This is a genomic window from Kocuria sp. (assembly GCF_030536815.1).
Classification (GTDB): domain Bacteria; phylum Actinomycetota; class Actinomycetes; order Actinomycetales; family Micrococcaceae; genus Kocuria; species Kocuria gwangalliensis.
Genome location: NZ_JAUNPE010000006.1, coordinates 2,104 through 50,163 on the forward strand (window position 1 = coordinate 2,104; position 48,060 = coordinate 50,163).

At 64.5% G+C, this 48,060-nt stretch carries 42 protein-coding genes, 1 tRNA gene, 1 other RNA gene and 1 riboswitch; of the genes, 27 read left to right on the forward strand and 17 right to left on the reverse strand.

The features are described 5' to 3' along the window. Positions 1-84: 84 nt before the first annotated feature. From epsC to msrA, 3 genes are all read right to left on the reverse strand, one after another. Entirely contained in the window at positions 85-669 is a 585-nt protein-coding gene (epsC, locus tag Q4E95_RS01520) for a serine O-acetyltransferase EpsC (protein WP_303381617.1), read from the reverse strand. Between the two features lie 239 nt (positions 670-908). Further along, complete coding sequence (gene cysK / locus Q4E95_RS01525; protein ID WP_303381618.1) at positions 909-1,844, reverse strand: cysteine synthase A; 936 nt, start codon at positions 1,842-1,844, stop codon at positions 909-911. Between the two features lie 85 nt (positions 1,845-1,929). Next, entirely contained in the window at positions 1,930-2,469 is a 540-nt protein-coding gene (gene msrA, locus Q4E95_RS01530; protein WP_303381619.1) for a peptide-methionine (S)-S-oxide reductase MsrA, read from the reverse strand. Positions 2,470-2,539: 70 nt separating this feature from the next. On the opposite strand from msrA, the gene Q4E95_RS01535 reads away from it, so the two are divergent. From Q4E95_RS01535 to Q4E95_RS01550, 4 genes are all read left to right on the forward strand, one after another. Beyond that, complete coding sequence (locus tag Q4E95_RS01535) at positions 2,540-3,463, forward strand: Nif3-like dinuclear metal center hexameric protein (protein ID WP_303381620.1); 924 nt, start codon at positions 2,540-2,542, stop codon at positions 3,461-3,463. After that, complete coding sequence (locus Q4E95_RS01540) at positions 3,460-4,188, forward strand: zinc ribbon domain-containing protein (protein WP_303381621.1); 729 nt, start codon at positions 3,460-3,462, stop codon at positions 4,186-4,188. The genes Q4E95_RS01535 and Q4E95_RS01540 overlap by 4 nt, the downstream gene beginning before the upstream one ends. 39 nt (positions 4,189-4,227) lie before the next feature. After that, positions 4,228-4,602: RNase P RNA component class A (gene rnpB / locus Q4E95_RS01545), an RNA gene on the forward strand. 13 nt (positions 4,603-4,615) lie between these two features. Next, positions 4,616-5,398: a YaaA family protein gene (locus Q4E95_RS01550; protein WP_303381622.1), complete on the forward strand. Its 783-nt coding sequence runs from the start codon at positions 4,616-4,618 to the stop codon at positions 5,396-5,398. Between the two features lie 111 nt (positions 5,399-5,509). Here the strand turns inward: Q4E95_RS01550 and def are convergent, their stop codons facing one another. Next, the gene (def, locus tag Q4E95_RS01555) at positions 5,510-6,079 is read right to left on the reverse strand and encodes a peptide deformylase (protein WP_303381623.1); all 570 of its coding nucleotides are present in this window, start codon (positions 6,077-6,079) and stop codon (positions 5,510-5,512) included. Between the two features lie 214 nt (positions 6,080-6,293). Between def and Q4E95_RS01560 the strand changes: the two genes are divergently transcribed. From Q4E95_RS01560 to Q4E95_RS01595, 8 genes are all read left to right on the forward strand, one after another. Further along, positions 6,294-7,355: a glycosyltransferase gene (locus Q4E95_RS01560; protein WP_303381624.1), complete on the forward strand. Its 1,062-nt coding sequence runs from the start codon at positions 6,294-6,296 to the stop codon at positions 7,353-7,355. Next, positions 7,352-8,413, forward strand: a complete 1,062-nt coding sequence (locus Q4E95_RS01565) for a glycosyltransferase family 4 protein (protein ID WP_303381625.1) — start codon at positions 7,352-7,354, stop codon at positions 8,411-8,413. Before Q4E95_RS01560 ends, Q4E95_RS01565 begins: the two co-directional genes overlap by 4 nt. Next, positions 8,410-9,426: a glycosyltransferase gene (locus Q4E95_RS01570; protein WP_303381626.1), complete on the forward strand. Its 1,017-nt coding sequence runs from the start codon at positions 8,410-8,412 to the stop codon at positions 9,424-9,426. The genes Q4E95_RS01565 and Q4E95_RS01570 overlap by 4 nt, the downstream gene beginning before the upstream one ends. After that, a complete protein-coding gene (locus Q4E95_RS01575) occupies positions 9,411-10,244 on the forward strand; it encodes a glycosyltransferase family 2 protein (protein ID WP_303381627.1) in 834 nt (277 codons plus the stop codon). The genes Q4E95_RS01570 and Q4E95_RS01575 overlap by 16 nt, the downstream gene beginning before the upstream one ends. Before the next feature lie 34 nt (positions 10,245-10,278). Further along, the gene (locus Q4E95_RS01580) at positions 10,279-10,917 is read left to right on the forward strand and encodes a response regulator transcription factor (RefSeq protein ID WP_303381628.1); all 639 of its coding nucleotides are present in this window, start codon (positions 10,279-10,281) and stop codon (positions 10,915-10,917) included. Positions 10,918-10,970: 53 nt separating this feature from the next. Next, complete coding sequence (locus Q4E95_RS01585) at positions 10,971-11,876, forward strand: SDR family oxidoreductase (protein WP_303381629.1); 906 nt, start codon at positions 10,971-10,973, stop codon at positions 11,874-11,876. Positions 11,877-12,048: 172 nt separating this feature from the next. Next, a riboswitch (guanidine-III (ykkC-III) riboswitch) is annotated at positions 12,049-12,115 on the forward strand. A 12-nt stretch (positions 12,116-12,127) separates the two neighbouring features. Continuing rightward, the gene (locus Q4E95_RS01590) at positions 12,128-12,442 is read left to right on the forward strand and encodes a multidrug efflux SMR transporter (protein WP_303381630.1); all 315 of its coding nucleotides are present in this window, start codon (positions 12,128-12,130) and stop codon (positions 12,440-12,442) included. Next, positions 12,443-12,814 carry a multidrug efflux SMR transporter gene (locus Q4E95_RS01595; RefSeq protein WP_303381631.1) on the forward strand — a complete coding sequence of 124 codons (372 nt, stop codon included), beginning with the start codon at positions 12,443-12,445 and terminating at the stop codon, positions 12,812-12,814. Positions 12,815-12,917: 103 nt separating this feature from the next. Here the strand turns inward: Q4E95_RS01595 and Q4E95_RS01600 are convergent, their stop codons facing one another. After that, positions 12,918-13,856 carry an SDR family oxidoreductase gene (locus Q4E95_RS01600; protein ID WP_303381632.1) on the reverse strand — a complete coding sequence of 313 codons (939 nt, stop codon included), beginning with the start codon at positions 13,854-13,856 and terminating at the stop codon, positions 12,918-12,920. A gap of 112 nt (positions 13,857-13,968) precedes the next feature. Between Q4E95_RS01600 and Q4E95_RS01605 the strand changes: the two genes are divergently transcribed. Further along, entirely contained in the window at positions 13,969-15,153 is a 1,185-nt protein-coding gene (locus Q4E95_RS01605) for a zinc-dependent alcohol dehydrogenase (protein WP_303381633.1), read from the forward strand. Positions 15,154-15,292: 139 nt separating this feature from the next. After that, on the forward strand, positions 15,293-15,598 hold the full coding sequence (gene yidD / locus Q4E95_RS01610; RefSeq protein ID WP_303381634.1) for a membrane protein insertion efficiency factor YidD: 306 nt from the start codon (positions 15,293-15,295) through the stop codon (positions 15,596-15,598). 126 nt (positions 15,599-15,724) lie between these two features. Here the strand turns inward: yidD and Q4E95_RS01615 are convergent. Together Q4E95_RS01615 and orn are read right to left on the reverse strand one after the other, a co-directional pair. After that, a tRNA-His gene (locus tag Q4E95_RS01615) sits at positions 15,725-15,797 on the reverse strand. A 105-nt stretch (positions 15,798-15,902) separates the two neighbouring features. Continuing rightward, complete coding sequence (gene orn / locus Q4E95_RS01620) at positions 15,903-16,529, reverse strand: oligoribonuclease (RefSeq protein WP_303381635.1); 627 nt, start codon at positions 16,527-16,529, stop codon at positions 15,903-15,905. A gap of 162 nt (positions 16,530-16,691) precedes the next feature. Between orn and mptB the strand changes: the two genes are divergently transcribed. Next, positions 16,692-18,266: a polyprenol phosphomannose-dependent alpha 1,6 mannosyltransferase MptB gene (mptB, locus tag Q4E95_RS01625; protein WP_303381636.1), complete on the forward strand. Its 1,575-nt coding sequence runs from the start codon at positions 16,692-16,694 to the stop codon at positions 18,264-18,266. A gap of 160 nt (positions 18,267-18,426) precedes the next feature. Here mptB and glnA read toward each other — a convergent pair whose 3' ends face one another. Continuing rightward, on the reverse strand, positions 18,427-19,851 hold the full coding sequence (glnA, locus tag Q4E95_RS01630) for a type I glutamate--ammonia ligase (protein WP_303381637.1): 1,425 nt from the start codon (positions 19,849-19,851) through the stop codon (positions 18,427-18,429). A 261-nt stretch (positions 19,852-20,112) separates the two neighbouring features. Here glnA and Q4E95_RS01635 point away from each other — a divergent pair, with 261 nt between their 5' ends. After that, positions 20,113-20,559, forward strand: coding sequence for an RDD family protein (locus Q4E95_RS01635; protein WP_303381638.1), 447 nt, complete (start codon positions 20,113-20,115; stop codon positions 20,557-20,559). Between the two features lie 18 nt (positions 20,560-20,577). Here the strand turns inward: Q4E95_RS01635 and Q4E95_RS01640 are convergent, their stop codons facing one another. From Q4E95_RS01640 to lipB, 3 genes are all read right to left on the reverse strand, one after another. Beyond that, positions 20,578-21,327: a DUF4191 domain-containing protein gene (locus Q4E95_RS01640; protein ID WP_303381639.1), complete on the reverse strand. Its 750-nt coding sequence runs from the start codon at positions 21,325-21,327 to the stop codon at positions 20,578-20,580. Positions 21,328-21,468: 141 nt separating this feature from the next. Beyond that, positions 21,469-22,476 (reverse strand): lipoyl synthase, encoded by a 1,008-nt coding sequence (gene lipA, locus Q4E95_RS01645; RefSeq protein WP_303381640.1) that lies wholly within the window; start codon positions 22,474-22,476, stop codon positions 21,469-21,471. Between the two features lie 69 nt (positions 22,477-22,545). Then, positions 22,546-23,247, reverse strand: coding sequence for a lipoyl(octanoyl) transferase LipB (lipB, locus tag Q4E95_RS01650; RefSeq protein WP_303381641.1), 702 nt, complete (start codon positions 23,245-23,247; stop codon positions 22,546-22,548). 75 nt (positions 23,248-23,322) lie between these two features. Between lipB and Q4E95_RS01655 the strand changes: the two genes are divergently transcribed. After that, on the forward strand, positions 23,323-25,089 hold the full coding sequence (locus Q4E95_RS01655) for a protein kinase (RefSeq protein ID WP_303381642.1): 1,767 nt from the start codon (positions 23,323-23,325) through the stop codon (positions 25,087-25,089). A 114-nt stretch (positions 25,090-25,203) separates the two neighbouring features. Here the strand turns inward: Q4E95_RS01655 and Q4E95_RS01660 are convergent, their stop codons facing one another. The 4 genes from Q4E95_RS01660 to Q4E95_RS01675 all read right to left on the reverse strand — a co-directional run bounded on the left by Q4E95_RS01660 (position 25,204) and on the right by Q4E95_RS01675 (position 30,719). Next, entirely contained in the window at positions 25,204-25,554 is a 351-nt protein-coding gene (locus Q4E95_RS01660; RefSeq protein ID WP_303381643.1) for a hypothetical protein, read from the reverse strand. Positions 25,555-25,676: 122 nt separating this feature from the next. Beyond that, on the reverse strand, positions 25,677-27,512 hold the full coding sequence (sucB, locus tag Q4E95_RS01665; RefSeq protein ID WP_303381644.1) for a 2-oxoglutarate dehydrogenase, E2 component, dihydrolipoamide succinyltransferase: 1,836 nt from the start codon (positions 27,510-27,512) through the stop codon (positions 25,677-25,679). Between the two features lie 116 nt (positions 27,513-27,628). Next, the gene (gene lpdA / locus Q4E95_RS01670; protein ID WP_303381645.1) at positions 27,629-28,996 is read right to left on the reverse strand and encodes a dihydrolipoyl dehydrogenase; all 1,368 of its coding nucleotides are present in this window, start codon (positions 28,994-28,996) and stop codon (positions 27,629-27,631) included. 181 nt (positions 28,997-29,177) lie between these two features. Beyond that, entirely contained in the window at positions 29,178-30,719 is a 1,542-nt protein-coding gene (locus Q4E95_RS01675) for a leucyl aminopeptidase (RefSeq protein WP_303381646.1), read from the reverse strand. A 206-nt stretch (positions 30,720-30,925) separates the two neighbouring features. On the opposite strand from Q4E95_RS01675, the gene Q4E95_RS01680 reads away from it, so the two are divergent. The 5 genes from Q4E95_RS01680 (at position 30,926) to Q4E95_RS01700 (ending at position 37,175) form a co-directional block, all read left to right on the forward strand. Next, a complete protein-coding gene (locus Q4E95_RS01680) occupies positions 30,926-31,846 on the forward strand; it encodes a PAC2 family protein (RefSeq protein WP_303381647.1) in 921 nt (306 codons plus the stop codon). Positions 31,847-31,905: 59 nt separating this feature from the next. Continuing rightward, complete coding sequence (locus tag Q4E95_RS01685) at positions 31,906-33,204, forward strand: nitrate/nitrite transporter (protein WP_303381648.1); 1,299 nt, start codon at positions 31,906-31,908, stop codon at positions 33,202-33,204. Positions 33,205-33,344: 140 nt separating this feature from the next. Continuing rightward, positions 33,345-34,718 carry a hypothetical protein gene (locus tag Q4E95_RS01690; RefSeq protein WP_303381649.1) on the forward strand — a complete coding sequence of 458 codons (1,374 nt, stop codon included), beginning with the start codon at positions 33,345-33,347 and terminating at the stop codon, positions 34,716-34,718. A gap of 166 nt (positions 34,719-34,884) precedes the next feature. Next, the gene (locus tag Q4E95_RS01695) at positions 34,885-36,456 is read left to right on the forward strand and encodes an RNA polymerase sigma factor (RefSeq protein ID WP_303381650.1); all 1,572 of its coding nucleotides are present in this window, start codon (positions 34,885-34,887) and stop codon (positions 36,454-36,456) included. A 32-nt stretch (positions 36,457-36,488) separates the two neighbouring features. Continuing rightward, positions 36,489-37,175 carry a ubiquinone/menaquinone biosynthesis methyltransferase gene (locus Q4E95_RS01700; RefSeq protein ID WP_303381651.1) on the forward strand — a complete coding sequence of 229 codons (687 nt, stop codon included), beginning with the start codon at positions 36,489-36,491 and terminating at the stop codon, positions 37,173-37,175. Between the two features lie 84 nt (positions 37,176-37,259). Here Q4E95_RS01700 and Q4E95_RS01705 read toward each other — a convergent pair whose 3' ends face one another. Continuing rightward, positions 37,260-37,463: a hypothetical protein gene (locus tag Q4E95_RS01705; protein WP_303381652.1), complete on the reverse strand. Its 204-nt coding sequence runs from the start codon at positions 37,461-37,463 to the stop codon at positions 37,260-37,262. A 231-nt stretch (positions 37,464-37,694) separates the two neighbouring features. Here Q4E95_RS01705 and Q4E95_RS01710 point away from each other — a divergent pair, with 231 nt between their 5' ends. Further along, a complete protein-coding gene (locus Q4E95_RS01710) occupies positions 37,695-39,803 on the forward strand; it encodes a type IIA DNA topoisomerase subunit B (RefSeq protein WP_303381653.1) in 2,109 nt (702 codons plus the stop codon). A 162-nt stretch (positions 39,804-39,965) separates the two neighbouring features. Here the strand turns inward: Q4E95_RS01710 and Q4E95_RS01715 are convergent, their stop codons facing one another. Then, positions 39,966-42,551, reverse strand: coding sequence for a DNA topoisomerase (ATP-hydrolyzing) subunit A (locus Q4E95_RS01715; RefSeq protein ID WP_303381654.1), 2,586 nt, complete (start codon positions 42,549-42,551; stop codon positions 39,966-39,968). 70 nt (positions 42,552-42,621) lie between these two features. Here Q4E95_RS01715 and Q4E95_RS01720 point away from each other — a divergent pair, with 70 nt between their 5' ends. From Q4E95_RS01720 to Q4E95_RS01735, 4 genes are all read left to right on the forward strand, one after another. Next, positions 42,622-45,315, forward strand: coding sequence for a GNAT family N-acetyltransferase (locus Q4E95_RS01720; RefSeq protein WP_303381655.1), 2,694 nt, complete (start codon positions 42,622-42,624; stop codon positions 45,313-45,315). A gap of 12 nt (positions 45,316-45,327) precedes the next feature. Next, positions 45,328-46,704, forward strand: coding sequence for a serine/threonine-protein kinase (locus Q4E95_RS01725; RefSeq protein ID WP_303381656.1), 1,377 nt, complete (start codon positions 45,328-45,330; stop codon positions 46,702-46,704). Between the two features lie 47 nt (positions 46,705-46,751). Then, positions 46,752-47,471 carry a DUF5998 family protein gene (locus Q4E95_RS01730; RefSeq protein WP_303381657.1) on the forward strand — a complete coding sequence of 240 codons (720 nt, stop codon included), beginning with the start codon at positions 46,752-46,754 and terminating at the stop codon, positions 47,469-47,471. Further along, positions 47,468-48,060, forward strand: a 593-nt coding sequence (locus Q4E95_RS01735) for an alkaline phosphatase family protein (RefSeq protein WP_303381658.1), incomplete at its 3' end; no start/stop codon positions are given. The genes Q4E95_RS01730 and Q4E95_RS01735, both read left to right, overlap by 4 nt.

Genomic DNA, 48,060 nt, shown 5'->3' on the forward strand with positions numbered 1-48,060 from the left:
CCCCACCCACACCCCCCCCCGGGGCCCCCTTCCCCAACCAAGGCCGCCCCGCGGCGTCGTGATTCTCAGAAGAGCTCGACAGCCTCAGATCCACATGGCGGGATCGATGTAGGTGGCCGGGTCCACCAGGGGTTCCTGCTTCTCGGGCGTGCGCTGGCGAATCTTGCCGGGAATGCCCGTGACGATGGAGTCCTCCGGGACGTCCTTGACGACCACGGCATTAGCGCCCACGGCGGAATCCGATCCGATCATCAGGGGGCCCAGGATCTTGGCGCCGGCGCCGATGGTGACACGGTCGCCCACGGTGGGGTGACGCTTGACCGGCTCCAGGGAACGGCCGCCCAGGGTCACGCCGTGATAAATCATGACGTCCTCGCCGATCTCAGCGGTTTCCCCGATCACCACACCCATGCCGTGATCAATGAAGAAACGCCGGCCAATGGTGGCGCCAGGGTGGATCTCCACACCGGTGGCCCACCGCGCAGCCTGGGACACCGTGCGGGCCAGTAAACGCGTGTTGGGGTCCTGCCACAGCTTGTGTGAGAGCCGGTGCGCCCAGATGGCGTGCAGCCCCGAATAATTCAGCGCGATCTCGAGATTCGAGCGAGCCGCTGGATCATGGACGTGGGCGGTTTCGAGATCCTCCTTGAGTCTGCGCCAAAAGCTCACGTGTCAGTACCTCTTCTGCTCCGCCCCGTGTCCGGGGGCCCAATGATCTCGTGATGTCAGCCGACACCGGTGGCGTCGTTTGTGCCAACGCTATCGAACTCTCATGCTATTCCCGCGCCCGAAGCATCCTCGAGAAGCCGCGGGTCTCGGCGGCAATGGTCTTAAAAGCGCATGCGCGGCGGCGACCCTCTGGCCGCTCGCCGCGCATATGCTCTCAACTCATCCGCTGTGAGGCGGAATCAGCCGCGGATGTCTTCGTAAAGGATGGTGGAGATGTAACGCTCACCGAAGTCGCACACGATCGCCACGATCAGCTTGTCGCGGTTCTCTTCCTTGGCGGCTTCCTCGAGCGCGGCCCACACGATGGCACCGGATGAGATGCCGCCCAAAATACCCTCGCGTGAACCCAGTTCACGGGCGGTGGTCACGGAATCTTCAACGGTGACGTCGTACACGTCGTCGTAGATCTCGCGGTTGAGGATCTCGGGAATGAAGTTCGCGCCGAGACCCTGAATCTTGTGGGGGCCGGCCTTGCCCTCGGTCAGCAGCGGGGAATCCGAAGGCTCCACAACGACCATGCGAATGTCGGGCTTCTGCTCGCGCAGGTACTTGCCGGCACCGGAAATGGTGCCACCGGTGCCAATGCCGGCTACGAAGATGTCGATGTCGCCGTTGGTGTCTTCCCAGATCTCCGGGCCGGTGGTGTTGTAGTGGACATCCACGTTGGCGGGATTGGCGAACTGACGGGCCAGCACGGCGTTCTCGGTGGTGTTCACGATTTCCTCGGCCTTGTCCACGGCACCGCGCATGCCCTCGGCGCCGGGGGTCAGAACGATTTCCGCGCCGAAGGCACGCAGCATCACACGACGCTCGGTGGACATGGTCTCGGGCATGGTCAGGATGACCTTGTAACCGCGAGCCGCACCCACCATGGCCAGAGCGATACCGGTGTTGCCGGAGGTGCCCTCCACCACGGTGCCGCCGGGCTTGAGCTCACCGGACGCCTCGGCGGCGTCAATGATGGCCTTACCGATCCGGTCCTTGACCGAGTTGGCCGGGTTGTAGAACTCGAGCTTGACGGCAACATTGCCGGGAAGGTCCTGGTCCAAGTGGTTCAAGCGGACCAGGGGAGTTCCGCCCACGATTTCCGTGATGTTCTCGTAAATCTTGCCCATGGATGTTTCTCCTGTCGTGGATTCGTGCCGGGAGGTGTGTCAGCGCAAAACTGGTTTTCAGCCTAGCGCCGGTGCCTGTCGGATCTCAGTGCGTTAGCCACACGGCGTAATCTTTGCGGACCTTGGCCAACTTGGGATTGATGATCACCTGGCAGTAGCCGTTGAATGGTTGGTTTCCGTAAAAATCCTGGTGGAAATCTTCGGCCTCCCACAGTGGCTGGGGTTCTTCGATGGTCGTGACGATCGGGTCCTGAAACAGGGGCTGAGCTTTGTTGATCGCCTGCTCGAAGAGTGCCCGCTGCTGCTCGTTGGCGGGGAACATGGCGGAGCGGTACTGCGTGCCCACGTCGTAGCCCTGCCGGTTCAACGTGGTGGGATCGTGGCCGGTGAAGAACAGGTCCAGGATCACGTCCGCGGGAACCACCATGGGGTCGAAGGTGACGACCACGGCTTCCGCGTGACCCGTGGTGCCCGAGCACACTGATTCGTAATCCGGGTGCTGCGTCTGGCCGCCGGTGTACACGCTGCGGACGTCTTGCACGCCGCGGACCCGGCGGTAGACGGCGTCCAAGCACCAGAAGCAACCGCCGGCGAGCACAAAGGTTTCTGTTGAGGGAGAACTCATAGTCCGTATAACGCGCAAATCGCCGCACAATTCCCGAGCCGCCGGCGGTCTGCCCTCCTAGGATGGTCACATGACGTCCGAGGCCCAACCCCACCACCGATCGACGCCCACACTTGCACAGGTGGTGGATGCCGCGGATTCCCTGTGGCCGTTCCGGCTCCAGGAGGACTGGGACGCCTCGGGCTTGGTCACCGGCCGTCCGGACCAGCCGGTGCAACGCATCCTTTTCGCGGTGGATCCGGTGGCCCCGGTCATCGCTGACGCGCTCCAGCGCCACGTCGACCTCCTGATCACCCACCACCCGCTCCTCCTGCGAGGTGCCACCTCCGTGGCGGCGCACGGGTTCAAGGGACGGGTGATCCACGACCTGATCGAGAACCGCTGTGCCCTCCTCGCCTGCCACACCAATGCGGACTCCGCTCGCCGGGGCGTGTCCGACGCCCTGATCGCGGCCACCGGTGTCAATCCCGACGACGCCGCCCCGCTCTTTGCTGACGGCACCGACCCGAACGCGGGGCTGGGGCGCGTGGGCACCCTGTCCCGCAGCGTGAGCTTGCGGGAACTCGCCCACCGCCTGGCCACGAATCTCCCTGGCACCGCGCAGGGACTGCGCATCGCGGGGGACCCGGATCAAATGATCACCACCGTTGCCGTGTGCGGTGGCGCCGGCGATTCACTGTTCGAAGAGGTCCGTGCCGCGCGGGCGGACGTGTACATCACCGCGGACCTGCGCCACCACCCCGCCTCAGAAGCACGCGAGCACGCCCTGGGACCCGGAGGTCATGGCGCGCCCGCACTGATCGACGCCGCGCACGCAGCGAGCGAGGCCCTGTGGCTTCCCTGGGGTGCCCAGGACCTGCAGCGAACGCTTGCCGCCCGGGGATTCGACGTGGAGGTATCCGTGAGTGATGTGCGAACCGACCCGTGGGATTTCCGGGTAGCCTCACCCGACTCCGATTCAACGCCGAATCACACCTCAGGAGAGACTTCATGACCGAACAACAGGCCGCTTTGCTCGCCCTCCTGGACCTCCAGGCGGTGGATTCCGAACTGCACGCCATCATGGTCAAGGCCAAATCCTTGCAGGAGTCCGAGCATGTGAAATCGTTATTGGCCCGCCGCGCCCAGGCCATCGAGGCGGCCAAGCAGTTGGATGCCCGTGGCAAAGAAGCCGCGAGCGCCGTCGACGGGGCGGACACCAAGGTGCGGGAGATTCAGGCCAGGATCGACCGGGACAGCGAGCGGCTCAACCACGGTGGAACGGCCAAGGATTTAATGGGGATCCAGCACGAGATCGACACGCTCACCAAGCAGCGTGGCCACGCCGAGGACGCCCAGTACCAGGCCATGGAACACGCCGAAGCGGTGGCGGCGGACCGGGAACAGAAACTCCCGCTGTTGCGCGCCGCGGACGCCCAGGCCCGAGATGCGGTGAGCGAGCGGGATCGGGGTTTGGCCGAGTTGCAGGATCGTCACCGCGAGCTCACGGCCCAACGGCCCGAACGGGTGAGCGCGGTGGGCGACGAGACCCTGGTCGCGCGCTACGACTCGCTGCGCAATGCCCGCGGGGGCGGGCGGATCGCGGTTGCACGGTTCGAGCGCGAGACATGCGGGGCGTGCGGAACGCACATGAGTCCGGGGGACGCGCAATCGATCCTCAACGCGCCCGCCGGAACCATTCCCACGTGCATCGAGTGCTCCGCGCTCTTGGTCCGCTGAGCAGACCGGGCCGGGTGGCGCGGTAGGATCGACGCTGGACAGGCGGGCCGGGTGACCGCGCGGCGCACCGAAAGGCGCGTCTCGAGGAAAGTCCGGGCTCCGCAGAGCTGGATGGTGGGTAACGCCCACTCGGGGAAACCCGCAGGAAAGTGCCACAGAAAATAAACCGCCCGCCACGCGCGGGTCAGGGTGAAAAGGTGGTGTAAGAGACCACCAGCGTGCCGGGTGACCGGTGCGGCTCGGTAAACCCCATCCGGAGCAAGGCCATGCAGGGTGCGTTCGAGGGCTGCTCGTCCAAGTGCCCGGGTAGGCTGCTTGAGCCGCGCGGCAACGCGCGGCCTAGATGGATGGTCACCACCGCGGTTCGGGTAACCGGCCGCGGCACAGAACCCGGCTCATAGGCCCGCCTGTCCCCTAGACTTCTGGGGTGCTGATTCTGCTGCCCCCGTCCGAGTCCAAGACCGCTCCCGTCTCCGGTGCCCCCATTGCCCGAGGCGCCCTCAGCTTTCCGGAGCTGACCGAGGATCGAGAGCGTCTGGTCGCCACACTGGCGCACGTGAGCGGGCAGAAGAACGCGCTCGCGGTTCTGGGTGTGGGGCAATCCTTGGCGGACGACGTCGCTCGCAACCGTGAGCTTCTCACCGCGCCTTCCGGCCCGGCACTGTCCGTCTACTCCGGAGTGTTGTACGACGCCCTGGACGCGGCCTCACTCTCCGACGCCGCTCGCGAGGTGGCGGATCGCTCACTCGTGGTGATCTCCGCACTGTGGGGCGCCGTGCGGCCCCACGACCATATTCCCGCATACCGGTTGTCGATGGGAACGGATCTGCCCCGGCACGGAAAGCTCAACACCTGGTGGAAGCCGCGTCTGTTCCCGGTGTTGGATCAGGCCGCAGTCGGCCGGGTGGTCGTGGATTGCCGCTCGGCCGCCTACGCCGCCGCGTGGAAGCCACCGGCCGCTCGAACCGTTGCCGTGCGCGTGGAACAGCTCAACGAGACCGGGAAGCGCTCAGTGGTCTCGCACAACGCGAAACACACCAGGGGCCTGGTGGCGCGGTTCTTGTGTGAACACGAGGTGGCGCACGGAACTCTTGAGACCGTCGAGGCCGTCCGTGCTGCCCTCGCTCAGCGCTGGACGGTAGAGCTGACCGAGCCCACTGCGCGCAAAGCCGGAACACTCACCGTCGTCCTGGACCCGCCCGCGAAGTGAAGTCCTCCGGACCCGCAGACTCGACACTGCGCCCACCCGTCCCATCACGACGTCCGAGTTTGCGAGCCGCGGGCAATGGGTGGCTGGCCAGCCGGTTCTGCTGCCCGGGAGTCAGTGACCGAACGGGTCCTCGTCCTCGCCCGGCAGCCAGGTCGAGTCGTTGGACCACTGTTCCTGCCTAATGGCCTTCCTGGCCTTCTTGCCCCATTTGGTGTTGAGCCGGTCCACGTAGAGCTTGCCGTCCAAGTGGTCGTACTCGTGCTGCATCACGCGGGCGAACCAGCCGTTGGCCTCGAAGGCGAGCGGGTCGCCGTTCTCGTCCTGACCCGCTATGCGGATCCAATCGGCACGTTTGAGTGGCCACGAGTAACCGGGAACCGACAGGCAGCCTTCGGATTCCTCATCCGGGTCCGGGGCCACTTCGGAGATCTTGCCCGCGGTCAGTACCGGGTTGACGATCACGCCGCGTGCAGGGACTCCGTCATCGTTGTCGAAGCCGTAGGTGAAGATCCGCAACCCCACCCCGATCTGGGGTGCCGCGAGTCCCACCCCGTGGGCCTCGTCCATGGTCTCGTACATGTCCGCAATCAACGCGCGCAGTTCGTCGTTGAATTCGGTGACCTTCGCCGCGGGACGGTGGAGCACCGGATTCCCGGTAATGACGATAGGGCGAATGGCCATGTTGTGGTTCCTCACACGGTGCTGTCGGGGCTGATGGTCCGCAGGCCAATATATCGCGTGACGTGTGATGTCGCGGGCGCATCATGTGCACCGCTAATATTAAGCATGCTGCATATCCTCCCCCGGAGGGGTGTGGCGCCAGATTCGCGGTTCGGGTTGAACTGGCCGATGGATCACAACACCTAATGGACTGAGTTGAAGGGGGCATGCCCGAGTGAGGGTCGCGTCAGCACCGCACGGCCACGTGTATATCCAACACCTGGCGGACCCAGAAGGCTCGGGCTCTGTGTACCGCCTGCCCGACCCGACCCCGGAACGATCGGTTCCCGGTGCACCCTGGTGGCCCCTGGTCATGTTGGACGTGGAGTGGATCAATGACCACGCCCACGAATTCGATGTTTTTCATTTGCACTTCGGCTTCGACGCCGTGCCGCCGGCGGAGCTCCAACGCATCGTTGCGGCATTGCGCGACAACGGCAAGCCGCTTGTCTACACGGTTCACGACCTGCGCAACCCGCATCAGACGGATCCTTCGATCCATGACGCCGCACTGGATGTTCTGATTCCCGCGGCGAATCACCTGATCACCCTGACTCCGGGGGCGGCGCAGGAGATCCGCCAGCGCTGGGGTCGCGACGCCACCGTGATTGCGCACCCGCACGTGGTGCCGTTGGAGGTACTGAACCACCCGCGTCCGCAGCGCGAGACCGTCACCGTGGGAATGCACCTGAAAAGCATGCGCACCAATATGAATCCACTGCCGGTCCTGCGAACCCTGCTGGCGGAAATCCGTGACCGTGACATGGATTTACTCATCGATGTCCACACGGATGTGCTCACCCCCGGTATGCCCCATTACAACCAGGAAGTTTCCGAACTCTTGAACCACGCGCGTGATCGCGAGGACGTGCGTGTCCACGTCCACGATTTCTACACGGACGACCAGCTGTGGGATTACTTGCTGGGCGTGGATCTTTCCGTCCTCGCGTACCGGTTCGGTACGCATTCCGGGTGGCTCGAAGCCTGCTACGACCTGGGCACGCGCGTGCTGGCCCCGTCGGTGGGTTTTTATGACCAGCAGCATCCGGGGGTTCTGAGTTTCGACTGGGATGAGCAGGGGCAACCGGATTCGAATCAGATTGCGGCCGCACTCGACGGGTTACCCGCCTTGCCGCCGTGGCGAACCACGCGGTCGGAACGCACTCGACAACGGCAGGACATCGCGCGAGCACACTCGCGGATCTATCAAGCGGCAACGGCGGGGAGGTCATCATGAAAATTGCGTTGTTGGCCCATGACCGCTTTCCCATCGCGGTTCCTTTCGCGGGTGGCCTCGAATCATTCACGTGGTACCTGGCCAAGGGACTTCGGGAACGAGGGATCGACGTGGTGGTCTTCGCCGCGCCCGGAAGTGACCCGGAATTAGGCGCCGAAGAGCTCGCCGTCGAACCGGTGTCACTCAGTGAGCAGGCCCGCAGCGACGTCTCGATGCCCCCTGAGGGCCAAGTGCGCGAGACCATTTCCTACCTGCAGGTCATGACCGCCCTGGCTGAACGTGATGACATCGATGTGGTGCACAACAATTCACTGCACTACCTGCCGATTGCCATGGCCCAGTCACTCAAACAGCCCCTACTGACCACGTTGCACACGCCCAACACGCCGTGGATGGAACCGGCGTTACGGTTGAGCCCCTCGGTACGAACCGCAGCCGTGAGCACGTCGATCGCGCACATGTGGCGTGATGTGACGGACGCGCGGGTGATTCCCAACGGCGTGGACCTCGACCGTTGGTCATTGGGTCCCGGAGGGGACTCGTTGGTGTGGTCCGGTAGGATCGTGCCGGAAAAGGCACCCCACCTCGCCGCGCTGATCGCTCGGGAGGCGGGGTGGAAACTGCGCATTGCCGGTCCGCTGTCCAACCAGGAGTACTTCGAAACTCAGTTGAAGCCCTTGCTGTCGGAGGACATCACCTACGCGGGTCACCTGGAACCGGATGAGCTGCACCACCTGGTGTCCCACAGTGCCGCGTGCCTGGTGACGCCGCAATGGGAGGAACCCTACGGACTGGTCGCGGCCGAGAGCATGGCGTGCGGTACCCCGGTTCTGGCGATTGCTCGAGGTGGTTTGGCGGAGGTGGTGCGTGCCCCGGGCGGGTTATCGGTGCTTCCCGAGGCCACCGACGACCTCACTGTCTCGAGCGCCGCGCGCGCCCTGGAGGGAGTGCTCGCCCTGGATCGTTGCACGGTGCGTGAGCATGCACGCGCCCACTGTTCGCTGGACGCCACCGTTGATCGGTATGTGGACTACTACCGGGAGCTGGTCGCGCAATGATCGGTTACTACATCCATCACCAGGGGCTGGGCCATCGCACCCGAGCGCTGGGCATTGCGCGCGAGCTCGGCGTGCCCGTGACGGGGTTCAGTTCCTTGGGGGCACCGGAGGGTTGGCCCGGTGAGTGGTGCACGTTGCCCATGGATGTTCCCGGTTCCCCGGTGGATCCCACGGCCAATGGTGTGCTGCACTGGGCGCCCCTTGATCACGCGGGATACCGCGAACGCATGCGGTTGCTGGCCGAGCGGCTGGGATCGGACATATCGGTCATGGTCACGGACACCTCCGCGGAGGTGACGCTCCTGGCTCGGCTCCTGGGGGTCCGTACCGTGGTCATGGCCATGCGCGGAAACCGCACGGATCGCACGCACCGGGACGCATATGATGCCGCCTCCCTCATTGTCGCCCCGTGGACCGCGGAAACGGCCGAGGAGTACTGGCCGCGCGAGTGGACCGACAAAACCGTGTTCACCGGAGCCATTTCGCGTTTCGACCAACTCGCGGCCGCGTACGCGGGGCCTGCCGCCGACGTCACTGGGCCGAGTTCGCGCCGCAAAGTTCTGGTGGTCTGGGGCGGGGGAGGCACCGAGGTGACGGAGCAGGACATTGACCGAGCCCGGCTGGTGAGCCCCGACTGGGAGTGGACCGTTCGCACACCCGCACACCCCTCGCCCGATCTGTGGGCGGACTTGCAGGACGCGGATGTGGTGGTGACCCACGGCGGTAATAATGCGGTGGCCGAACTCTCGGCGGCGGCCCGGCCGGCAGTGGTGATTGCCCAGCCCAGGCCCTTCGACGAACAGCACGCGACCGTCCGAGCGCTCAGGAACGCAGATGTGTGCACCGCACTCGACGGCTGGCCGGAGGCGGCGCAGTGGCCCACGCTGTTGAGCAACGCGCTGGCCCGCGGTAATTCCGGCTGGTCCCGGTGGCGCCACGGAGACGGTGCACGCCGTGCGGCGCAGGCCATCGAGCGCCTCGATGATGTGGTGGTGACGTGCGGATCGCATTGATCACCATTGTCAGCGGCCGCCACGCGCACCTTCGCAGACAACTCGATTGGGTGTCCGCGCTGGACCCGCAACCGCATGCACACGTTGTGGTGAGCATGGGTGACCCCGAGATTGCGGACCTGGTGGCCGGACACGGGAACGGGCGCGGCGTCGTCGTCAGCATGGAACCCGCCCGGGAACTGCCGCTGGCCGCGGCGCGAAACGCGGGGGTGGCCACTGCGAGCGGGCTGGGGGCCGACGCCGTGGTCCTGCTGGATGTGGATTGTCTGCCCGAACGAGGTTTGCTGGGCGATTACGAACGAGCGTTAGTGGAGATCGGATCCGAAACGGCCGTGATCAGTGGCCGGGTCAAGTACCTGCCCGAGGGCATGGGCGAGCACGACTACACCCCCCAGCGCGTGGTCGAGCTCGGTCGTGATCACGACGCGCGAGTGATACCTCAGGGTGCAGCCCTGGTCGAGGCTGATCCCCGCATGCTGTGGTCCCTCAACATTGCCGCCACGGTCGAAACCTGGAACCGGGTTGGTGGGTTCGACGAGTCCTACGTGGGTTACGGGGGAGAGGACACCGATTTCGGGCAGCGGCTCGCCGCGGCCGGAGGGAGCATGTGGTGGAGCGGGCTGGCCTGCGCCTACCATCAGCATCACCCCACCGTGACGCCCCCGGTGCAGCACGCGGCGTCGATAGCGCGCAATGCCAACATCTTCCGCGGCAAATGGGGGTTCGACCCCATGGAGGGTTGGTTGCAGCACATGCTCGGGTCGGGGCACCTGACCCGAGAGGGTGGGCAGTGGCGCGCTGCGACCGACCCTCGATAGCACCTAGGGATCATCTGCCACTAAAGTCATTCTTGTGAATGATCAGCACGTTCCGATTACGTTGGCCCTGGTGAATGACTACCCGGTGGTGACGCAGGGCATTGCACGGATGCTGGAGGACTTCGACCGGCTCGAGGTCGTGGAGCTTGCAGCGGGGGAGAACCCCAGCCGTGTCGTGGACCTGGTGCTCTACGACGCCTTTGCCGCACGTGGCCGGGGCCGGTACGACGTGGTGCGGCTTCTCGAGGACGAGCGCAACCGGAAGCTGGTCGTCTATACGTGGCACGTGGCCGACGTTCAGGTGCAGCAAGCGCTAGACCTCGGTATCGACGGCTATCTGTCCAAGGAACTCGATGCCGATGAACTCGCCGATGCCCTGATCCGGATCCACCAGGGCGAACGCGTGGTGGAGCCGAAACCGATGTCGGAACATATCGAGATCGCCGATTGGCCCGGCCGCAGTGCCGGGTTGTCGCCGCGCGAAGCAGAGGTTGTCGCCCTGATCACCCAGGGTGCGACCAACGATGAGATCGCCCGCACGTGTTACCTGAGCATTAACTCCGTCAAGTCCTACATCCGTTCCGCGTACCGAAAAATGGGTGTGGAGCGACGCAGTCAAGCGGTGCTGTGGGGCGTGCAGAACGGGATGCAGCCAGAAAGAACTCATCATTGATTTCACCCCCTGAGGTGGTAGAACCACTCAGGTTGACGCGGCAGAATAGTCATATGACTGATCAATTTGCCGCAGACAAAGCCGCACGTGAACTCGCCGGAGAAGAAGGCGGGTTCCCCACTCAGGAACAGGCTCCCCCGGGGCTGACCACGGAGATGACCCCCGTGCCCGACCACGGTGAGGAGAGCTGGGTCGGGCGAGGCCGGCTCGAAGGCCTGAAGGCGCTGGTCACCGGTGGTGATTCGGGTATCGGCCGCGCCGTGGCCATTGCGTACGCGCGGGAAGGCGCGGATGTGGCCATCAATTACCTCCCGGAAGAACAGTCCGACGCCGAGGACACCAAACAGTGGATCGAGAAGGCCGGCCGCAAGGCTGTGCTTCTTCCCGCGGATCTCCGGGACGAACAGGACGCCCGTGGTGTGGTGGATGACGCCGCCTCCCAGCTGGGTGGTTTGGACATCTTGGTCAATAACGCCGGGTTCCAGTGGGCTCGCCGCGATGGCGGTCTGCAGGGTCTGAAGACCGAGGAAATGGACCGTGTCTTCAAGACCAACCTGTACGCCCTGTTCTGGGTCTCCCAGCAGGCGCTGAAGTACCTGAAGGACGGCTCGAGCGTCATCAATGTGAGCTCGATTCAGGCCTACGACCCGTCCGAGAACTTGATCGATTACGCCTCCACCAAGGCGGCCATCAACAACTTCACGGTCAACCTGGCCAACGAGGTCGGCGGGAAGGGTATCCGCGTCAACGCGGTGGCGCCCGGCCCGATCTGGACCCCGTTGCAGCCGGCCACCAAGGCCGGCGAGTCGATGCCCGCGTTCGGCGGCGACACCGCCCTGGGCCGTGCGGGTCAGCCTTCCGAACTGGCCGGCGCCTTCGTGTTCCTCGCCAGCCCGGCCGAGGCCTCCTACGTCTCCGGCACCGTTATCGGTGTCACCGGAGGTAAGCCGGTCTTCTAACCCGGACCGCGCCCGGACCGCTGGGCACGCGGTGCTCACGTTCGGATCATCTTGGACGACCACGGCCGCCCCTCCCGGGCGGCCGTGGTCGTACGCCGTCGCCCGCGCGGGGACTGCTGCCGGAGTGTTCATGGAGGATCGAGATCGGCACCCTCCTTTGCTACATTGAGCAGCGGAGCCCCGCATCTGGGCTCGCGGACGAGGGAGCAGTACCCGCACCACGACAAGACTGACTCAGAAAGATGCACGTCATGGCGTGGTTGATTCTTATTCTGTCCGGGATGTTCGAGGCCGTTTGGGCGGCCGCCCTGGGAGCATCGCACGGATTCAAACGTCTGGTCCCCACCCTCATTTTTCTCATGAGTCTGAGCCTGAGCATGGCTGGTCTCGCGTGGGCGATGACCTCACTTCCCACCGGCACGGCGTACGCGGTGTGGGTCGGGATTGGCGCAACGCTCACCGTGATCTGGGGCTTCGTGAAGGGTTATGAGCGTCCCACCATTGTGCGGGTGCTCCTGCTCGTGTTGCTCGTCGGCTCCGTGATCGGCCTGAAGGTGGTGAGCTGAATGCCGTGGATTGTGCTGTTGATCAGTGCCGTGTTCGAGGCTGTCTGGGCCACCGCCCTCGGTGAATCCAACGGCCTGAGCGAGTTGACCCCCACCATCGTGTTCTTCGCCGGACTCGCCGTGAGCATGGCGGGACTCGGCTGGGCCGCCAAACACATTCCCATCGGCACCGCATACGCCGTGTGGACCGGCGTGGGGGCCGCCTTGACGGTGATCTATGCCATGGCCACCGGAACGGAAAGCGTCTCGGCCGGGAAGATCATTTTTCTCTCGGGCATCATTGCGGCGGTGGTCGGCCTCAAACTGGCCCCCAGTAAGCCGGTTGACGCCCTGGACTCCGCAGGTGGAGCCGGGTCTTCGACCACTCGCTGACCCTGGCCCCTCATTAACCCTGCCCACTCACTGACCCAGCCAGGAACCCGGTGCCTTGTTGAGTCCGGAAGGCACCGGGTTGTTCACGACGTGGCTGCGGGCATTATCCGCGTTCGTTGTTCTTGCGCGCAGCCTTGGAGCCCAGGGTGGTGAGTACCTTCACAACCTTGGAATTCAGGGCGGAAGCGGCTTCCCTGCCTTCCTGGAGCCCGGATTGTTCCGGTCGTGCCCCGGGAAGTAGCCGATTTGCCAACCCCAGGCCGCGAGTGGTCAGGCCTGGCGCCAGGCCGTGGACTCGCTGGGCGACCTTGGGCAACCAGCCGACCAACACCGTGGGTTTGCCCGCCAATACACCGTCCACGATGATCCGCGCCGCGCGGTCCGCGTTCATGGAGAGAACGGGCAAGGACGCTGCCGGGGCAAACCATGCGTACTCCTTGGCCGACTGACCCGTGAAGAAGGCTCTCTCATGGGAACCGGTGCGCATGAGACCCGGAGCGATGGTGGTAGCCGTAACGCCGGAACCGGCCAGGGCCACCGCGAGTCCTTCGCTGAAACCCACCGCGCCGAACTTGGCGGTGGCATAGGGGAGTAGATGGGGAGGAGATATCAGCCCACCCACTGAGGTGACGGTCCCAATGCGACCGGATCGTCGCTGCCGCATGCCGGGCAACACCTCCAGCGCGCAGTAAATGGGGCCGTAGGTCATGGTGTCAATGGCGTCCTTGAAGTGTTCCACGGTGATCGCCTCGAGCGGGCCGGCCTGAATGATGCCGGCCACGGTGATGAGGACCTCCACGGGGCCCATGTCCTGTTCCACCTCGCGAACCAGTTGCTTCACGGCGTCTGCGTCGCGGACGTCGCAGACATAGTCCTTGACGGTTCCGTGGGGTGATAGCTGCTCCTTCGCGCGAGTGAGCTCATCGTGGTCCCGAGCGGCAATGGCTACCGCGTGGCCCCGGTCCAGGAGCTCGCGGCTGACCAGGAGGCCGAGACCTCGTGACCCACCGGGTACCAGTGCAATCTTCAGTGTGCTTACCATCCGTTTAGTTTACGGGAGGCTGGGCATCGGAAACCGGAGGATTTGCCGTGAATCGCGATGAATTGGAGCGCGGTGATTGCAATGCCGCCCATTCATCAGTTAACTGATGGTTATGCGTGCACTCACATGGCAAGGACTCGGCGACGTCCGAGTTGAATCAGTACCTGATCCCGTCATCCAGCATCCCAAGGATGCGATTGTGCGGGTCACGTCCACAGCGATTTGCGGTTCGGACCTGCATCTCTACGGGGTACTGGGCCCCTATATGTCACCCGGTGATGTGCTCGGTCACGAGTTCATGGGCATCGTGGAAGAGGTGGGGGAAGAGGTCACCAACCTCAAGCCGGGCGATCGAGTGGTGGTTCCCTTCACCATTGGCTGCGGTTCCTGCTGGATGTGCGATCGCGGACTGTATGCGCAGTGCGAGACCACTCAGGTGAAGTCCAAGAACATGGGCTCCATGCTGTTCGGGTTCTCGTCACTGTATGGTTCCGTTCCCGGTGGCCAGGCCGAAATGGTGCGCGTACCGCATGCCGATTTCGGTCCGGTCAAACTTCCCGAGACCCACTCCGACGAGCGTTTCCTCTACCTCAGTGACATCCTTCCCACAGCCTGGCAGGGCGTGAAATGGGCCAATGTGGGCCCGGGTGACACCTTGGCCGTCATTGGTCTGGGACCGGTGGGGCAAATGGCCGTCCGGTCCGCCAAGCAGATGGGCGTAGATCGCATCATCGGCGTGGATCTCGTGGACGAGCGCCTGGAGCTGGCCAAGTCCTGGGGTGTGGAAACAGTGGATCGACGCACCGTCAAGGACGTCGCCGCCACGCTTCAAGAAATGACGGACGGCAGGGGACCGGACGGCGTCGTCGATGCCGTGGGAATGGAAGCCCACGGCAACCCGATCTCGGAAAAGATCGTTGCCGGTGCCGCCCGCCTGCCCAAGAAGTTGGGGCAAGCAGCGTTCGAGAAAGTCGGCATCGACCGGCTCGAGGTGCTACACACCGCGATCAATGCCGTGCGACGGAGCGGCACCGTGTCGTTGTCGGGCGTGTACGGGGGTATGGCGGATCCCATGCCCATGATGACCATGTTCGACAAGGGCATCACCATGCGCATGGGTCAGTGCCACGTGAAGCACTGGACCGATGATCTGCTGGCCATTGCCTCCGAACCCGACGACACCCTGGGCTTGGAGACGTTTGCGACCCACCACGTGTCCCTGGAGGATGCGCCCGAGGCCTACAAGATGTTCCAGGAAAAGAGCGACGGCTGCATCAAGGTGGTACTCAAGCCGTAGTCGGGACCAGTTCCGATGGGCGGTCGGTACGGGCTGGATATCAAGTATCCACTCCGTCCCGGCCGCCTTTTATCATGCCTCGGGAGATACCTCGCGGGGGGTCTCGCGGATGTTCGGAAGCGAGGGCTAGTGTTGGACCATGGCAACACTGAGTTGGGTTAGTTCTTCTCCGCGTAGGACCGTGGATCTGGCCATTCGTGGGTACCAGCGCTATCTCTCTCCGCGCAAAGGATTTAACTGCGCGTATCTCGTTGCTCGAGGCGAGCAGTCCTGCTCCGCTGTGATCCGGAACATCATTGCCGAGCGCGGGTTGCTGCGCGGCGTTGTTCCGACCATGCTCCAGTTCGCGGCGTGTTATCAAGCAGCCATGATGCTTGGCGCGGACCGCCCCCGGGTGAACGGTGTCTGCTGCTGCGGAGGCATCCCCATCCCGATCCGGTTCTAGACCCGTCCCGGGCCCGCCCGGCTCGCTGCCACTGACCGTCTGAACGAGCCGTCTACATAAAGCAAAAAACGAGGTCCCCGTGCCGGATCACATTACTGATCAAGCACGGGGACCTCGTTGATTCGGGGTGAACGACGGGGGTTGAACCCGCGACCTCCTGGACCACAACCAGGCGCTCTGCCAACTGAGCTACGCCCACCATGTAACCCGTCACGAGGTGTAACACCTGCGCGGGCAACGACGACCACTATAGCGCAAAGTTTGCGTTAACTCCGCATCGGGCGCGCGGGGCCGTGGAGGGGCGTCAGAAGTTGCCGGAGCGGGTGCGGGACGCGTTGATCAAGGCCGCGACCTTGCGGGCGTCGTCGGAGCTGGGGCCCGGCTCCGCGGCGAACAGGATCTGCCGGTAGTAGCGCAGTTCATCAATGGAATCTTCGATGTCGCCCAGGGCTCGGTGGTTGCCGGTCTTCTCCGGAGCTTGGAAGTAGGCCCGGGGGAACCAGCGGCGCGCGAGCTCCTTGATGGTGGACACGTCGATCACGCGATAGTGCAGGTGATCCACCAGGTTGGGCATGTCGCGTGTGAGAAAGGTCTTGTCCGTCCCCACGGAATTACCGCCCAGGGGTGCCTTCCGGGGCTCGGGAACCCATTCCTTGATGTACTCGAGGACCTGGGCCTCGGCCTCTTCCATCCCCAGACCCTGGGCCAACTCGGGCAACAGCCCGGATGTCACGTGCATGTTCCGCACGAAGTCGTTCATCTGCACCAGTGCGGCGTCGGAGGGTTTGACGACAACGTCCACGCCGTTGCCTAGGACATTCAGATCATCGTCCGTCACGAGAGCGGCCACCTCGATCAAGGCGTCGTCGGACAGGGACAGTCCTGTCATCTCGCAGTCGATCCATACGATTCTCTGATTAGAAATAGACACGTCCTCTAACTTACCGCGCCCGGGGCCCCGGGCGCGTGCGCCCCGCGCATCGCGATAGGATTCAGGCCGACGCCGTTGCCGGGCCTTTCGCGGATTCGCTCGCACGGCGGCGTCGTAGGGTGAGAGACATTATCGGGCGACGGGGAATCTGGAGGCAACGCGGTGCAGAGCAACCCCAAGGCTGCCGGCCACGCCGAATCCACCCCGCATCCGGGCACCGTACTGGCCACCCGACAAGGTTCCGCCTACACCTCACAGTCACCGCTGCGCACCGTGATCATGGGCACCATTGGCTCGATCATGGTGCTGGTGGGTTCGCTGGGGGTGGGGTGGCTTGCAAGTATCTCCCCCCTGCGGCAGAACCCGCCCATCATTTGGATGCGATACGAGACCGGCGGTGTGGTGCTGTCCATCTTACTGCTGGCCGTCGGCAGCATGATCCTGGTCCGCGAATGGTTGAGACTCGGTCAGAAGCTCAAGGCATGGGGTCCGGGAACGGGCACGTGGGTGCTGGCCGCCATCACGGCGTGGTCCGCGCCCATGCTCTTCACCGTGCCGCTGTTCAGCCGCGATGTGTACTCCTACATCGGACAGGGCCGGGTGATGCAGAGTGGTCTCAATCCCTACGAGCACGGCGTCTCCACGATCGAGAACTTTTTCCAGCTGGGAGCCGACCAGCTCTGGGCGGAATCCCCGCCACCCTACGGACCCGTGTTCCTGTGGCTTGAACAGTTGGTGGTCATGATCACCAATTCCAGCCCGGACGCCTCCGTTTTACTGTTCCGAGCCATGTGCGTGGTCTCCGTGATCGCGTGCATGTGGGTGATTCCGCGGCTGGCCCGACTGCACGGCGTCAACCCCGCCCGAGCCCTCTGGCTGTCGGTGGCCAATCCGCTGTTCCTCACCAATTTCATAGCGGCCGTGCACAACGATGCAATCATGGTGGCCCTCGCACTCTTCGGGATTTACGCGGCGGCCATCCAGCGCAACTGGAAGGGCGGTCTGATCGGCGCCACCCTGGTGACGCTGTCCATTGGCATCAAACCCATTACGTTGGTGTTCCTGCCCTTCATCGGATTGCTGTGGGCCGGCCGCGGTGCCTCGTGGCCGCGTCGATTTCTGATCTGGTTCCTCACCCTCGCGTACTCATTGGTGCTGCTGGGGATCATGGGATTGATCAACGGATTCGGCTTCGGGTGGGTCGCGGCCATGACCACGCCCGGTAGCGTGTTCATTTGGTATGCGCCCATTGGTTTGATCGGATTCCTGGCCATGATCGTGGGGGATTCCCTCACGTCCAACGGCCGGGTCTGGATGGATGTCGTGCACACCATGGGCACGGTCTTGTCCGCGCTGATCGTGCTGGCGCTGATGTTCGTGGGTAGGGACGCCAGAATTTTTCGCCGCCTCGCGTGGGCCTTTACAGCGCTCGTGCTGTTGGCCCCCATGATCCAGGCCTGGTACGTGGTGTGGTTGATCCCGCTGTTCGCGATCACGGGCATCCGAAGCGACTGGCAGATCGATGCGCTCTTCTTCCTCACGGCGTTCTTCACGGTCTATGCCGTGGCCGACCAGCTCGACGTGTTCCCCTACCTCGACCTGAGCTTGATTGCCGCGCGGGTGATATCGGCGATCGTCTCGCTGACATTCGGGGTGTATCTCTGGTTCTTCGACCCGGCGACCAGACGTTTGTTCCGCCCCCGTTATCGTGCGGACAAGCGCACCACGATCATGTAGCTGGTTCGCCACTGTCGACGGCGCCTCGGTGCCTCCGCACGCGCCCCGGCGCCCGCGCGGCGTCGTCGATCCAGGCCACGTGACCGAATCCGGCCATGAGAAAGGGCCCCGACCAACTCACGTTGGTCGGGGCCCTCAGGCTCACCGTGGAGACAGCGAATCACACACCGTAGTAGAGCTCGAACTCCAGCGGGTGGGGTACCAGGGAGAGCGGCTTGAGCTCGTTCTCCCGCTTGTACTCGATCCAGGTCTCAATGAGGTCCTCGGTGAACACATCGCCGGCGAGCAGGAACTCGTGGTCCTCCTCGAGTGCCTGCAAGGCTTCCTCCAGGTTGCCCGGGGCCTTCTTGATGTCCTTGGCCTCCTCCGGGGGAAGCTCGTACAGATCCTTGTCAATCGGATCTGCGGGCTCAATGCGGTTGCGGATGCCGTCCAGGCCGGCCATCAGCTGAGCGGCGAAGGCCAGGTACGGGTTGCAGGAGGGGTCCGGGGCGCGGAACTCGAGGCGCTTGGCCTTGGGGTTGGTGCCCGTGATGGGGATCCGGATACCGGCGGAGCGGTTGCCCTGCGAGTACACCATGTTGACCGGCGCCTCGTAGCCCTTGACCAGGCGACGGTAGGAGTTGACCGTGGGGTTGGTGAACGCCAGCACCGCCGAGGAGTGCTCCAGCAGACCGCCGATGTACCAGCGAGCCACATCGGACAGACCCGCGTAGCCCTTCTCGTCGTAGAACAGGGGCTCGCCGCCCTTCCACAGGGACTGGTGACAGTGCATACCGGAGCCGTTGTCATTAAACACCGGCTTGGGCATGAACGTGACGGTCTTGCCGAACATGTCCGCGGTGTTCTTGATGACGTACTTGAACTTCAGCAGGTCGTCCGCGGCGGCCGTCAGGGTGGAGAAACGGTAGTTGATCTCGGCCTGGCCGGCGGCGCCCACCTCGTGGTGGGAGCGCTCCACGATCAAACCGACGTCGTCCAGGGCTACGCACATGGCGTCGCGCAGGTCGGCCTGCTTGTCCACGGGGGAGACCGGGAAGTAACCACCCTTGGTGTGGGTTTTGTTGGCCAGGTTGCCGCCCTCTTCCTTGCGGCCGGAATTCCAGGGAGCCTCTTCAGAGTCAATCTTGTAGAAGGTGCTCTCCGGGGAAACCTGGAAGCGAGCGTCGTCGAACACGAAGAACTCGGCCTCGGAGGCGAAATTCGCGGTATCCGCAATGCCGGTGGAGTTCAGGTAGGCCTCGGCGCGTTCGGCCACGCCGCGGGGGTCGCGGTGGTAGGGCTCACCGGTGCGCGGGTTCACGATGGAGCAGGTGACCACCAGGGTCTTCTCCACGCGGTAGGGGTCCACGAAGATTGAGGTGGGGTCCGGAATCAGCTGCATGTCCGATTCAGCAATACCCTGGAAGCCTCGGATGGAGGAACCGTCGAACAACTGCCCGTCGGTGAAGAAATCGTTGTCCACCGACTTGGCGGGCAGGTTGAAGTGCTGCTGCACGCCCGGCATGTCGGTGAATCGGAGGTCGACGAAAACGACGTCCTCATCCTTGATGTAGGCGAGGACTTCCTCGGCTGACTGGAACATGGACCTGTTCTCCTTCTGTATGGGCGTCCCGATCAGCGACAGCGACACTCCTGGAAGTGACCACCGCGCTCGGTTCTGATGTCCATCCTAAGAACCTGGCGTTGCCCGTCCGTGACACCAATGTTTCGGCCGTGTAACACATGCCATGTGGACGCTGGAACACGGCCGACCTGATATCCCGCACAACACCGACCGGTCGGTACCCCATCAGTTTACTTGCCGTGGCCCAAGGAACTCCTGAAGGGCGGATAGGCTGAGAGCATGATTTCACGGCAGGATCTGGGTTCTTGGCTCGAGGGTGGCCCCTCACGCACTCATCAGTATCCGGGGGAGCGCCTGGGGCGCCCCATGGAGGGCCCGGCCTCCGTGGCACGATTCGTTCCCCGATTTGTCGGGCTGTGCATTGACTGGCTCCTGGCCATGGTCCTCGCCACTGTGTTCCTGGCCCAGTGGAACCAGAACGGGCTCATGAACCTTGCGGTGCTGTTCGTGCTCAATGTGCTCATGGTCGGAGCTTTCGGCCGCACCATGGGCCACTGGCTCATGGGACTGCAGGTACAGACACTGAATGGCCGCCCTGCCGGTTTCGGCAAAGCGGCCATTCGATCGTTGTTGCTGTGCTTGGTGATCCCCCCGGTCATCTACGACCAGGACCAGCGCGGACTCCATGATCGGGCCGTGGGAACCATTCTGGTGAGGGTCCGCTGATCACCCAACGCTGAAGGATCAGCGCCCGCGCATCGCCTTGCGATCCGGGCGGGCTTTCATGGGATCAACGCCCTTGGGAATCGGCAAGCGGTTCTGCAGGGTGTTCAGCCGCTTGTACACCACGTGGACTTCCTGCTTGGTCAGGGTCTTGTCCAGCTTCTTCACGTGCTTGGCCAGTTTGCTCAGCGGAACCTGGTTCTCGCCGTTACCGGACTTGATCACGTGAATCGGTACGTTCTGGATCACGGGGCCGATGCGGCGGCGTTCCTTCTTGACCAACTTGTCCACACGATTCACGGGGCCTTCGGTCACGAACACCACGCCGGGGCGACCCACCATGCGGAACAGCAGGTCCTTGGACTTGGGATCCATGGCGGCCGGTTCTTCCTCGATGATCCAACCGCGCTTCAGGGTGGACAGAGCCGCGCCGGCGGCACCGGGCTGACCCTCGATGCGCGCGAACGCGGCTCGTTCGGCTCGCCTCGACAGCAGGATCACGGCGGCGAGAACGCCGAACGGAATGCCGATGAGCAACCACGTGAGCCAGTTGCCGAGCAGCACACCGATGAGCAGGAACACCAGCAGCACACCAAGACCCAGCAGGATCATCCAGAGCAGGATGTTCGGCTCCCGCTCCTTGGTCATCTGGAAGACTTGCTTCATCTGGGCGAAGATGCCCGGGCCCTTCGCCGCTTTACGTTTGCGCTTGTCCTCGCGCTTACGTTCGCGCTCGGCCGCGCGGGCAGTGGATGAGGTGCTAGGTGACACGTTTGTTCCTCGCGATTGCTGGTAGGGGATTGCGGCCATTCTAACCGCTGGCGCGCTCGTACGAGGCGATCGCGGGCCGCGCAGGGCACAGAACGACGACGCCGCCCGGCCGGGCGGCGTCGTCGTGGCGACAAGAATCTGCTAGCTCAGGCGGGCGACCAGGGAGGACGCCTCCTGGCTGGCGGAGCCCGAATCGTCGATGTGGGAGAGGTGCTCGGGGATCTCGCGACCCATCTTCTTCATGGCGCGGGCCCACAATTTACCGGCGCGGTAGGAGGAACGGACCATGGGCCCGGCCATCACACCCAGAAAACCGATTTCCTCGGCTTGCTGGGACAGGTCCACGAACTGCTGCGGGGTGACCCAGCGGTCAATGGGGTGGAAGGTGGGGCCCGGGCGTAGGTACTGGGTGAGGGTGATGATGTCGCAGCCGGCGTCATGCAGATCGCACAAGGCCTCGTAGACTTCCTCGTTGGTCTCGCCCATGCCCAGGATCAGGTTGGACTTCACGATCATCCCGTTCTCCTTGCCCTGGGTCAGGACCTCCAGGGAACGCTCGTAGGAGAACGCGGGGCGGATCTGCTTGAAGATGCGGGGCACGGTCTCCAGATTGTGCGCGAAAACCTCGGGCTGAGCGTCGATGACCTGCTGAACGGCGTCGGGCTGGCCCTTGAAGTCGGGGATCAGGATTTCAACACCGGTGGAGGGGTTGAGCTCGTGGATCGCGCGAATGGTCTCCGCGTTGAGCCACGCGCCGCCGTCCAGGAGATCATCACGGGCCACGGACGTCACGGTGGCGTAGCGCAGGTTCAGGTCGCGGACGGACTCTGCCACCTTGCGGGGCTCGGAGACGTCCAACATGCCGGGCTTACCGGTGGCGATGTCGCAGAAATCGCAACGACGGGTGCACGTGTCGCCGCCGATGAGGAACGTGGCTTCGCGGTCCTCCCAGCACTCATAGATGTTGGGACAACCGGCTTCCTCACACACCGTGTGCAGGCCGCGGCCGCGGGCCATGGTCTTGAGTTCTTGGAACTGCGGACCCATCTTCGCGGTGTTCTTGAGCCAGTTGGGCTTCTTCTCGATCGGAACAGATGCGTTGCGCTGTTCAACGCGCAGCAGCTTGCGGCCTTCGGGCGCGATGGTCATACGTACTCCTCGCTTGTGGCGCTTGGTTGTGCCTGACTCTGTGGCGCAGGCAAGTCACTGATCTCCACCTTAGGAGACCAGAGAGTCCAGGGTCAGGGGTGTTGCGGGTGAGTCGGGTTCAAAGGGCAGGCACAGGTCCGATTCCCGGGCCGCCAGCTCATGCTCCATGCGTTCCACAACATCAGCGGGGTTGATCTGATTCCCCGTCTCCTGGCTGATGGAGGTCACGCCGGCGTCCGTGATGCCGCACGGGATGATCTTGCCGAACGGGCGCAGATCGTTGGAACAGTTCAGGGCGAATCCGTGCATCGTCACTCGTTTGGAGACCTGCACGCCGATGGCAGAGATCTTCCGGTCCGGGCCGCGCTCATCGGATGGCACCCAGGCCCCGGATCTGCCCTCCACAGTGGTGGCTTCCACGCCGAAATCCTTGACCACGGCAATGATGATTTCCTCCAGCACACGCACCACCTTGACCACGTCCAGGGGGACGGGCAGGCGCATGATGGGGTACCCCACGAGCATTCCGGGGCCGTGATAGGTGAGTTTCCCACCGCGGCCGATCGGAACCACTTCCGTGCCGTCCCACGGATATTCGTGCTTCTCGGTGCGGCGGCCGGCGGTGTAAACGGGGTTGTGCTCGAGCAACAGCACGGTGTTACCGCGCTCACCGGCCACGATCTGGTCGTGAACCTCTTGCTGCAGGCGCAGGCAGGAACGGTAGTCCACGAAATCCGGGTCGAAACCAACGCGCTCGAAGTGCAAAGCCATGCGGTCAGTTTATCCCGTGAGTCTGCCTGTGGATAACGGGAGCGGGAGGGGGCACTTTCGGTGCACAGTGGGCACATGAGCGCACCAGAGAAGCGAACACGGGCCCAGCAGCGTGTTGTGGCGGCGCAGCAGCCGCGACGACAACAGTCCGTGCCGTCACCCTCGGTTCCCCGGGGGCGCACGGGGGAACCCGAGCACACCGTTGAGAGCGAAGCGGAAGCTCACGATCATGCGGCTGCTCAGACCGAGGGATTGGAGCTGGCGGGCCGCCTGGGTTCCGGCCGCGGAACACGTAGCTGGCTGGCCAAGGAAGAGCAGAGCCGGGAGAAGTTCACGGTCACGTTCGCCACGGGTACGTCGGCACAGGAACGCGGCGCACAGCAGCGGGCCATGGTCAGGGTGGCCGAATACTGGGTCGGTGTGGCGGATCCGCACCTCGTAGCGGTCCGTGGCACGATCGGCCAGGGCGAGACCGCGCAGGCGCTGGTGACCGAGCATACGGAGGGGAACTCCCTGGCACGCAGGATCGTTGAGGACGGTCGGGTTCCCCCGGCCGAGCTCTCGCCAATCCTTGCCGCCGCGGCCAGGGGGCTGGCCACGTTGCACGACCACGGTTGGGTGCACGGGACCATGAGTCCGCACCGCATCCTTCTGGGGCCGGAGGGGCAGGTGCGGATCGACGGGTACGGGTTACCGGACACATCCGGGCCAACCGAGCCGGGTGAAACGGCGCAGCCCGTGACGGCGGCGTCCTGGGGCCACGACGACAGGCCGGAAATGCTGGATCGGGCCATTGCCCGGTCACCCGCCGATGACGTCAAAGCTCTGGCCACGCTGGCGTGGTTGGCACTCACCGGAAGGTCACCGGGCTCGGATTCCCACCGAGTGCCACTGACACTTGTCTGCCCCGCAGCTCCCAGGGGTCTGGTGTTGATGCTGGAGGCAGCACTGAATGATGACTCGACCACGCGACCCACCGCCCATGAGTTTGCCACCGGGATCGCGGCGATCCCCGCAGTCAAGGTGCCGTCCACATCCGTTCGTCCGCAGCCGCCGGACATCATTCGGGCCGACGGCACGGAAGTGAAACTGGGGCGCACCATGCTTCCGAGGCTGCGCCGCGGATCGACCGTCGCTGCGGCACCCCATGGCCGGTCGCGGCGACACCCGTTGCTTCTCGCTTGCGCGGCCACCGCGCTTGTCGCCTGTGCCTGGTTCGCACTACCTGGAGTCATTGGAACCGGCGGTTCGCCCGTTGCCGGCGAGCCACAGGTGGCCGGGTCAGAGGAATCGGATATCAGTACACCGGGGGAATCGCGGGTGGGGCCTGCCCCGGAGGTCGAGACCACGGCGCCGTCGGCAACGGCGACCGAACCCGGGCAGGACACGACACGGGCGGCCGAGCACGCCGCGCGAGCTCTCGTGACCTCCCGGGCAGAAGCGCTGGCCGCCGGGGATCAGAAGGCACTGGAGGCGGTGTACGTGCCCGGGTCGAGATTGCAGAAAAGTGACCAGTCAACCATTGCCCACGCCGCGGAACAGGATGTGGGTTCCAGCGGCTACACGGCCCTGTCCGGGCTGAGCATGAAGGTGGAGCGCATTGAAGCCCTCACCACCGCACCCGGGGAGCACGGGAAACCGGCCGAGAACTCGCATGCCGGTGGTGCGCACACTTTTTATACGGAGATCCTGACCCGTGGTTGGCACGGGGAAATTCCGGAGGGCGCACACGTGGAGCGCGAGAACGCCACCGTGCGACAAACCGCGCATCTCACCGTGACCCGCACGGACGAGGGATGGCGCATCGTGGACGTGACACCGGTCGCAAGACAGAGCCGCTGAGGGCCCCCGTGCCCCCGGGTACCGTCGCCTCATTGACGGGTGTCACCCCATGACAAGAGCCCCGCCGCGCACGAGGCGCTGCGGGGCTCGACATGAGGTTCTAGAGCTGCGGGATCACCAGAAGACGGCCACGGCTGCGTTGATCACTGCCATGCCGCCGACGGCGTGGGCGAGACCGGTCGAGACGGGTTCGCCGCGCTGGGTCTTGCGCATCCCGATAAACGCGGCCACGGCCACGATCAACAAAATGACCAGCTTGACCCCGATCTTCAGGTGGTTGACCTCGAAACCCTCTTGCATTTCGCGCAGGGCCACCATGGCCAACCCGCTCAGGAGCATGACGATTGCGGCCCAGAACTGGCCCACGGTCACGGTGGGGCGCTTCATTGTGAAGATCCAGGTGCCGATGATGACGGCCAGTCCGAGGAAGTGCAGAAACAACATGAGGCTGAAGAGAAAGTCCATGCTTCGACCCTATCCGAGCCCCGCACGCAAAACCGCCGGGATGCGCTCTGGGTGATCCAGAACACATCCCGGCGGCAAAAAATCAACCCTTCGGTTGACCGCTGCGGGTCAGTCGCAGCCCGTTACAGACCGACCTCGGACTCGAAGTGACCTTCTTCCAAACGCTTCTTCATGGTGGAGAGGAAGCGACCGGCATCCGCGCCGTCGACCAGGCGGTGGTCATAGGTGAGCGACAGGTAGCACATGTGACGGATAGCAATGGTGTCGTTGCCGTCGGCGTCGGTGATGACCATGGGGCGCTTCACAATGGTGCCCGTACCCAGGATGCCGACCTGCGGCTGGTTGATGATGGGCGTGTCGAACAGGGCCCCGAAGGAACCGATGTTCGTGATTGTGAACGTGCCACCGGTCAGCTGATCCGGGGAAATGGAACCGTCCTTGGCGGCGGCACCCAGCTCCGCGATCTGCTTGGACAGGCCACCCAGGTTCAGGTCGCCGGCGTTCTTGATGACCGGAACCAGCAGACCACGCGGGGTGTCAACGGCGATCGCAATGTCCTCGGAGCCGTTGTACACGATCTCCTTCTCGGACTCCTTGAACGTGGCGTTGAGGACCGGGTGGGCCTGCAGGGCCTCGGCCACCGCCTTGGCGAAGAACGGCAAGAAGGTCAGCTTGGCGCCTTCGCGCTTCTGGAACTGATCCTTGGCCCTGGATCGCAGCTGAGCCACGCGGGTCATGTCCACCTCGGTGACCTGGGTCAGCTGAGCAGACACGTCCAGTGACTCGCGCATGCGCTTGGCAATGGTCATACGGATGCGGGGAGCCTTCTCGGTGGTACCCCGCTTGGCGTCCGCGGCCGGAGCTGCGGACTTCTCCTTGGTGCCACCGGCCACGGCCGGTGCCATGTCCACCGACTGGTCCTTGGACTCGGAGGCCTTCGAGGATTCCTCGGCGGCAGCCAGCACATCCTGCTTACGGATACGGCCACCCACCCCGGTACCCGTGAGAGTGGAGAGATCCACGTTCTTCTCACGGGCCAGCTTGCGTACCAACGGAGTGACATAGCCCGCAGCCTCGGAGGGGCCCGAGGTCGACTTGGGCTTCTCGGACGAAGAATCGCTCTTCTTGGGCGCGGACGTGGACTCTTCCTTGGCCGGCTCCCGCTGGGGTTCTTCCTTCTTGGCGGGTGCCTTCTGCTCGGCAGCTTCTTCGGTGTTCTCACCGGAATCGGCTTCGGTAGCGGCGTCCTCGATCTGCTCGCCGGTGGCGCCCTCGGAGGAGCTCGTCGAGGAGTCGTCGGAGCCGGAGTCACCGGAGGAGGCGTCGGATTCGTCGCCGACGATGGCCAGGACCTGGCCGACCTCGGCGTCCTCGTCTTCCTGGACCTTGATCTCCAGCAGGGTGCCGGCCACGGGGGAAGGCACCTCGGTGTCGACCTTGTCGGTGGAGACCTCCAACAGGGGTTCGTCGACCTCGATCTGCTCGCCGACTTCCTTGAGCCAGCGGGTCACGGTGCCTTCGGTGACGGATTCACCCAGTGCGGGGAGGGTGACCTCCACGGAGTTGCCCGAAGACTTCTTGGTGTCGGCCTTCGGGGCTTCCTTGGGCTCTGCCTTCTGCTCGGCAGCTTCTTCGGTGTTCTCACCGGAATCGGCTTCGGTAGCGGCGTCCTCGATCTGCTCGTCGGAGGAATCATCGGAGCCGGAGTCGCCGGAACCGGAGCCGTCACCGATGACGACCAGCGGTGCGCCCACCTCGACGTCCTCGTCCTCGTCAACCAGAATTTTCTCGATGACACCCGCGACGGGGGAGGGAACCTCGGTGTCGACCTTGTCGGTGGAAACTTCGACTAAGGGTTCGTCAACGGCTACCTCGTCGCCAACTTCCTTGAGCCAACGAGTAACGGTGCCCTCGGTGACTGATTCGCCCAGTGCGGGCAGGTTAACGGTTTCAGACATTGCCTTGTCCGTCCCTCTCTAAACGTAGAAATGCTCTCAAGTTGTCAGGGCGGGTGAGCGCCCCTGTGGTGGGCCAACCATCGATGCCCGCCGGGGTGGCGGGCATCGACTCGACATCAACCATGCAGCGGGGCTCCGGCCAATGCCATGGCAGCTTCACCGATGGCCTCGTTTTGGGTGGGGTGGGCGTGGATGAACGCGGCGACGTCCTCCGGGTAAGCCTCCCAGTTGACCATGAGCTGACCTTCACCGATCTGCTCACTGATGCGTGTGCCAATGGCGTGGAATCCGACAATGGGACCGTCCTTCTCGCGCACGAGCTTGATGATGCCGCCCGTGCCGAGGATGGAGCTCTTACCGTTGCCGGCCAGATTGTATTCGAAGGTCTCCACGTTGTCCTTACCGAACTTCTCCTCGGCCTTGGGCTGGGAATAGCCCACGGAGGCGATTTCGGGTTCGGTGAAGGTGACCTTGGGAATGTTGATGTCCTCGACGATCACGGGGCTCAGACCGGCGATCTCCTCGGCCACGAAACGACCCTGCTGGTAACCGCGGTGCGCCAGTTGAACGCCGGGAACAATGTCCCCGATGGCGTAGATGTTGCCGACACCGGTGTGCAGACGCTCATTGGGAGTCACGAAGCCGCGATCCATGGGGATGCCCTGATCCTCGAAGCCCATGTTGTCGGTGTTGGGGCCGCGGCCGACCGCCACGAGAACGATGTCCGCTTCGAATTCCTTGCCGTCCGCCAGCGTGACCTTGGCGCCGTCGTCGTTTTGTTCGACCTTGTCGAAGAACGTACCCAGGTTGTACTTGATGCCGCGCTTCTTGAACTCGCGCTCGGCGACCTTGATGATGGCGGGATCTTCGTTGGCGACCAGATGGGGCAGCCCCTCGATCACGGTGACATCCACGCCGAAGGAACGCCACATGGACGCGAATTCACAACCGATCACGCCGCCGCCCAACACAATCGCGGACTTGGGCACGAAGTCGATCTCGAGGGCCTCGGTCGAGGTCATCACACGACCGCCGATCTCGATGCCCAGGGTCTTGGCGTAGGAACCGGTGGCCAGGATGATGTGCTCACCGGTGTACGTGGTGCCGTTGGCTTCAATGGTGTTGGGTCCGGTCAGTTTGCCTTCGCCGGCAATGACCTCGATCTTGCGCATCTTCATAAGACCGGTGAGGCCCTTGAATTTGCCCTGCACGATCTTGTTCTTGTAGTCGCGCACCGCACCCATGTCGATGGATTCCAAGGTGGCCTTGATGCCGTACTTCTCCGACTCACGGGTACCCTCGGCCAATTCGGCGGAATGCAGGTACGCCTTGGTGGGGATGCAACCCCAGTGCAGACACGTACCGCCCAGCTTCTCCTTTTCGAACAATGCCACGGAGTAACCCAGCTGAACTGCGCGCAATGCTGCTGCGTATCCGGCGGATCCACCGCCCAGGACGAGAATGTCGTATTGGTTGTCGGCCACGTTGGCTCCCTCGGGGTTCGAGTGTATTGACGTTGCTAGCGGTCTGGCCGTACCGATCTGCGGTCCGTTCAGACACTGAGATGTTTTGTCCCCACCTTATCGCCACGCCCAGGGTCTCACCAGGTATTGCTGGCTCCTGAGACCCCGATGCGTGGCGTGTGTGGTGGGGGGGATCATTTCCCTACGACGCGTAGTTCTCGGCCACGCTCAACAGGGTGCGAACACCGAAGCCGGTTCCCTCCTTGGGTGTGTAGCCCCAGGGGGAGCCCTCGTTGAACGATGGGCCGGCAATGTCCACGTGGGCCCACGGGACGCGGTTTCCCTTGATTTCCGGCACGAACTCGCGCAGGAACAAGCCCGCGACCAGCATGCCCCCGAACTTGTCGCCCATGTTCTTGATGTCGGCCACGTTGGAGTTCAAGGATGCTCGCAGGTGCTCGGGCAACGGCATGGCCCAGGACGCTTCGCCAACAGCGGAAGCGGCCTCGGTCACCATGTCGCGCGCCGCCTCATCGCCCATGACGGCGGCGGTGCGGTTGCCGAGTGCGACCATCTGGGCTCCCGTGAGGGTCGCGATGTCCACCAGCAGGTCCGGATCCTCCTGCCCCGCGGCCCACAGGCCGTCGGCCAGCACCAGGCGCCCTTCGGCATCGGTGTTGAGCACTTCCACGGTGTGACCGGAATGCATGGTCAGCACGTCTCCGGGGCGGGTTGCGGTGGCGGAGGGCAGGTTCTCCGCCAAGCACAGCCAACCGGTCACGGCCACGGGCAGCTTCAACTCGGCCGCGGCCATCACGGTGGCGAGCACGGCTGCGGCTCCGGCCATGTCCGACTTCATCGTCATCATTGACGCGGGGGGCTTCAACGACAGTCCCCCCGAATCGAAGGTGATGCCCTTACCGACGAACGCTACGTGGCGCTTGGCTTTCGCGGGGGCCCATTCGAGCTTGACGAGGCGGGGGCCGTTCACCGACCCCTGGCCGACACCGAGCAACCCGCCGAAATTGCCTCGGGCGAGTTCCTTCTCGGCCAGCACGGTGACCTTGACCTTGCTGCCCCCGGCGGCGGCGACCGCGTAGTCGGCCACGAATTCCGGATTGGCGGTGTCCGGGGACAGGTCGACCAGATTGCGCGCGGTGCGTACGGCCTTGATCACGTGCGCGGCACGCTCCACGGCCGCGTGGGATTGCTTGGCCAGGTCCTTGGCCACGCACACGGTGGCCGAGTCGACGGGGGCCGATTGCTTGTCCAGGGTATGGACCTTCTGCGCCGTGTAGCTGAAGGCGCCCATTCCCAGGCCTTCCGCGACGGCCTGAACCTCGGTCACGGACGTGGCGGGGAGGGCCACGACGACGCTCGTGGCCTTGCCTGCCAACTGGCGAACGGCGGCGCCGGCGGCCCGGCGCAGGGACTCCGCGTGAGCGGCGTCGTCGTTGGGGGTGGAGGTTGCACCCAGGCCCGTGAAGGCGACCAGTCGTGCCGACACGTTGGAGGGGGCCGGGATCACGGTGACGGAATCCGCTGAACCGGAGGCGCCGGCGAGTTCGGCGAGCTCGGACAGTGCGCGGCTCAGTTTGGCACTCGCGGAGGGGCCAAGGTTGACGGAGGTACCCGGGGACTCCACGCCCACGATGAGGGCGTCCGCGGTGATCGCTGCCGGCGACTTGGCACTGACGGCCAATCTCAGATCGCTGATATTCACAATGTCCTGCACGGTGGTCACGATGGTGTCCTTTCGTTCGGAAACACTGGCACAAGCCCACGCCAGGAGGATCGCAACGTGGGGACCGTCACCGATCTTATCCGGACGGGTAGTTCCGCAGTACGCTGCGGGAATACCGGCGGGTCACACCGGCGTTGAAGTCAGTGATGTCAGGCGCGGCGATTCCCTTGCCGGAGTCGCCCCACTATTTTCTGCAGGAGGTCGATGTGCTGGATCCAACGGCGCTGTACCTGAGTGACCCCGCGTTGCTGGGGGATGGGCGACTGCGCGGATTGCCCATGATCGTGGCGCTGTCCGGATACGTGGAGGCGGGCCACCTGGCCGGGCAAATCGAAGCCGTGGTCATGGATTCCATGCCCAGTGAAACCCTGGCCCAGTTCGACCTGGACCAGCTCTACGACTACCGATCCCGCCGCCCGCACGTGAAATTCGTGGAGGACCACTTCGAGGAGTGGGACGCACCGGAATTGACCCTGCGCGTGGTCACGGACGGCCTGGGTCGTCATTTCCTGCTCCTCACCGGACCCGAACCCGACACTCAGTGGGAACGCTTCACCCAGGCCGTGGTCGGTCTGGCGCAGCGCCTGGATGTGAGCCTCGTGGCATTGGTGAGCGGCATTCCCATGCCCGTTCCCCACACCCGCCCCATGCTGGTCACCGCACACGGCCCGCGCGCGGACCTGCTGCCGAGCACGGGCGGTAACAAGCCGACCTTTGAAATCAGCGCCTCCGTCTCGCACCTGCTGGAATTGCGGTTGCAGGACGGTGGTATTGATCACGTGGGCCTGTCGGTGCACGTACCGCAGTACCTGGCGGAGTCGTATTTGCCGCAGGCCGCCGTGGCCGCCCTGGAGCACTTGAGCGCGGTCACGGGTCGCACCTTGCCCACCGACGAGCTGCGCGAGGCATCCCGCGGGGTGATTCAGCAGATCAACGAACAGGCCAACGGGTCCCCGGAAATCCAGTCCGTCATCGAGAACATGGAACGGCGATACGATGACGTGGTCGATGCGTCAGCGCATCGGTCCATTCTGGCTGGTCCTGACCACGACGATCTGCCCGACGCCGACGAACTCGGAGCCGCAGCGGAGGCTTTCCTCGCGTCTCAGGACGAGCAGGACCATTGATCTCGCGGCCCCCGCAGTAACCGGGCCGCGTTCTCCACCGCGATCCAAGGACTTCGAACATGCCACACCCTCCCATGTCTTCACCCCGTAATCGGGGGAAGGATTCGCGAGCGGCGTGGATTGTGTTCGCGGTGGGGATCTTCGCCTACTTCTCCGCGGTGGCCCAGCGCACCAGCTTTGGTGTGGCATCCGTCGAAGCGGCGGATCGTTTCCAGACCGTAGCGGCGGGTCTGTCCATGTTCTCCATGATGCAGGTGCTGGTTTACGCTGCGCTCCAAGTTCCCGTGGGTGTTCTGGTAGATCGTTTCGGGCCGCGCGTCCTGATCAGCGCCGGTGCTGTGTGCATGGTGCTGGGTCAGCTGCAACTCGCCGCGGCGGAATCGGTCACCGCCGGTGTGATCGGGAGGATCCTCGTGGGCGCCGGTGATGCCGCCACGTTCGTGTGCGTCATGCGTTTGCTACCCGCGTGGTTCTCCGCCATGCGCGTCCCCATGCTGTCCCAGGTGGTCGGCATGACCGGCAACCTGGGGCAGTTGTTCTCCGTCATTCCCTTCGCGGCACTGCTCCACGCGGCCGGCTGGGTCCCGGCATTCATCACCTTGGCCTCGTTGGCGTTGTTGTCCGGCGTGCTGTCCGCGGCCCTGCTTCGGAGCGCGCCGCCGGGGGTCAATGTTCTCAATGACTCCATTTCTTTCGCGACCGTGGGTGCCACCATTAAGGAATCACTGCGGGAACCGGGTACGCAATTGGGTTTCTGGGTGCACTTCGCGGTGCAGTTCGTGGGCAACACCTTTGCCCTGATGTGGGCCTACCCCTACCTGCAGAACGCGCAGGGGCTGGACGCCACACAGGCCTCCTCGGTCATGACGGCCTTCGTGTTGGTCAACGTGGGGGTCAGCCTGGGCGTGGGTAAGCTCAGCGCGGTTTTCGCCCGGCACCGCTCCGCGCTCGCCCTGAGTTTCTGCGCGGTGATTTACGGCGGTTGGGCGCTCATGTTGTTGTGGCCCGGTGAGGCCCCCACCGCCGTGGTGTTCATCGCGGTGGGCATGCTCGCGCTGTCCTATCCGGCGTCCATGCTCGCCTTCGACATCGTGCGCAGCTTCAACCCGCCCCGTCGTGGCGGTACCGCCACCGGCCTCGCCAATGTGGGTGGGTTCATTGCGTCGTTGGCGGCCATTTACCTCACGGGCTTGGTACTGGACCTGCAGTTCGCGGCCGGGGTCTCACCGACTCTTTACGACGCCGAGGCATTCCGTCCCGCGATTGCCGCGCAGGGACTCGTGGCCGCGGTGGGCATCATCGCGGTGCTCGTCTGCACCAGGAAGGTGCGTAAGGTGCACGGCCCGCAGTCGATTTGAGCGCGACGCGTTCGAGTTGGTTGCGCGGGGCACGGCATACGGGCTCCACAGGTCCCCTTCCATAAGTTTTCGAGGCCGCGGACCCCACATTTCGACGCCGCCGCGGGGCGAGTTGCGCCCGCCGCGCGGATCGTGGGGGCATGACCCTCCTCAATGATCCTCAAGAGCCCGTCAAGATCCGCTGCGACGAAGACCTCCTGGCGCTGATCCCGCATCAACTGGGGTACGAGCCGCGTAATTGTGCCGTTCTCTTCATCCCCGTCGCCAGCGGGGGTGCGCTGTGCCTGAAGCTGCCCACTCCCAACGGGAGCGAGGATCTTGCGGAGTACGCACAGCAACTGACCGAGGTCACCGCGACCACGGGCCACGTCCATCAAGCAACGGTTGTGGTGTATTCGGATGCGGCCGTGGTCCCGCAACCGGAGGCGGATTTCTTCCGCGCCGCGTGGCTCGGGTTGGCCGTCGAGGATTCGGGGATGCGCACCACCGGTGGTTTCGTCGTGGGTCCCGAGCACTGGTGGAACCTCCAACGATTCGACGAGCCACAACCACGGAGCGGTATCAAGGACAGCCAGCTCAATGCCCACATGGTGACACTGGGCAGCTGTTTCCATCAGCTGACCCCGGAGCAACCGGGGCGGGTGCCGGACGCACTGAGACATCGATCCTCCGGGTTTCTCGCCGCACTGGGTCGGCTGACCGAGGGCCCGGATGTCAGGCCGACCGAGGACGAGGTCCCCGAAGACTTCGGGGCCGTGACCGGCGGCACCCAGCACGAATGGGTGGACGACGAGGTGCGCTATGAGTTCCGGGCGCCGGCCTGCTACGAACGGGATCTCAGACGCTGGCAGGATGCCGTCGCGGCGCTGAATTCCGGAGGCGGCGACTGGCCCATTGCGTTGTCGAGCCTTACCGATCAGCATCTCGCCGGGCTTGTGATCTCTTTGAATCACAGCATCACCCGTGACGCGATCTTCTACTCCTGGTTGACCGGGGACCAGGACAGGGCGATCCGAGCTCACAAAGGATTGCAAGCGTCCTTACGGGACGTTTTGTCACTTCCGGTGCCGGCCACCGAGTGCCGCGCTGCGGCTGAAGACATCGCCGAGGGGCTGTGCTGCGCCCATGCGGTGCTGGGGCAGTGGGAATCCGTTCCTGACTGGGCCACCGTGGAGGCCGCGTACCGGATCCTCGAGGGACTGGACCTGATGCTGACTCACGGGTTGGAAGCGGCCGGGGCCCCTCGGGGGCGAGACAGCCGATGCGTCGAGGGTCACGCGGATGTGGTCTCGGCACGCGCCCAAGTGGAGGTGTACAGAGGCCGTGCCTTCACCGCCATGGGGCTGTTGGATCGCAGTACCGCGATAGCCGAGGATCGGGAGGCAGCCAGGACCGTGCGCCGTCGCCTGGACCTCCAGGACATCCCGTGGTGGAGCACCGACCCCCGGACGGCTTGGCCCGGAGACCGTTGGTGGGCCAAGCGCACTGCCGCCCGCCACGCTCACGAAAATTAATGAAGAAGAACCGGGAACAAAACCGGGGGCATGTATGTTGGCTCAACTAGGACCCTTCTCGTCCGGGCGGCAGCAATGCCGGGAAACCGGGCTTGACAGGGTCATAGGCGCGTTCACCACACATGGTGACAATGCACCTCGCGACCGGTTCAACGAAAGGTTCTCAGTGTCACCTGCTGCAAGCAAGACCGCGAACGAGTCCACGGTCTCTGAGGAGTCAACGGACTCCGCACAGAAGACCACTCAGGCCAGCACCGGCCGGGCGAGTACCAGCGGTGCGGCGAAGAAGACCACGGCGGCCAAGAAAACCGCCGCGAAAAAGACCACGGCCGCGAGGAAGACGACCGCGGCCAAAAAGACCACCGCCGCGAAGTCCACCGCTGCCAAGACCCCGGCGACCAAGTCGACCGCGGCGAAGAGCACGGCCACCAAGGTCGCTGCGGCCAAGGCCGCTCACACCGAGGACACCGTTGAGGTCGAGGAGGCGGAGGCAACTCCCGCCAAGACCACGCGCACCCGCAAGCCGGCCACCAAGACCACCGGCACCGCCCGTAAGCCGAAGACTGCCACGGCAACCGCAACGGGTCGGGGCCGTAAGAAGACCGCCGACGCTTCCGGGACCGCCGAGGCAGACGAAGAACTGCTCGCCAATCACGATGAAGCGATCGAGGACGAGCGGGATTCGGACGAAGCAGAATCGGCGCAGGCCAGCCCGGAAGAGTCCGCACCCCGCATGAAGGGCCGCGAGGACAAGACCGCCCGCGGGTTCGTGCTCACCAGCAACGACGAGGACGATGCCCCCGCACAGCAGGTCATTGCCGCCGGTGCCACCGCGGACCCCGTCAAGGATTACCTCAAGCAGATCGGTAAGGTCGCACTGCTCAACGCGGAGCAAGAGGTTGATCTTGCACTGCGCATCGAGGCGGGCCTGTTCGCCGAACATAAATTCGCGGACGAGCAGGAGTCCATGGACGCCGAGACCCGCCGAGCCTATCGCTGGGTGATTCACGACGGCCGACGCGCCAAGAATCACCTGCTGGAAGCCAACCTGCGTTTGGTGGTTTCCCTCGCCAAGCGCTACACCGGCCGCGGCATGCTGTTCCTGGACCTGATTCAGGAAGGCAACCTGGGTTTGATCCGCGCCGTCGAGAAATTCGACTACACCAAGGGCTTCAAGTTCTCCACGTACGCGACGTGGTGGATCCGTCAGGCCATCACCCGCGCCATGGCGGACCAGGCCCGCACCATTCGTATCCCGGTGCACATGGTCGAGGTCATCAACAAGCTGGCTCGCGTGCAGCGCCAAATGCTCCAGGACCTGGGTCGCGAACCCACCCCGGAGGAACTCGCCAATGAGCTGGACATGACCCCTGAAAAGGTCGTGGAGGTTCAGAAGTACGGCCGCGAGCCCATTTCATTGCACACCCCGCTCGGTGAGGACGGTGATTCTGAGTTCGGCGATCTCATCGAGGACTCCGAGGCCGTGGTTCCCGCGGATGCCGTGTCCTTCACCCTGCTCCAGGAGCAGTTGCACTCCGTGCTGGACACCCTGTCCGAACGTGAAGCCGGTGTCGTGGCCATGCGTTTCGGTCTGACCGACGGTCAGCCCAAGACCCTGGACGAGATCGGCAAGGTCTACGGGGTCACTCGTGAGCGGATTCGCCAGATAGAGTCCAAGACCATGTCCAAACTCCGCCACCCGTCGCGCTCGCAGGTGCTGCGGGACTACCTGGACTGATCCGGTACGCCATGGTGAATCAGGAGTACTCCATGACGTCCCAGGACGGTCGTGTCCAGAGCATGTTCAACCGGGTGAACCGCAGTTACGACCGGGTCAACGCGCTCATGACCATGGGCCGGCACGCACAGTGGTGCCGAGAGGTGGCCAAGCGCGCGGACCTGGCCGTGACCGGGCGGCTGCTGGACATCGCGACCGGCACGGGCGAAATCGCCCTGGCCGCGCGGCGTCGTTACCCCGGCGCGGAAATCTACGGTGTGGACTTCTCCGAGAACATGCTTGCGGAAGCGCGTCGGAAGCCCGGTGCCGAAAACATCGAGTGGGAGTTCGCGGATGCCCATCAGTTGCGCTTCGAGGACGAATCCTTTGATGCCGTGACTCACGGATACCTGCTCCGAAACGTCAGTGACGTGGAGCGGGTGCTCCGGGAGCAGTACCGGGTGTTGAAACCGGGCGGCCGCGTGGTGGTGCTGGAGACCTCGCCCCCGCGCGGACTCCTCAAGCTGGTGCTGTCCGCCGGGATGAGCGTGGTCCTCCCGCTGCTGGGTCAGCTCATCGCCAAGGATCGCGAGGCTTACACCTACCTCAAGAGTTCCACCCTCGGATTCATGACGCCGGACGAGGTCGCCCGGGTCATGGAGCGCGTGGGATTCCGCGGGGTCGACTGGTCCACCAAGTACTTCGGCACGAACGTGATCATGTGGGGTCACAAACCCTGATCCGGAGTCCGGCAGGGGATAGCGAAAGACCGGGGCACGCACCGTACGGTGCGTGCCCCGGTCTTGCTTCAACCGTGGGAAACCTCAGGAGGCTCCCAGGTGCTCCGTTTCGTCCTGCCAAGTGGCAGCCAGCGGGCGCAGCTTGCCCTCGTTCTTGCGCGCGTGGTGCGCGCAGAAGAGCAGTTGACCGCCGGTGCTTTCGAGGACCACGCGGACGTATGCCTGGGCGCCGCAGGCGTCACAGCGGTGGGTCGCGTTGAGTTCACGCGTCTCGAGTGTCGCGTTCATGAGATCCTCCTTACGGATACAGGGTCTGTAATCCCACCTCGCGGTGCAATCACGGTGCGCAGTTGATTCCGGAAACCAACACTGCAGCACGTATCAATAGAACCAAAGGTAGACCCGATTACTTCCCCGGGAACAGTGGTTTCGCCCACCGCGCACAATGTCGGTGCCGCGGTCTAAAGTGGGGGAGTCCCACCCGCGCCCTCAAGCCAGACACTCGGGAGATTCAGCACCGTGACACCCACTCGTTCCGAATACAATGCCCGGCACCTTTCCGTTCTGGAGGGCCTGGAAGCGGTGCGCAAGCGCCCGGGTATGTACATCGGTTCCACCGACTCCCGCGGGCTCATGCACTGCATGTGGGAAATCATCGACAACTCGGTGGACGAGGCGCTGGCGGGTTACGGGCAGAACATCACCGTGATCCTGCACAAGGACGGTTGCGTGGAGGTCCACGATGACGGCCGCGGTATCCCCATTGACAAGGAACCCCGCACAGGTCTCACGGGTGTCGAGGTGGTGTTCACCAAACTGCATGCCGGCGGTAAGTTCGGCGGCGGTTCCTACACCGCCTCGGGCGGTCTGCACGGTGTGGGTGCCTCGGTGGTCAATGCCTTGTCCTCGCGTCTGGACGTGCAAGTGGATCGCGGTGGCAAGACCTATCAAATGTCCTTCAAACGCGGTGAGCCAGGTATTTTCACGGACAAGGGTGCGCCGTCACCGAATGCTCCGTTCGAGGCGTTCACGGACAACTCCGAACTCAAGATCGCGGGTAAGGCCAAGCGCGGAGTCACGGGCACGCGGATCCGGTACTGGGCCGACGAACAGATTTTCACCCCGGACGCCAAGTTCTCCACGGAGGAGCTGGTGCGCCGTGCACGCCAAACCGCGTTCCTGATCCCGGGGCTACAGATCACTGTCCGTGATGAACGGCTTCTCGCCGGAACACCGGGGGAAAACGGGCCTCACACGGAGGTGTTCCAGTACGACGGCGGTATCTCCGAATTCGCCGAGTTCCTCGCCATTGACGCGCCGGTCACCGATGTGTGGCGGCTGCAGGGCCAGGGCAGCTTCACGGAGCGCGTCCCGGTCCTGGATGACACCGGACGCGCTCAATTGCAGGACGTGGAACGCGTGTGCGAAGTGGATGTCGCACTGAGGTGGGGGGTCGGCTACGACACCACCGTGCGCTCGTTCGTCAACATTATTTCCACGCCCAAGGGTGGTACGCACCTGTCCGGTTTTGAAACGGCACTGCTGAAGACCATCCGTAAACAAGTGGATGCCAACGCGCGCAAACTCAAGGTCGGCAACGACAAACTCGAAAAGGACGACGTCCTGGCGGGCCTCACCGCCGTGCTCACGGTTCGCCTGGCCGAACCGCAGTTCGAGGGTCAAACCAAGGAAGTTCTGGGCACCCCCGCGGTACGTCAGATCGTCTCCAAGGTCGTGGAGTCGCAACTGACCCAGCAGCTGACATCGAAGAAACGCGATGACAAGGCGCAGGTCAGCCAGGTGCTGGACAAAGTGGTAGCGGAAATGAAGTCCCGGATCTCGGCGCGCGTGCACAAGGAGACCCAGCGGCGCAAGAACGCGCTGGAAACTTCGTCCATGCCCACCAAGCTGGTGGAATGCCGCTCCGCGGACGTGAGCCGGTCCGAGTTGTTCATCGTAGAGGGCGATTCCGCCCTGGGCACGGCCCGGTTGGCCCGCAATTCCAACTACCAGGCGTTGCTGCCCATCCGCGGAAAAATTCTCAACGTCCAGAAAGCATCCATCACGGATATGCTCGCCAACACCGAGTGCGCCGCGTTGATTCAGGTGATCGGTGCGGGATCGGGACGCAGTTTCGACGTGGACGCCGCTCGCTACGGCAAGGTCATCATGATGACCGACGCGGATGTGGACGGGGCGCACATCCGCACCCTGCTTCTCACACTCTTTTACCGTTACATGCGCCCGCTCGTTGAGGCCGGGCGCGTTTACGCCGCGGTTCCGCCGCTGCATCGCGTGGAGATCATCAATCCCGGTTCCAAGGCCAACGAGATGGTGTACACGTACTCGGAACGCGAACTCGAAACCCTGCTGGGCAGCCTGGAGGAGCAGGACCGCCGGTACAAGGAACCCATCCAGCGCTACAAGGGCCTGGGCGAGATGGATGCCGATCAATTGGCGGAGACCACCATGGACATCCGGCACCGCGTGCTGCGCCGGGTCAGGGTATCGGACGCCGAGGCCGCCGAACACGCGTTCTCCCTGCTCATGGGGTCCCAGGTGGCTCCGCGCAAGGACTTCATCGTGGCCGGCGCCGCACAGCTGGATCAGGACCGCATCGACGCCTGATCCGGGAGAAAGGCATCAGCGTCGGGGGACAGGAACAACTGTGTCGTGACGTAGCTGCGATTTGAGCCACGGCTGGACGAGCAGTCGACACCCGCGCCACGAACCGCGCCCCGAATCTTCCACGCGGAAGATGCGGGGCGCACTCGTTCGCTACGAGGCGGCTCAGCCGTCCAGGGGCAGCGTGTCCTGCCCGGCGGGAACCGACTGGGTGTCCGGGGCGGAGTTCGCCGCGGCGTCCGACCCCGGCACGGGCAGCCCGGCGAGAGCCGGACCCACCGCGTGCACGGCGCGGTCCACGCTCACCCCGGAGCCGTCACGACGACCGTATTCGTGGGGCAGGTTGCGGGCGACTCCGGCCGCGGATACGGCCTTACCCGGCCCGTGACCCACCCATGCGAGGTTCAGTCTGGACTCTCCCGTGAGCAGCCGCTGTGCGCGCACTCCCGCGGTCGCACGCCCCTTGGCCGGGTATTCGGAGAGGGGAGTCACCTTGATGGACGCCACACCCGTGTCCGGCAGCTGATCCTGGCCCCCGGCCTGGGTGACCACGACGGTCGCGGGGTCCTCCCGGACCGCGCCGAAGAAGATCGCGCGTTCGCCCGGGGCCAGTTTCATCCCGGCCACACCACCGCCATTGCGTCCCTGCGGCCGTACGAGATGCGCGGCGAAGTGCAGCAGCTTGGCATCCGACGAGACGAACACCAGTTCGACGCCGTCCGGGCATGCGGACACGCCGATCACGCGGTCTGCTTCCTTGAGCTTGATGACCGGCCACTGGTCGAGGTTGAGCGGGTAGTCGGGATTCACTCGCTTGACGATTCCCTGTTCCGTACCCACGGCGAAGACCTGGTTGAGGGGCACCAACCCCACCAGGTGCTCGTTCTTGTCCAGGCCCAAGAAATCGGCGGCGAGCACGCCGTCCGCGAGGCGTGGAACGCCGTCGAAATCCTGCAGCACGGGAATATCAATGCAGGACACGCGCAGCATGCGGCCCGTGGAGGTGACCGCCGCGATCTCACCGCGTGCGGTCGTCGGGAGCACGCTCGCGAGCGCGTCGTGTTTGAACCGGCGCGGAGCATCGGCCAGTGGCGTCCGGGTGGTGGTGCGCGCCAGGCGACCGGTCGTGGAAACGAACGCCCAGCACGGGTCGTCGCTGATCTCGAGCGTGACCGACGACGCCGCGTGCTTGCGTTTGCCGTCCGCGTCCGCCGCCGAGGTCACGGCCGGCAGGTCCTCCGCTTCGAGCAGGACGGTGCGGCGATCATCGCCGTGCGTCTGGGCGACCTGCTCGAGTTCATCCGCAACGACCCGGCGCAGTGTCTGATCGGAACCGAGGATCGCCTCGAGCTCGGAGATCTCCTTGACCAGCTGGTCCCGTTCGGCCTCGAGCTCGATGCGGGAGAACTTGGTGAGCTGGCGCAGGCGTAGTTCCAGGATGTGCTCGGCCTGGGCGCGGGAGAGGTCGAAGACCTTCATCAACCGGTCGCGGGCCTCGGCCGTCTGCTCGGAGGCGCGAATGATCTGGATGACCTCGTCGATGTCGACGATCGCGATCAAAAGGCCTTCCACCAGGTGCAGCCGGTTCTGGCGCTTGGCCAGCCGGAACGCGGTGCGGCGGCGCACCACGGACAACCGGTGATCGGTGTAGACCCGCAGCATGTCGAGCAGGCCCAGCGTGCGCGGCTGGCCGTCCACGAGCGCCACGTTGTTGATGCCGAAGGAATCCTCCATGGGCGTGTGCTTGTACAGCTGAGCCAGCACGGCGTGGGGGTTGAATCCGTTCTTGAGCTCAATGACCAGGCGCAGCCCATTGGTGCGGTCGGTGAGGTCCACTACATCAGAGATGCCGGCCAGTTTTTTGGACTGGACCGCGTCCTTGATCTTTTCCGTGACCTTCTCCGGACCCACCATGTAGGGCAACTCGGTGACCACGATGCCCTGTTTGCGTGGCGAGACCTGCTCGACGGAGACTTTGGCCCGGGTCTTGAATGAACCTCGCCCCGTTCGGTAGGCGTCGCGGATGCCCTCCAGGCCCACGATGCGCCCGCCCGATGGCAGGTCGGGACCCGGCACGAACTTCATGAGTTCTTCGAGCGAGGCCTCCGGGTTGAGGATCAGATGACGCGCACCCGCCACCACCTCGCGGAGATTATGGGGTGCCATGTTGGTGGCCATGCCCACGGCGATTCCGGTGGCGCCGTTGACCAGCAGGGCCGGGTAGGCCGCCGGGAGCACACCGGGTTGCTGGAACTGGTTGTCGTAGTTGGGAACGAAATCCACGACGTCCTCGTCGAGGTCTCCCGTGAGTGCCTGAGCGGCGGCCGCCATGCGGGCCTCCGTGTAACGCGGGGCCGCGGGACCGTCGTCCAAGGAACCAAAGTTTCCGTGGCCGTCCACCAGGGGCAGTCGCATCGCGAAGGACTGGGCCATGCGCACCATGGCGTCGTAAATCGCGGAGTCACCGTGGGGGTGGAGCTTGCCCATCACCTCGCCCACCACACGCGCGCTTTTGACATGACCGCGATCCGGGCGCAAGCCCATTTGGTCCATCATGAACAGGATGCGACGCTGCACCGGCTTGAGCCCATCACGCGCGTCAGGCAGGGCGCGTGAGTAGATCACCGAATAGGAGTACTCCAGGAAACTCGTTTCCATTTCCTGCGTGACATCGATATCCACGATGTGCTCTGTGAAATCCTCAGGCAACTCCTCCTGTTCGGAGCGGGTGGTTGAACGACGTCGGGCCATCTAGCGGCAACTCCTCGAATAATCGGCGTGTACCTGTCGGGAGGTCACACGGTTGGCTACTCTGAAGTCTATGGGTTCTCACGATGAAGGTTCGCAGTCACCGTCCTACCCCGAATACTGGGAAGCAGACGTCATCATGCGTGACGGTGCCACCGCTCATCTGCGGCCCATCAGCCCGGACGACCGGGAACTTCTGACCGAGTTCCACGGTAAGCAGTCCGAGGACAGCATTTACCTCCGGTTCTTCTCCTACAAACCCGCGCTGTCCGAGAAGGAACTGGCACGATTCACCACCGTGGACCACGTGGACCGCGTGTGCTTCATCCTGTTGTTGGACGCCAAGATGATCGGGGTGGGTCGCTACGACCGCACCTCCGAGCGCGCGGCAGAAGTCGCGTTCATGATCTCGGACCACCATCAGGGCCGCGGCATCGGGTCCATCCTGTTGGAGCACTTGGCCGCGGCCGCCCGCGAGAACGGGATCGATCGATTCACCGCGGAGGTACTCCCCGAGAACCGCAAAATGCTCCACGTGTTCGTGGAGGCCGGATACGACGTCTCCCGGCAGTTCGAAGATGGCGTGGTGGTGGTCGATTTCGACATCGACCCCACCGAGAAGTCACTGGCCGTGATGGAATCCCGTGAACACCGTGCCGAGGCCCGCTCCATCCAGGATCTACTCACTCCGGAGGTCGTGGCCGTGATCGGGGCGTCCGCGGACCCGGACCATGCCGGCTTCCACGCCGTGGAAGGCATTTTGAACGGCGGTTACACGGGCACCCTCTACGGGGTGGGGAACACGCCGTTCGAGCGGGACGGTCTCACCTTTGTCAAGAGCGCCCGGGACATCCCCGTGAAGATCGACCTCGCAATCATTGCCGTCCCCCGGGATGGCGTGGAAGCCACCATCGCGGAGTGCGGCCGAGCCGGGGCCAGGGCGGTGGTCGTCATGACCGGCGGCTACGCGGAGGCCGGCGCGGACGGTGCCGTTCAACAGCGGCGCCTGGTACGGATTGCCCGCGCGTCCGGCATGCGCGTGGTGGGCCCCGCAAGTTTGGGTTTCATCAACACCTCGGAGGAGGTCAGTCTCAACGCCTCGGTCCTGCCGCGAATGCCGCAGGGCGGGGGACTGGGGCTGTTCTCCCAATCGGGTGCGATCGGCACCATGGTGTACGGGGCTGCCCGACGGCACCGGGTCGGGCTGTCCAGTTACCTCTCGGCCGGTAACCGCGCGGACGTCTCCGGCAACGACATGATGCAGTACTGGGAGGACGATCCGACCACCACGGTGTGCGGCCTGTACCTGCAGTCCGTGGGTAATCCCCGAAAATTCTCGCGGATCGCCCGCAGACTCTCCCGTTCCAAGCCCGTCATCGTGGCCAAGTCCGAGGTCACCGGGTTGCGGTTGCCCCCCGGGCACACGGGGCGTACCACGCAGGCACCCCCCGGAGCCCTGGACGCGATGTTCCGACAGGCAGGAGTGATCCGCGCCGGGACGGCCGAACAGTTGCTGGACATCGCGGCCGTTGCTGAGAGCCAACCGGTTCCGGGCAACAACCGGGTGGCCGTGGTCTCCAATGCGTTGGCACTGTCCCAACTGGCCGAGGACTCCGCCATCCGCCTGGGCATGGAACCCGCGGTCTCCGACGGCAACGTGGACACGAGCCAGGGCCCCCAGCACGCGCACGAGGCCATTGTGGACGCAGTGCGCCGCAACGCGTCCCTGGAGGGAGTGGCCAGCCTGGTGGTCGTGCTCATGCCCGTGCCCGGGCTCGACCACAATGCACTGGTCGATGAGATCGCGCGGCAGGCCCGCACCGCCGAATGCACCGCGGTCGGTGTGTTCACCGGACAGTTCGGCAGCGACGCCAAGACGGCCATGGTGCACACCACCGACGACGGCGCGTCCCTGCCCTGCTTTGATTCGCCCGGCGCGGCCCTGCTCGCCTTATCGAGTGTGGTCACCTACTCGAGCTGGCGCGATCAGGAATACGGGCACGTGTCGATCCCCGAGGACTTCAATGACGACGCCATCGAGAAGTTCCTGGAAAAGCTCAAGCCCCAGATCCCCGGGGACGGGCTCTACGAACTGACCACGGACGAGACGACTGAATTGCTGGGGCACGCCGGGATCACGGTCCTGGAGTCCGTGCGGTTCTCCGAACCCGACCAGGGCGTCACCGCCGCGGCGCGGCTGGGCTATCCGGTGGCGCTCAAGACCACCGACCCGCACTTGCGACACCGCCTGGATCTGGGCGGGGTGGCGTTGAACATCGAGGACGAATCGCAGCTGCGCGTGGCCATCACCACGATGACGCGCGCGCTCGCAAGCTTCGGAAGCTCCGATTTCGAGGTGCAGTCCATGGCGGCCACGGGTCAGACGGTCCTGCTGCGGGCCATTGAGGACCCGTTGATCGGTCCCGTTCTTTCCTTCGGCATGGCCGGGGACGCCGTCAACCTCCTTGACGACTGGGCGCACAGGGTTCCGCCGCTGACCGATCAGGACATTACCCGCATGGTTCGGGCACCAAAGGCGTCCAAAAAACTCTTCGGACACCAGGGAGTCCCCGCCGTGGACACCACCGGTGTGGAGGACCTGATCAACAGGGTCGCTCTCCTCAAGGACCAGTTCCCCGAAACCGCGTCCCTCGACCTCAACCCGGTCCTGCTGTCCGGCTCCGTGGTCACGGTACTCACGGCAACCATCACGCTGGGTGACCCCGGGCAGCGCACCGACAGCGCTCGCCGGGCCATGCGAGGCTAGGCCGCTTACCGAGTGTCGGACACGATAGCCGGGCGTTTCGAGTTACTGGAACCCATTGCCAAGGGTGGCAGCGGGGCAGTCTGGCGCGCCATGGACCTTAAACTGGGGCGGGAATGCGCGGCCAAGGTGCTCCGCCAACGAGATTCCGCTGATTTGTTGCGGTTCGTCAGGGAACAGTCCGTGAAGCTGGATCACCCACACGTGGTGGCGCCCTACGGGTGGGCGGCCGAGGACGAGTACGTGGCGATCGGCATGCGGCTGGTCAGCGGGGGCACCCTCGAAGCGGCCCTGGGTGACAACGGAGCCGTTTCGGAGTCGGTGGCGGAGGAAATCCTCTACCAATTACTCCAGGCACTGCAGTTCGTGCACGCTCGCGGGTGGATTCACCGGGACGTCAAACCCGGCAATGTGCTCATGGAACCCACCGGCTCCGGGCGGCCCTGGGCGCGTCTCGCGGATTTCGGGATCGCCGTGCGAGCCGAGGACGCCCGATTGACCCACACGGGAACCGTTGTCGGCACGCCGGGCTATCTACCCCACGAGGCGTACGGGCCCATGGAGCCCTCCGCGTCCACGGACCTCTACGCCGCCGGGGTCACCGCGGTTCGACTCGTGGACCCGCACGTTGATCTCAGCGACCCCCTGGAACCGGCCGCCGTGGCGGGGCTGTTCCCTGAATCACCGCAGTTACGGAGTCACGTTGCCGGGCTGCTGAGCACGGATCCCCAACAGCGCATCGCCGCGGCGAAAACCGCGCTGCTGGATCTCGGCGAAGGCGCGGGCCGTCGATGCGACCGCGAATCCCTGACGGCGGAGGGCGAGCCCTTCGAAATCTTCGACGTGCTCTCACCCACGACCGAACGGGAACTGTCCACGGTTCCCGATGCGGCGGTGCTGCCCCTGCCCGACGACGCGCCCATGACGCGGATCCAATGGCATGCGGTGCGACGCCAGGGGGAACAAACGCAGCAGGCTCATCCTGCGCCCCAACTCTCGGATGACCCCCTGAACCCTTTCGGTGCCGGGCAGGAGACAGAAGCGCTGCCACGCCACGGCGCGGTGAGCACCCTCGCGCGGACAACGACCGTCACGGACACCGGCCCCGCTCAGCGAGTGACCCGAACAAAACCGGCCCGCTCGAAACGATCTCGCGTGCCGTGGGTCCTCCTCACCCTGGTACTGGCCGCGGTCGCCTTGACCGCGGGCTACTTCTGGGTGGGCCCAGTCATGAGTTCATGGCTGGACGGTGCGACCGGTCCCGAGCCCGAGGTGACCCAACCGCAGGACGGCACGCCGACGCCGTCGGCCCCGCAAGAACCCAGCATGGACGTGACGCCGGTGTGCACCGAACAGGAGGACGGCACACTCTCGTGCGTGGTCACACCATGAGTCACAACAATTGCGCACAGGCGAGGTAAGTGAAGGACAATGGACGCATGACGTATTCAGCTCCCGACGGCTCGCGCTTGATCGAGGACATCAGCACGGCCGGGTTCTATCCGCAACTCGTGGAAGACGTGGTGCGGGATTCCCTCGACGGTAGGCAGCCCGTGTCCCACCTGGTGCAGTTGGAAACCCACTTCAACAACACCGAACTCCACCGCCACATAACCGTGCTGGTACTCGCGGAGGATGTCCTGCACATCACCCACGTGGACGACCAACAGTTCGACGACAGCGGTCGTGACGTGGTGGCCCGGGTCTCCACGGAAACCGTGGGGATCTCCCAGATCCGTTCGGTCACTCTCAGCTACGCGTACCACCAGCCGCAGAATTACCGCCCCGACACACCCATCATGGAGCTGACGCTCGCGGTGAGCTGGACCGGGACCCAGCAACTCGAGTTGTACCCGGCCATGTGCGAGGACCCGGAGTGCCAAGCGGACCACGGGTACACGGGCACGGCCGCGAGCGAGGACGTGGTGATGCGCATCAGCTCCGAAGCGGACGGCAAAGATGCCGTGGAGGGCGCCCGCGAATTCGCGCGCACATTACGCCGGGCCAATCTGGCGCCCGTGACCGACTCGGGAGCCCAGATCGCACAATCGCCCCACCAGCGCCCCATGACCGAACGCCGCCCCTCCGAGGCCCCCGTGCAGCGACCGCGGTTCGGTCATCGCTTCACGGGCCGTGACTCCGGGCGCAAATCTTCATGACCCTTCCCGCGGATTTTCCCGCGCCCCCGCGGTACGGCGGGCGCAGCGTGGCGGACGTGATGACATCGGCCGCGGCCGCCTTGGGAGTACCGGGGACCACCAATACCTTGGGGCTGCCCAAAGCGCAACGGTACGTGGTGGTGCTCGTGGACGGCCTCGGGGCCGAGTTGCTCAGCGAGTGCTCCGGTCATGCACCCACGCTGCGCAGAGCCCAGTCCCTGGGGGTTCTCGACGCCGCTTTTCCCACCACGACGTCCGTGTCCCTGTCGAGTCTGGGCACGGGTCTCGCCCCCGGACAGCACGGCATGCTCGGTTACGACGTGGTGGATCCCCACCAGGACCGCGTGGTGAACATGCTCGGCCAATGGAGTCCACGGATCGAACCGGAAACGTGGCAACCCCACCGCACCGTGTTCAACCGGTCGGAGGACACCGTGGACACCGTGACGGTCAGCAAGCCCCGGTTCCAGAATTCAGAGTTGACCCGGGCTTCCCTGCGGGGTGGCCGTTTCAAGGGCGCCGACGGCGTGTTCGCTCGCACCGCAGCGGTCCTCGACGAGTTGCGCGAGGGCAAACGAGCGCTGGTCTA

What these genes read in the sequence shown, in the direction of transcription:
- cysK (WP_303381618.1), bottom strand. Translation starts at nt 1,844, where the DNA reads ATGGGCAAGATTTACGAGAACATCACGGAAATCGTGGGCGGAACTCCC.
- msrA (WP_303381619.1), bottom strand. Translation starts at nt 2,469, where the DNA reads ATGAGTTCTCCCTCAACAGAAACCTTTGTGCTCGCCGGCGGTTGCTTC.
- Q4E95_RS01535 (WP_303381620.1), top strand. Translation starts at nt 2,540, where the DNA reads ATGACGTCCGAGGCCCAACCCCACCACCGATCGACGCCCACACTTGCA.
- Q4E95_RS01540 (WP_303381621.1), top strand. Translation starts at nt 3,460, where the DNA reads ATGACCGAACAACAGGCCGCTTTGCTCGCCCTCCTGGACCTCCAGGCG.
- def (WP_303381623.1), bottom strand. Translation starts at nt 6,079, where the DNA reads ATGGCCATTCGCCCTATCGTCATTACCGGGAATCCGGTGCTCCACCGT.
- Q4E95_RS01565 (WP_303381625.1), top strand. Translation starts at nt 7,352, where the DNA reads ATGAAAATTGCGTTGTTGGCCCATGACCGCTTTCCCATCGCGGTTCCT.
- Q4E95_RS01570 (WP_303381626.1), top strand. Translation starts at nt 8,410, where the DNA reads ATGATCGGTTACTACATCCATCACCAGGGGCTGGGCCATCGCACCCGA.
- Q4E95_RS01585 (WP_303381629.1), top strand. Translation starts at nt 10,971, where the DNA reads ATGACTGATCAATTTGCCGCAGACAAAGCCGCACGTGAACTCGCCGGA.
- Q4E95_RS01590 (WP_303381630.1), top strand. Translation starts at nt 12,128, where the DNA reads ATGGCGTGGTTGATTCTTATTCTGTCCGGGATGTTCGAGGCCGTTTGG.
- Q4E95_RS01595 (WP_303381631.1), top strand. Translation starts at nt 12,443, where the DNA reads ATGCCGTGGATTGTGCTGTTGATCAGTGCCGTGTTCGAGGCTGTCTGG.
- Q4E95_RS01600 (WP_303381632.1), bottom strand. Translation starts at nt 13,856, where the DNA reads ATGGTAAGCACACTGAAGATTGCACTGGTACCCGGTGGGTCACGAGGT.
- Q4E95_RS01605 (WP_303381633.1), top strand. Translation starts at nt 13,969, where the DNA reads ATGCGTGCACTCACATGGCAAGGACTCGGCGACGTCCGAGTTGAATCA.
- yidD (WP_303381634.1), top strand. Translation starts at nt 15,293, where the DNA reads ATGGCAACACTGAGTTGGGTTAGTTCTTCTCCGCGTAGGACCGTGGAT.
- glnA (WP_303381637.1), bottom strand. Translation starts at nt 19,851, where the DNA reads ATGTTCCAGTCAGCCGAGGAAGTCCTCGCCTACATCAAGGATGAGGAC.
- Q4E95_RS01635 (WP_303381638.1), top strand. Translation starts at nt 20,113, where the DNA reads ATGATTTCACGGCAGGATCTGGGTTCTTGGCTCGAGGGTGGCCCCTCA.
- lipA (WP_303381640.1), bottom strand. Translation starts at nt 22,476, where the DNA reads ATGACCATCGCGCCCGAAGGCCGCAAGCTGCTGCGCGTTGAACAGCGC.
- lipB (WP_303381641.1), bottom strand. Translation starts at nt 23,247, where the DNA reads ATGGCTTTGCACTTCGAGCGCGTTGGTTTCGACCCGGATTTCGTGGAC.
- Q4E95_RS01655 (WP_303381642.1), top strand. Translation starts at nt 23,323, where the DNA reads ATGAGCGCACCAGAGAAGCGAACACGGGCCCAGCAGCGTGTTGTGGCG.
- Q4E95_RS01660 (WP_303381643.1), bottom strand. Translation starts at nt 25,554, where the DNA reads ATGGACTTTCTCTTCAGCCTCATGTTGTTTCTGCACTTCCTCGGACTG.
- sucB (WP_303381644.1), bottom strand. Translation starts at nt 27,512, where the DNA reads ATGTCTGAAACCGTTAACCTGCCCGCACTGGGCGAATCAGTCACCGAG.
- Q4E95_RS01685 (WP_303381648.1), top strand. Translation starts at nt 31,906, where the DNA reads ATGCCACACCCTCCCATGTCTTCACCCCGTAATCGGGGGAAGGATTCG.
- Q4E95_RS01690 (WP_303381649.1), top strand. Translation starts at nt 33,345, where the DNA reads ATGACCCTCCTCAATGATCCTCAAGAGCCCGTCAAGATCCGCTGCGAC.
- Q4E95_RS01700 (WP_303381651.1), top strand. Translation starts at nt 36,489, where the DNA reads ATGACGTCCCAGGACGGTCGTGTCCAGAGCATGTTCAACCGGGTGAAC.
- Q4E95_RS01705 (WP_303381652.1), bottom strand. Translation starts at nt 37,463, where the DNA reads ATGAACGCGACACTCGAGACGCGTGAACTCAACGCGACCCACCGCTGT.
- Q4E95_RS01715 (WP_303381654.1), bottom strand. Translation starts at nt 42,551, where the DNA reads ATGGCCCGACGTCGTTCAACCACCCGCTCCGAACAGGAGGAGTTGCCT.
- Q4E95_RS01720 (WP_303381655.1), top strand. Translation starts at nt 42,622, where the DNA reads ATGGGTTCTCACGATGAAGGTTCGCAGTCACCGTCCTACCCCGAATAC.
- Q4E95_RS01730 (WP_303381657.1), top strand. Translation starts at nt 46,752, where the DNA reads ATGACGTATTCAGCTCCCGACGGCTCGCGCTTGATCGAGGACATCAGC.